The organism is Vibrio sp. 10N (genome assembly GCF_036245475.1).
GTDB lineage: Bacteria > Pseudomonadota > Gammaproteobacteria > Enterobacterales > Vibrionaceae > Vibrio.
The window spans coordinates 1614801-1671227 of sequence record NZ_BTPM01000001.1 but is presented as its reverse complement, the minus strand read 5'-3'; the positions used below and the strand labels follow the sequence as shown (position 1 = coordinate 1671227).

65 protein-coding genes (2 of these 65 running past the window's edge) are annotated in these 56427 nt (G+C 46.0%); 22 read left to right on the top strand and 43 right to left on the bottom strand.

Translation table 11 applies throughout. The annotated features are described in order from the left end of the window. Together AAA946_RS07835 and AAA946_RS07830 are read left to right on the top strand one after the other, a co-directional pair. Positions 1–4 carry the 3' portion of a Bax inhibitor-1/YccA family protein gene (locus AAA946_RS07835; RefSeq protein ID WP_112461762.1) on the top strand. The gene continues 659 nt to the left of window position 1, outside the view, so the window shows 4 of its 663 coding nt (coding positions 660–663); the start codon falls outside the window, past its left edge; the stop codon is at positions 2–4. A gap of 180 nt (positions 5–184) precedes the next feature. Beyond that, on the top strand, positions 185–514 hold the full coding sequence (locus tag AAA946_RS07830; RefSeq protein WP_338164353.1) for a TusE/DsrC/DsvC family sulfur relay protein: 330 nt from the start codon (positions 185–187) through the stop codon (positions 512–514). A gap of 21 nt (positions 515–535) precedes the next feature. Here AAA946_RS07830 and yccX read toward each other — a convergent pair whose 3' ends face one another. Then, a complete protein-coding gene (gene yccX, locus AAA946_RS07825) occupies positions 536–811 on the bottom strand; it encodes an acylphosphatase (RefSeq protein WP_338164352.1) in 276 nt (91 codons plus the stop codon). A gap of 149 nt (positions 812–960) precedes the next feature. On the opposite strand from yccX, the gene AAA946_RS07820 reads away from it, so the two are divergent. From AAA946_RS07820 to AAA946_RS07805, 4 genes are all read left to right on the top strand, one after another. Beyond that, positions 961–2151, top strand: coding sequence for a class I SAM-dependent methyltransferase (locus AAA946_RS07820; RefSeq protein WP_338164351.1), 1191 nt, complete (start codon positions 961–963; stop codon positions 2149–2151). Positions 2152–2582: 431 nt separating this feature from the next. Continuing rightward, positions 2583–3866: a TolC family outer membrane protein gene (locus tag AAA946_RS07815; protein ID WP_338165799.1), complete on the top strand. Its 1284-nt coding sequence runs from the start codon at positions 2583–2585 to the stop codon at positions 3864–3866. 2 nt (positions 3867–3868) lie between these two features. Next, positions 3869–4495, top strand: coding sequence for an OmpA family protein (locus tag AAA946_RS07810; RefSeq protein ID WP_338164350.1), 627 nt, complete (start codon positions 3869–3871; stop codon positions 4493–4495). 122 nt (positions 4496–4617) lie between these two features. Continuing rightward, positions 4618–4977: a DUF2750 domain-containing protein gene (locus tag AAA946_RS07805; RefSeq protein WP_042498718.1), complete on the top strand. Its 360-nt coding sequence runs from the start codon at positions 4618–4620 to the stop codon at positions 4975–4977. 61 nt (positions 4978–5038) lie between these two features. On the opposite strand, the gene queC is transcribed toward AAA946_RS07805, so the two are convergent. Next, positions 5039–5725, bottom strand: coding sequence for a 7-cyano-7-deazaguanine synthase QueC (gene queC, locus AAA946_RS07800; protein ID WP_338164349.1), 687 nt, complete (start codon positions 5723–5725; stop codon positions 5039–5041). Positions 5726–5745: 20 nt separating this feature from the next. Next, positions 5746–6426, bottom strand: coding sequence for a 7-carboxy-7-deazaguanine synthase QueE (queE, locus tag AAA946_RS07795; protein ID WP_338164348.1), 681 nt, complete (start codon positions 6424–6426; stop codon positions 5746–5748). A 149-nt stretch (positions 6427–6575) separates the two neighbouring features. Between queE and AAA946_RS07790 the strand changes: the two genes are divergently transcribed. Beyond that, positions 6576–7379, top strand: a complete 804-nt coding sequence (locus tag AAA946_RS07790) for a Cof-type HAD-IIB family hydrolase (protein WP_338164347.1) — start codon at positions 6576–6578, stop codon at positions 7377–7379. Positions 7380–7432: 53 nt separating this feature from the next. After that, positions 7433–8338, top strand: coding sequence for a lipid kinase YegS (gene yegS, locus AAA946_RS07785; protein ID WP_338164346.1), 906 nt, complete (start codon positions 7433–7435; stop codon positions 8336–8338). Between the two features lie 46 nt (positions 8339–8384). On the opposite strand, the gene AAA946_RS07780 is transcribed toward yegS, so the two are convergent. The 4 genes from AAA946_RS07780 to AAA946_RS07765 all read right to left on the bottom strand — a co-directional run bounded on the left by AAA946_RS07780 (position 8385) and on the right by AAA946_RS07765 (position 11263). After that, positions 8385–8855, bottom strand: coding sequence for an RES family NAD+ phosphorylase (locus AAA946_RS07780; protein ID WP_338164345.1), 471 nt, complete (start codon positions 8853–8855; stop codon positions 8385–8387). Continuing rightward, on the bottom strand, positions 8855–9298 hold the full coding sequence (gene parS / locus AAA946_RS07775) for a type II RES/Xre toxin-antitoxin system antitoxin (RefSeq protein WP_338164344.1): 444 nt from the start codon (positions 9296–9298) through the stop codon (positions 8855–8857). Before parS ends, AAA946_RS07780 begins: the two co-directional genes overlap by 1 nt. Positions 9299–9440: 142 nt before the next feature. Further along, positions 9441–10349, bottom strand: coding sequence for an N-acetylglucosamine kinase (nagK, locus tag AAA946_RS07770; protein WP_338164343.1), 909 nt, complete (start codon positions 10347–10349; stop codon positions 9441–9443). A gap of 152 nt (positions 10350–10501) precedes the next feature. Then, positions 10502–11263: a tRNA-uridine aminocarboxypropyltransferase gene (locus AAA946_RS07765; RefSeq protein WP_338164342.1), complete on the bottom strand. Its 762-nt coding sequence runs from the start codon at positions 11261–11263 to the stop codon at positions 10502–10504. Positions 11264–11332: 69 nt separating this feature from the next. Here AAA946_RS07765 and AAA946_RS07760 point away from each other — a divergent pair, with 69 nt between their 5' ends. Beyond that, positions 11333–12133 (top strand): sterol desaturase family protein, encoded by an 801-nt coding sequence (locus AAA946_RS07760; RefSeq protein WP_338164341.1) that lies wholly within the window; start codon positions 11333–11335, stop codon positions 12131–12133. A gap of 33 nt (positions 12134–12166) precedes the next feature. Here the strand turns inward: AAA946_RS07760 and AAA946_RS07755 are convergent, their stop codons facing one another. Continuing rightward, the gene (locus AAA946_RS07755; protein ID WP_338164340.1) at positions 12167–14212 is read right to left on the bottom strand and encodes a methyl-accepting chemotaxis protein; all 2046 of its coding nucleotides are present in this window, start codon (positions 14210–14212) and stop codon (positions 12167–12169) included. Between the two features lie 143 nt (positions 14213–14355). Here AAA946_RS07755 and AAA946_RS07750 point away from each other — a divergent pair, with 143 nt between their 5' ends. Beyond that, the gene (locus AAA946_RS07750) at positions 14356–14826 is read left to right on the top strand and encodes a C40 family peptidase (RefSeq protein WP_338164339.1); all 471 of its coding nucleotides are present in this window, start codon (positions 14356–14358) and stop codon (positions 14824–14826) included. A 40-nt stretch (positions 14827–14866) separates the two neighbouring features. Here AAA946_RS07750 and AAA946_RS07745 read toward each other — a convergent pair whose 3' ends face one another. Continuing rightward, positions 14867–15211: a DUF3802 family protein gene (locus tag AAA946_RS07745; protein WP_042498691.1), complete on the bottom strand. Its 345-nt coding sequence runs from the start codon at positions 15209–15211 to the stop codon at positions 14867–14869. 179 nt (positions 15212–15390) lie between these two features. On the opposite strand from AAA946_RS07745, the gene AAA946_RS07740 reads away from it, so the two are divergent. Then, on the top strand, positions 15391–16257 hold the full coding sequence (locus tag AAA946_RS07740) for a fructosamine kinase family protein (protein ID WP_338164338.1): 867 nt from the start codon (positions 15391–15393) through the stop codon (positions 16255–16257). 10 nt (positions 16258–16267) lie between these two features. Here AAA946_RS07740 and AAA946_RS07735 read toward each other — a convergent pair whose 3' ends face one another. The 5 genes from AAA946_RS07735 to AAA946_RS07715 all read right to left on the bottom strand — a co-directional run bounded on the left by AAA946_RS07735 (position 16268) and on the right by AAA946_RS07715 (position 19307). After that, the gene (locus AAA946_RS07735) at positions 16268–17323 is read right to left on the bottom strand and encodes a GNAT family N-acetyltransferase (RefSeq protein WP_338164337.1); all 1056 of its coding nucleotides are present in this window, start codon (positions 17321–17323) and stop codon (positions 16268–16270) included. Then, positions 17320–17697: a GFA family protein gene (locus AAA946_RS07730; RefSeq protein WP_338164336.1), complete on the bottom strand. Its 378-nt coding sequence runs from the start codon at positions 17695–17697 to the stop codon at positions 17320–17322. The genes AAA946_RS07735 and AAA946_RS07730 overlap by 4 nt, the downstream gene beginning before the upstream one ends. 12 nt (positions 17698–17709) lie before the next feature. After that, the gene (locus AAA946_RS07725; RefSeq protein ID WP_338164335.1) at positions 17710–18438 is read right to left on the bottom strand and encodes an SDR family oxidoreductase; all 729 of its coding nucleotides are present in this window, start codon (positions 18436–18438) and stop codon (positions 17710–17712) included. 6 nt (positions 18439–18444) lie between these two features. Further along, positions 18445–19044, bottom strand: coding sequence for a LysE/ArgO family amino acid transporter (locus AAA946_RS07720; RefSeq protein ID WP_338165798.1), 600 nt, complete (start codon positions 19042–19044; stop codon positions 18445–18447). A 71-nt stretch (positions 19045–19115) separates the two neighbouring features. After that, positions 19116–19307 (bottom strand): CPXCG motif-containing cysteine-rich protein, encoded by a 192-nt coding sequence (locus AAA946_RS07715; protein WP_338164334.1) that lies wholly within the window; start codon positions 19305–19307, stop codon positions 19116–19118. Between the two features lie 102 nt (positions 19308–19409). On the opposite strand from AAA946_RS07715, the gene AAA946_RS07710 reads away from it, so the two are divergent. From AAA946_RS07710 to AAA946_RS07700, 3 genes are read left to right on the top strand one after another with little or no spacing between them, the layout of a single operon-like run. Then, on the top strand, positions 19410–20426 hold the full coding sequence (locus AAA946_RS07710) for a nucleoside hydrolase (protein WP_338164333.1): 1017 nt from the start codon (positions 19410–19412) through the stop codon (positions 20424–20426). A 32-nt stretch (positions 20427–20458) separates the two neighbouring features. Continuing rightward, on the top strand, positions 20459–21811 hold the full coding sequence (locus tag AAA946_RS07705) for a hypothetical protein (RefSeq protein WP_338164332.1): 1353 nt from the start codon (positions 20459–20461) through the stop codon (positions 21809–21811). After that, positions 21811–23229 carry a hypothetical protein gene (locus AAA946_RS07700; RefSeq protein ID WP_338164331.1) on the top strand — a complete coding sequence of 473 codons (1419 nt, stop codon included), beginning with the start codon at positions 21811–21813 and terminating at the stop codon, positions 23227–23229. The genes AAA946_RS07705 and AAA946_RS07700 overlap by 1 nt, the downstream gene beginning before the upstream one ends. 213 nt (positions 23230–23442) lie before the next feature. On the opposite strand, the gene AAA946_RS07695 is transcribed toward AAA946_RS07700, so the two are convergent. From AAA946_RS07695 to AAA946_RS07660, 8 genes are all read right to left on the bottom strand, one after another. Further along, positions 23443–23793 carry a hypothetical protein gene (locus AAA946_RS07695; protein WP_338164330.1) on the bottom strand — a complete coding sequence of 117 codons (351 nt, stop codon included), beginning with the start codon at positions 23791–23793 and terminating at the stop codon, positions 23443–23445. A 9-nt stretch (positions 23794–23802) separates the two neighbouring features. Further along, positions 23803–24258 (bottom strand): GNAT family N-acetyltransferase, encoded by a 456-nt coding sequence (locus AAA946_RS07690; protein WP_338164329.1) that lies wholly within the window; start codon positions 24256–24258, stop codon positions 23803–23805. 44 nt (positions 24259–24302) lie between these two features. Further along, on the bottom strand, positions 24303–24716 hold the full coding sequence (arfB, locus tag AAA946_RS07685; protein ID WP_338164328.1) for an alternative ribosome rescue aminoacyl-tRNA hydrolase ArfB: 414 nt from the start codon (positions 24714–24716) through the stop codon (positions 24303–24305). Between the two features lie 6 nt (positions 24717–24722). Then, positions 24723–25019, bottom strand: a complete 297-nt coding sequence (locus tag AAA946_RS07680; RefSeq protein WP_338164327.1) for a Dabb family protein — start codon at positions 25017–25019, stop codon at positions 24723–24725. 69 nt (positions 25020–25088) lie between these two features. Further along, positions 25089–25715 (bottom strand): LysE family translocator, encoded by a 627-nt coding sequence (locus tag AAA946_RS07675; RefSeq protein ID WP_338164326.1) that lies wholly within the window; start codon positions 25713–25715, stop codon positions 25089–25091. Positions 25716–25769: 54 nt separating this feature from the next. Further along, positions 25770–26057, bottom strand: a complete 288-nt coding sequence (locus AAA946_RS07670; protein ID WP_338164325.1) for a carboxymuconolactone decarboxylase family protein — start codon at positions 26055–26057, stop codon at positions 25770–25772. Between the two features lie 130 nt (positions 26058–26187). Continuing rightward, positions 26188–27186, bottom strand: coding sequence for a M12 family metallo-peptidase (locus tag AAA946_RS07665; protein ID WP_338164324.1), 999 nt, complete (start codon positions 27184–27186; stop codon positions 26188–26190). 238 nt (positions 27187–27424) lie between these two features. Further along, positions 27425–29104 carry a mechanosensitive ion channel family protein gene (locus AAA946_RS07660; protein WP_338164323.1) on the bottom strand — a complete coding sequence of 560 codons (1680 nt, stop codon included), beginning with the start codon at positions 29102–29104 and terminating at the stop codon, positions 27425–27427. A gap of 181 nt (positions 29105–29285) precedes the next feature. Here AAA946_RS07660 and AAA946_RS07655 point away from each other — a divergent pair, with 181 nt between their 5' ends. Next, positions 29286–29537, top strand: a complete 252-nt coding sequence (locus AAA946_RS07655; protein WP_042498660.1) for a GlsB/YeaQ/YmgE family stress response membrane protein — start codon at positions 29286–29288, stop codon at positions 29535–29537. A gap of 77 nt (positions 29538–29614) precedes the next feature. On the opposite strand, the gene AAA946_RS07650 is transcribed toward AAA946_RS07655, so the two are convergent. The 3 genes from AAA946_RS07650 to AAA946_RS07640 form a co-directional block, all read right to left on the bottom strand. Then, positions 29615–30031, bottom strand: coding sequence for a GNAT family N-acetyltransferase (locus tag AAA946_RS07650; RefSeq protein WP_338165797.1), 417 nt, complete (start codon positions 30029–30031; stop codon positions 29615–29617). A 1-nt stretch (position 30032) separates the two neighbouring features. Next, entirely contained in the window at positions 30033–30335 is a 303-nt protein-coding gene (locus AAA946_RS07645; RefSeq protein ID WP_338164322.1) for an antibiotic biosynthesis monooxygenase family protein, read from the bottom strand. A gap of 80 nt (positions 30336–30415) precedes the next feature. Beyond that, positions 30416–32320: an alpha/beta fold hydrolase gene (locus tag AAA946_RS07640; RefSeq protein WP_338164321.1), complete on the bottom strand. Its 1905-nt coding sequence runs from the start codon at positions 32318–32320 to the stop codon at positions 30416–30418. A 245-nt stretch (positions 32321–32565) separates the two neighbouring features. Between AAA946_RS07640 and AAA946_RS07635 the strand changes: the two genes are divergently transcribed. Then, positions 32566–33264 (top strand): DUF1826 domain-containing protein, encoded by a 699-nt coding sequence (locus AAA946_RS07635; RefSeq protein ID WP_338164320.1) that lies wholly within the window; start codon positions 32566–32568, stop codon positions 33262–33264. A gap of 25 nt (positions 33265–33289) precedes the next feature. Here AAA946_RS07635 and AAA946_RS07630 read toward each other — a convergent pair whose 3' ends face one another. From AAA946_RS07630 to nrfB, 10 genes are all read right to left on the bottom strand, one after another. Next, positions 33290–33775: a GNAT family N-acetyltransferase gene (locus AAA946_RS07630; protein WP_338164319.1), complete on the bottom strand. Its 486-nt coding sequence runs from the start codon at positions 33773–33775 to the stop codon at positions 33290–33292. Positions 33776–33793: 18 nt separating this feature from the next. After that, the gene (locus tag AAA946_RS07625; RefSeq protein WP_338164318.1) at positions 33794–34309 is read right to left on the bottom strand and encodes a GNAT family N-acetyltransferase; all 516 of its coding nucleotides are present in this window, start codon (positions 34307–34309) and stop codon (positions 33794–33796) included. Continuing rightward, positions 34310–34777 carry an ASCH domain-containing protein gene (locus AAA946_RS07620; RefSeq protein ID WP_338164317.1) on the bottom strand — a complete coding sequence of 156 codons (468 nt, stop codon included), beginning with the start codon at positions 34775–34777 and terminating at the stop codon, positions 34310–34312. 1 nt (position 34778) lies between these two features. Beyond that, positions 34779–35273: a GNAT family N-acetyltransferase gene (locus tag AAA946_RS07615; protein ID WP_338164316.1), complete on the bottom strand. Its 495-nt coding sequence runs from the start codon at positions 35271–35273 to the stop codon at positions 34779–34781. Continuing rightward, the gene (locus AAA946_RS07610) at positions 35266–35685 is read right to left on the bottom strand and encodes a GNAT family N-acetyltransferase (RefSeq protein WP_338164315.1); all 420 of its coding nucleotides are present in this window, start codon (positions 35683–35685) and stop codon (positions 35266–35268) included. The genes AAA946_RS07615 and AAA946_RS07610 overlap by 8 nt, the downstream gene beginning before the upstream one ends. 87 nt (positions 35686–35772) lie before the next feature. Next, a complete protein-coding gene (locus tag AAA946_RS07605) occupies positions 35773–36201 on the bottom strand; it encodes a cytochrome c-type biogenesis protein (RefSeq protein WP_445206066.1) in 429 nt (142 codons plus the stop codon). Continuing rightward, positions 36194–38161: a heme lyase CcmF/NrfE family subunit gene (locus AAA946_RS07600; RefSeq protein ID WP_338164314.1), complete on the bottom strand. Its 1968-nt coding sequence runs from the start codon at positions 38159–38161 to the stop codon at positions 36194–36196. Before AAA946_RS07600 ends, AAA946_RS07605 begins: the two co-directional genes overlap by 8 nt. Positions 38162–38284: 123 nt before the next feature. Further along, a complete protein-coding gene (gene nrfD, locus AAA946_RS07595) occupies positions 38285–39241 on the bottom strand; it encodes a cytochrome c nitrite reductase subunit NrfD (protein ID WP_112461728.1) in 957 nt (318 codons plus the stop codon). A gap of 1 nt (position 39242) precedes the next feature. Beyond that, positions 39243–39929, bottom strand: a complete 687-nt coding sequence (gene nrfC / locus AAA946_RS07590) for a cytochrome c nitrite reductase Fe-S protein (protein WP_338164313.1) — start codon at positions 39927–39929, stop codon at positions 39243–39245. Between the two features lies 1 nt (position 39930). After that, positions 39931–40524: a cytochrome c nitrite reductase pentaheme subunit gene (gene nrfB, locus AAA946_RS07585; RefSeq protein WP_338164312.1), complete on the bottom strand. Its 594-nt coding sequence runs from the start codon at positions 40522–40524 to the stop codon at positions 39931–39933. Positions 40525–41030: 506 nt separating this feature from the next. Here nrfB and nrfA point away from each other — a divergent pair. Together nrfA and AAA946_RS07575 are read left to right on the top strand one after the other, a co-directional pair. Continuing rightward, entirely contained in the window at positions 41031–42446 is a 1416-nt protein-coding gene (nrfA, locus tag AAA946_RS07580; RefSeq protein ID WP_445206065.1) for an ammonia-forming nitrite reductase cytochrome c552 subunit, read from the top strand. A 146-nt stretch (positions 42447–42592) separates the two neighbouring features. Next, complete coding sequence (locus tag AAA946_RS07575; RefSeq protein ID WP_338164311.1) at positions 42593–43024, top strand: hypothetical protein; 432 nt, start codon at positions 42593–42595, stop codon at positions 43022–43024. Between the two features lie 4 nt (positions 43025–43028). Here the strand turns inward: AAA946_RS07575 and AAA946_RS07570 are convergent, their stop codons facing one another. Continuing rightward, complete coding sequence (locus AAA946_RS07570; protein ID WP_338164310.1) at positions 43029–43802, bottom strand: ferredoxin--NADP reductase; 774 nt, start codon at positions 43800–43802, stop codon at positions 43029–43031. Between the two features lie 184 nt (positions 43803–43986). Between AAA946_RS07570 and AAA946_RS07565 the strand changes: the two genes are divergently transcribed. After that, complete coding sequence (locus tag AAA946_RS07565; protein ID WP_338164309.1) at positions 43987–44667, top strand: hypothetical protein; 681 nt, start codon at positions 43987–43989, stop codon at positions 44665–44667. 1 nt (position 44668) lies between these two features. Further along, positions 44669–45727: a 3-oxoacyl-ACP synthase III family protein gene (locus AAA946_RS07560; RefSeq protein WP_338164308.1), complete on the top strand. Its 1059-nt coding sequence runs from the start codon at positions 44669–44671 to the stop codon at positions 45725–45727. 68 nt (positions 45728–45795) lie between these two features. On the opposite strand, the gene AAA946_RS07555 is transcribed toward AAA946_RS07560, so the two are convergent. After that, the gene (locus tag AAA946_RS07555) at positions 45796–46347 is read right to left on the bottom strand and encodes a TPR domain-containing protein (RefSeq protein WP_338164307.1); all 552 of its coding nucleotides are present in this window, start codon (positions 46345–46347) and stop codon (positions 45796–45798) included. A gap of 206 nt (positions 46348–46553) precedes the next feature. Continuing rightward, complete coding sequence (gene ppsR, locus AAA946_RS07550; RefSeq protein WP_338164306.1) at positions 46554–47387, bottom strand: posphoenolpyruvate synthetase regulatory kinase/phosphorylase PpsR; 834 nt, start codon at positions 47385–47387, stop codon at positions 46554–46556. Positions 47388–47541: 154 nt separating this feature from the next. On the opposite strand from ppsR, the gene ppsA reads away from it, so the two are divergent. Then, positions 47542–49929: a phosphoenolpyruvate synthase gene (gene ppsA, locus AAA946_RS07545; RefSeq protein ID WP_338164305.1), complete on the top strand. Its 2388-nt coding sequence runs from the start codon at positions 47542–47544 to the stop codon at positions 49927–49929. Positions 49930–50041: 112 nt separating this feature from the next. Here the strand turns inward: ppsA and AAA946_RS07540 are convergent, their stop codons facing one another. Next, complete coding sequence (locus tag AAA946_RS07540; protein ID WP_338164304.1) at positions 50042–50695, bottom strand: thiopurine S-methyltransferase; 654 nt, start codon at positions 50693–50695, stop codon at positions 50042–50044. A gap of 231 nt (positions 50696–50926) precedes the next feature. On the opposite strand from AAA946_RS07540, the gene AAA946_RS07535 reads away from it, so the two are divergent. Further along, positions 50927–51703 (top strand): RelA/SpoT domain-containing protein, encoded by a 777-nt coding sequence (locus AAA946_RS07535; RefSeq protein WP_338164303.1) that lies wholly within the window; start codon positions 50927–50929, stop codon positions 51701–51703. 120 nt (positions 51704–51823) lie between these two features. Here AAA946_RS07535 and ihfA read toward each other — a convergent pair whose 3' ends face one another. The 4 genes from ihfA to AAA946_RS07515 form a co-directional block, all read right to left on the bottom strand. Further along, on the bottom strand, positions 51824–52117 hold the full coding sequence (gene ihfA / locus AAA946_RS07530; protein WP_006074250.1) for an integration host factor subunit alpha: 294 nt from the start codon (positions 52115–52117) through the stop codon (positions 51824–51826). Between the two features lie 467 nt (positions 52118–52584). Next, positions 52585–54972, bottom strand: a complete 2388-nt coding sequence (gene pheT / locus AAA946_RS07525) for a phenylalanine--tRNA ligase subunit beta (RefSeq protein ID WP_338164302.1) — start codon at positions 54970–54972, stop codon at positions 52585–52587. 18 nt (positions 54973–54990) lie between these two features. Then, complete coding sequence (pheS, locus tag AAA946_RS07520; protein ID WP_112461716.1) at positions 54991–55974, bottom strand: phenylalanine--tRNA ligase subunit alpha; 984 nt, start codon at positions 55972–55974, stop codon at positions 54991–54993. Positions 55975–56166: 192 nt separating this feature from the next. After that, positions 56167–56427, bottom strand: the 3' portion of a protein-coding gene (locus AAA946_RS07515; protein WP_338165794.1) for a class I SAM-dependent DNA methyltransferase. It continues 438 nt past the right edge of the window; only the last 261 of its 699 coding nucleotides appear in the window; its start codon lies beyond the right edge, outside the window; the stop codon is at positions 56167–56169.

Below are 56427 nucleotides of genomic sequence, written 5' to 3'. Positions count from 1 at the left end.
TTAATCCTAGTTCATTAATTACATAGATTGTATGAAGCCCGAGACAATGTCTCGGGCTTTTTGTTTGCCTATGAGCACTAAAAAATCAGAGCGGAATAGAAAGCCTAAACATCACACGGTACTTGATAAATAAGATAAACCTAAGCTAACCTTGCGTCGATGATCCTCAACTAGATTGCAAATCATGTTTGAATACAACGGAAAAACCATCGATACCGATGCAGAAGGCTACCTACTCAATCATCAAGATTGGGAACAAGGTATGATCACAATTTTGGCAGAGCAAGAAGGCATTGAAGTAACAGACGCTCACTTAGAAGTGGTTCTATTTGTTCGCGAGTTCTATGAAGAGTTTAATACGTCACCAGCGGTAAGAATGCTAGTGAAAGCCATGGAAAAAGCGCACGGCCCGGAAAAAGGCAACAGTAAATACCTATTTAAGTTATTCAAAAAAGGGCCTGCAAAGCAAGCCACTAAACTTGCGGGTCTTCCTAAGCCAGCAAAGTGCTTGTAATTAATCTGCACAACCGCTTTGCTACATAATAACGAAGCCTGAATAGGTTTTGCTTTGCTCACAAGGCTCTCTGGTTACCGAGTCCACGCTCGCCGTCCTAGGGCCTTTTAATAGCCACTCACATAACGCCTCTACCCTAGCCTCCTCACCACAAGCAACCACCTCTACCGAGCCATCATGCAAGTTTTTTGCATATCCGGTAAGCCCAAGCTTTAAACCTTCATGACACGTGTGATAGCGAAAACCAACACCTTGAACCATGCCGGTAATAATCAACTTCTGACAATATTGCGTCATAATTACTCTCCTAAAACCATCGCATGCTATGCTGATTTTAGTTCAGAATGAAGGGTTGACGTTTTAAGTAATAACGCCAATTTGCATTTATTTGAAACTTCACACAAAATACCCCACCTTTTCTCCGTTTCAACATCGTAAGGCATACCATGGCATCAGCTATCCACCTTGTAAAAGGCCGTGAAAAATCACTCCGACGCAAACACCCTTGGGTTTTCTCTAGAGGCATCTCTCGTGTCGATGGCACCCCAGAACTTGGCGAGACAGTTGACGTGTATGCGCACAACGGTGAGTGGTTGGCAAAAGCCGCCTACTCTCCAAACTCTCAAATTCGTGCGCGAGTATGGAGTTTTACCAAACAAGACATCGATGTTGAGTTCTTCATCCAGCGTATTCAGCAAGCACAATTGCTACGCGAAGACATCATTGAGCGTGACGGCCTAACTGGCTATCGCTTAATTGCGGCTGAATCTGATGGTCTTCCAGGTGTAACCATTGACCGTTATGGCGACTTCTTGGTGTGTCAGTTGCTCAGCGCTGGTGCCGAAAACCAAAAGGACAACTTGGTGAAAGCTCTGAACCACTGCTTCCCAGATTGCTCAATCTACGAGCGCTCTGACGTTTCAGTGAGAAAAAAAGAAGGTTTGCAGGAGCGAACTGGCGTTCTGTTTGGCAAATCACCGGATGAGCCGGTTGTCATTGAAGAGAACGGCGTAAAAATCAGTGTTGATATCATCAACGGTCATAAGACCGGTTTTTATCTCGACCAACGTGATAGCCGTTTCCAAGCACAAAAATATGTAAAAGATAAAGAAGTGCTCAACTGCTTTAGCTATACCGGTGGCTTTGGCCTCTATGCGCTCAAAGGTGGCGCTAAGCGTGTAATTAACGCTGACGTGTCTCAATTGGCACTCGACACCGCAAAACACAACGCTGAGCTCAATGGCTTTACAGAGAAGAAAAAAGCCGTATTCCTCAACGCAGACGTGTTCAAATTATTGCGTGAGTATCGTGACCAAGGCACCAAGTTTGATGTCGTAATCATGGATCCACCTAAGTTCGCCGAATCTAAAGCTCAGCTCAATGGTGCCTGTCGCGGTTACAAAGACATTAACATGTTAGCAATGCAAATCCTTAAGCCTGGTGGGACGCTACTCACTTACTCTTGCTCGGGTCTTATGGATGGTAATCTGTTCCAAAAAATCATTGCCGATGCTGCGCTTGATGCCAACCGTTCAGTGAAGTTTGTTGAACGCTTTGAACAAGCGGCGGATCATCCTACCGATACGGCCTACCCAGAAGGTTTCTACCTTAAGGGCTTTGCTTGTAAAGTACTGTAGTTTTTCCTGCCCGGATTCAACCTGGTAAGTATTCCTAGCCAACCTAACATAGGTTGGCTTTTTTGTACCTGCCGTCTCAAAAACAAGATAGCTTTTCATTGTTTTAATTGCATTGGCTATTTTCTTTACTACTTTCAATAGTATGTAAGAGTGGATCATTAGTCGTAATGTGAAATCCACTCGAGTCTTACAATAGATACATAATCCCGACAAATCGACATTGAAATACCCTAAGCTGTCGCTATAGTTAAGACTACAGTAGGTAACATTATGACTTGGCTGAAATTATTATAAACGAAAGCAGTATTGGCTCGATGCCAACTCATACTAACGACTTAGAATTTGAACGATTCGCGCCGAGCCGTCTATTGAGCATAGGATCAAGGAGAAAGACTTTGAATAAGCTTACCACTACCGCTGCGGCTTGTTTTATGGCTCTTAGCCTTCCTGTCAGCAGCCAAACCCTTGAGCAAGCCGTCGCGTTCACACTCAAGACGAATCCAGATATTAAAGCCGCCTACAATGAATACGTGAGCAAGCGCTATGAGGCCGATGCCGCGGTTGGTGCATACAGGCCAAAAGTCGACTTAGATGGCGGGATTGGATACGAAAAAACCGATTTCGACCGAGAGAATACCCTCAACAGTAGGAACGAGTCCCTCACCCGAAAGGAAGTCGGCATCACTCTGACGCAGCTCATTTGGGACGGTAATGAGACGCTCAACGACATCGACAGAACGGCTGCTGAAGCCGAATCAGTACGTTATCAACTGCTCGCAGACGCATCTGATATCGCTCTTGAAGTTGCACAAATATACTTAGATGCGACCAAAGCGTATGAAGTACTCGCATTATCGGAAGCCAATCTAGATGTGCATAAAAAAATCTACACGGACATTAAAAAGCGTGTGGATTCTGGTATAGGGTCGACAGCTGACTTGTCTCAGGTAGAAGCACGTATCGCCAAAGCTCACGGTAATTTACTCGCAGCGCAAAATAATCTGTTCGACACCCATACCCAATTTAAGCGCTTAGTTGGGCAAGCACCACTCGGCCTCAAGTATCCAAGAGCCGATGAAGTTGCGATCCCTTTTACCGTTGATGATGCACTCCAGATTGCTATGGAGCGACACCCCGTCATTAAAATTTCACAAGTCGATGTAGATTCGGCGCGTTTCCAGTACCAGCAAACGAAGGGGGTTAATTATCCTACATTCTATATTGATGCTGGACACAACTGGCGTGATGACGCTGGCGGCAACATAGGTACCGATAACGAAACCCGTGCTATGCTTCGTATGCGTTACAACCTGTACAACGGTGGTTCGGACTCTGATCGCTCTGAGTCGGCCGCTTACCAACTCAATAAAGCAAAAGACTTTAGAGACCGCACATATCGGATGGTAGAAGAAGGCTTAAAACTGTCTTGGACTGGGCTAGAGTTCACAGTCCAACAGCGAGAATTTCTGTCTGATCACGTAGACTCTGCCTCGGACACTGTTGTGGCTTATCAAAAGCAGTACAAAATTGGCAAGCGTACATTGCTGGACGTGTTGAACACCGAGAATGAACTGTTCGAAGCGCGTAAGGGTTATTTAGACGCTAAATACGCGGAGCAATTCGCACGCTATCGTGTAATGAACGCGACGGGAGGTCTACTTGATGCATTACGCGTCGATACTCCGTCCGAATGGAATGAGAAAGTGGAGTACTAATCATGAAACTACAGAGAAAACTGCTCATCTGTGGCCTAATGGTAATGCCACTTGCTGCCGTTCAGGCGTCCACTAAAGAAAACGACAAATACGATTACATTCCCACCCCGATTGCCGACCAAAAAGCAGATCTGCTTGATGATGACGGGGATGGTGTTATCAACGCTCGCGACCTATGTATTACAACACCACAAGGGTCAGCACTCGATAACGATGGCTGTGAACGTTACCTCGATGTATCTAACACTTTGGCGCTACGTATTTTGTTTGATAACAATTCAACCTTCATCAAACCTGTGTTTCAAAACCAAATTACTGAAATGGCAAAATTTCTCAAAGAATACCCTGAGACCTCAATTGAGATCCAAGGCTTTGCCAGTATCGTTGGTAACGCTGATAAAAACATGGTGTTGTCGCAAAATCGTGCCGATGTGGTTCGTCAAGCAATCATAAACAACGGTATCGACCCTAATAGACTAAGCATTGTTGGTTTTGGTGAAACTAAGCCCGAAGAGCTGGGTGACAGCGAGTTTGCCCATGCGATGAACCGCAAAGTTGTCGCTTCAGTCGTCGGCTACAAAGGTGAAGTCGATAAGGAGTGGACAATCTTCACGAAGATTGGCAAGTAGATTACTAATGCATCACTTGCACTCAAAGCGCTCACGTTGGGCGCTTTTTTGTTGCCATTTCATTTAGATATTAACGATCTCATGCTAGTCTTGTAAGCAGTTCTTACTATGAGTAGATAACAATGAGTAAATTAACGTCTGATATCGAACAAAACTTAAAGTTGTTTATTGAAGAAACAAGCAAAACCCAACTTGTATGGGGTCTTCGCAACGAAGATGGTTGGTTGGCGTGTGATTCAACCGAGTTCGAAAACAGTGAAGTAATGCCTTTCTGGTCGTCAGAAGAAGACGCAAAAACTCACAACGTTGAAGAGTGGGCTGACTTTGAAGTACTGCACATCCCTCTTGATATCTTCGTTGAAGATTGGCTACTGACATTGGACGAAGACGGCGTACTGATCGGCACGAACTGGAACGATCAGCTAGATGGTAAGGAAATGGAGCCTTCAGAGGTTGCTAAGCTGTATCTGAAGCTTAACTAATCCACACTCTACCGTTTTAATACGTTGATAGATAACAAAGAGGCGCATAATGCGCCTCTTTTTAGTTTGATTTCTCGCTTAGTGATTGCATCACCGCTTGCTGATTATCGAGGTAATGGTTGAGGCCATTGGCTCGCAGCTCACATGACGGACAATCACCACAGCCATCGCCAATAATGCCGTTATAACACGTCAGCGTCTCGTTACGAACAAGCTCTAGCGCATCATACTTATCAGCCAGCGCCCATGTCTCGGCTTTATCTAGCCACATTAGCGGCGTAACGATATCCAGCTCTCTGTCCATGCCTTGCACTAAGGCAGTGTTCATTGCCTTAATAAAGTCATTACGACAGTCAGGATAGCCAGAGAAGTCGGTTTCACATACACCTGTGATGACCGCTGAAGCGCCAATTTGATAGGCGTAAATGCCGGCTAGGGTTAAAAACAGAATATTACGACCCGGAACAAACGAGTTTGGTAAGCCGTTTTCTTGCAGCTCGTGAGAGACTGGAATGTCATCACGTGTCAGTGAGCTGATGGCCAATTCATTGAGCAGACCTACATCCATCACTTTGTGTGCTTTTACGCCAAGCTTTTCTGTCAAAGCTTGTGCCACTTCGATTTCTAGCTTGTGTCTCTGACCGTAATCGAACGTGATTGCGTGTACTTCGTCATACTCTTTTAATGCTTGCACCAAACACGTGGTCGAGTCTTGGCCACCACTAAAAACTACTACTGCCTTCTTCATTACCATCTCCATCTTGGGTGTTATGCAATATTTAAGTATTTATGAGTTTGTACCGACAAACGCCAGTTGCGCGCGATACACGTGCTCATACAAAGTTCAGTCGCACGCGGCTTCTGGCTAATTGGCTGCAGTGCAATCACGACATCCGGCTTCAATGCGACACCGTCAAGCAGCTCATCAAGCTGTTCAATGTTCTTATCCGTCGCCACTGGGTGTTTAATTTCGTTTGCACGCTCTAGCGCTGAGGTAAGTACTTCGCGTTTACCTTTCATTGCAATTTTAGGTGACACTGTCACCCAAGTATTATCAGTGACTCTAACTTCAGACGTACCACTGGTCTCGATTTGGCAACGAGCATCGATAGCCTCAAACGCCTCACAAAGCGGCGTTAAGTCATATTCGCAAGGCTCACCACCAGTAATGACAATATGTTTCGCTGTAAAGCCCTGGGCTCGATACATAGCAACGATCTCATCGGCGCTGACATCACTCCAAGTCGGGCTGTCGCCTTGCTTAGTAATGATTTCGCCGAACGTGCGCTCATCTTCTTGCTTTGCTTCCCAGGTCTGCTTGGTATCACACCACGCACAACCCACATTACAGATCTGAAGACGAATGAATACCGCCGGAACGCCTGTGTACACGCCCTCGCCTTGAATGGTTTCAAACATCTCATTGATCTTGAATTGTTTACCGCTCATTAAATTTTGCCATTTATGTAAGATGAGCAGACCTTAAAGGATGCGCGCTAGAAATTCAACATTAACCGGACGACAAAATCACTGGCAGTCTACGGCTAATTTCCCTATTCTGATGCGGTTTTGTTTTATTTCTTTTTTAGGTAAGTCACGTGTACAAACTCATCGCTATCGATATGGATGGAACCCTACTCACATCCGATAAAAACATCACCCCTCGTACTAAACAAGCCATCGCTGCTGCTAAAGACAAAGGCGTTACAGTCGTTCTGGCTTCTGGTAGGCCACTTAACGGTATGAAGGACGCACTTGTAGAATTAGGTTTAACAGAGCAAGACGACTTTGTTATTCACTTCAATGGCACCTATGTAGAAAAAGTCGCAAGTGGTGAAAAGCTTCACGAGCAGCCACTAACGGGTAAAGATGCTAAGCGCATTGCTAGCCTTGCAAACGACTTAGGGCTGCACTGCCACGCGTTCAGCACGCAGATCGGATTGATTACCACAGAAGCTAACCCATATACCGACCACGAAGCAGAAATCAATAAGCTCGACTTCACTGTTTATGATTTTGAACGTTTAGAAGATGACCATGAAATCATTAAAGCGATGATTGTTGGCGAGCCGAGCAAACTCACTGAGGGTATCGCTAAGATTGACGCATCGTATCACGATGACTACACCATCGTTCAAAGTGCCCCATTCTTCTTAGAGTTCTTAAACCCACTCAGCAATAAAGGTGAAGGGGTTAAAGTCATAGCCGATCACCTAGGTATTCCTTATGAACAAACCATGTGCTTTGGTGATGCCGAAAACGACCATCACATGATCAAGTTTGCAGGTAAAGGTGTCGCGATGGCGAATGCAATGGACGCGACCAAAACGATTGCCGATTACATCACAGACAGTAATGATGAAGACGGTGTAGCAAAAGCGATTGAGAAATTTGTGCTATAGTTTTTCGTATTCTCGCTGCACTCAGTGCTAACTTGCTGTTTTAAGGAAAGAACATGACCATCCGCCTACTGCTAAACGGTAAAAAAGCTGCTCAAGAAGACATTCGAGAAGCGGTCTATCAACTTCGAGAACAAGGGCATCAGCTTGAGGTTCGCGTGACGTGGGAAGGCGGAGACATTGAAAGGTTAGTACAAGAAGCTGGTGCTGAGGGTGTCACTCGCCTCATCGCTGGCGGCGGTGACGGTACCATCAATGAAGTGGTCGATGCCCTGCTCAAGCAGAATCTCTCTCATATCGAATTAGCCGTCCTACCACTTGGTACGGCTAACGACTTTGCCACAGCCTGTGAAATTCCAACTCTCTCCGCTTATGATGCGCTGCATCTAGCACTTACCGGCCAAGCCACGTTTATCGACGCTGCATCCGCCAATGAAAGACACTTCATTAATATCGCCACGGCCGGATTTGGCGCACAAGTCACGGCAAACACCCCCGTGGCTCTTAAAAACTTTTTAGGCGGTGGCGCTTATACACTTGCAGGACTTGTTCAAGCGATTAACTTTCAGCCTTTTAGCGGCAGAGTATTGTATGACGGCAAGGAAGTAGACAGTCACGTTGTCGTCGGCGCTGTATGTAACGGCAGAATGGCAGGCGGTGGTCAGCCTTTATCACCCAACGCCATGCTCAATGATGGACTGCTTGACGTAGTTTCATTAGAGGAGTTTGCACCTAGTGATATTGCAGCGGTGGTTGACGAACTGCTGCAACAACCAGAGTTTAGTGGCACGTTTGTAAAACGAAACCAAGTGAAAACATTGGAGTGGATTTCTGACTCAGTGATGCCAGTGAATCTCGATGGTGAACCACTAACATCAAAGCGCATCAAATTCAGTGTGCTTCCAAACGCCATTAAGCTGGTGCTTCCGGCTCACAGTCCCGTAGTACTTAACCTCGATTAACTCAACCTTGATTGTCTCAGCCTTGATTTCCTGAACCTTGATTTCCTTAACCAGCCAAACGAGGATCCGGTTCAAAGCTAAGCTTAACAACGTTAAGTTTCTCTAAGTTAAAATCAGGATGAGCGAGATTTAGCAGACAATTGAACTCTCTCGGTACGATAGTTGATGGAATTTTAAGGCAAAGACTTATATCACTGGCTATCCATTCATCACCAATTTGCGCTGTTGAGGCCGGCGCCGGATCTTCTTGCCAATCATCAGGTAAATAACTTTGATCAAGTTCGATGATCGCACTATCGTCCACATCAATGCAATACAGCTCATAGTCATTGAGTAGCTCAGAGTCATTGAGGTGCACTAGTACTTCTAAAATCGCTAAAGACTCGGACGTCGCGAGATACACACATCGTGTGCCTGTCGAATTCCATCGACCGCCATAACGCCTTGCTCCCTCACCATCAAAAACTTGCTCAATGCTTGTCGCGAACTTTCTCTTTACGATTCGATACAACTGCATTAGTTGAACACGCCATGCTCGAGGCGGCCAATGACGCTCAATACTTCTTCGGTTTCAGCACTGGTTTTCAACATGTCACTAGGCGCTATATATCCCAATGCCTTGACTGGGTTGTGCATCCACTGAAACGCTTTGATTTTGTTGTTCTCAAACAAGCGCAGTGACGCATTGTAGACTTCTGCATATCGGTAAAGCCTGTCACTTTCATCTGAAGAGAATTTACCATCCTTTGCTCGGCGGCTTAGCGTTGCGCTTTTGATGTTGGTGATACGAGCGAGCTCTTTTCTCTCGATACCCGTCGCCGTCGCGAGCTTTTGATAAGTCGAGAAGTCGAAGCCTGCTTCTATCGCTTCATAGAGTTTGCGTCCTCTTGGAGGCACGCCAATCTGCGACCAAAAGCTAGCCTGTGAACGAGAAGGAACGAATTTAGCTGAAGCACTCATTTAACTCACCATTTGATACAGTCTTAACATATCAAATGATAGATCACTTTCGCTTTGGCGACAACTCCAGCCTAAAACAGAAAAGGCGACCCACTGGGTCGCCTTACTCAACTCATTGCCAATCCTACTTAAACAGTAGCAATTACTTGATGTTCAAGAATGCAGCGCCGCGAACGCCGCCTGAATCGCCGTGTTTCGCTTTCACAATCTTTGGACACTTGGCCACAGAGAGCAGGTACTTAGGTACACGCTTTGGCATCTCTTCGTAGATAAGTTCGAAGTTAGAAAGACCGCCACCTAAAGTAACAACGTGTGGATCGTTAGCAGTAAATAGGTTTGCAAAGCAGATTGCTAGCAGTTCCATAAACATGTCAACGAACTCTGTCGCATCGGCATCGCCTGCTTCACGCGCTTTAATGATATCGATCGCTTTCTTGCTCTCGCCGTAATAGTGCGTGTAAAGCAGCTCAAAGCCACGGCCAGATAGATAATTATCCAGACAGCCTTTTTTACCACAGCCACACTGAAGTAAAGGTGGGTTGTCGCCTAGATGGAACCAAGCATCGATAGGCAAACGCATGTGGCCTAACTCACCAGCTACATTGTTGCGGCCAGAGAAGACTTTACCTTCGTAAACAAAGCCACCGCCAAAACCCGTACCTAGGATCAAGCCCAGTACTGATGGCGCGTCTTGCAATTCATCATCCCATGCTTCAGACAGAGCAAAACAGTTTGCGTCGTTCTCAATTTTTACTTGGCGGCCAATTAGCGCTTCTAGATCACGGCGTAGCGGCTTGCCTTTCGCACAAGCAACGTTAACGGTAAGTACTGTGCCATCATCCGCATCTTCCATACCTGGTAGACCTAGACCAACTTTACCCTCTGTACCGAACTCTGCATCGTATTTGGCTACCAAGCCTGCAATCGTATCTAACAGTACTTGATAATCATCAACTGGTGTTGGAACGCGCTCTGTTGCTACACGTTCTAGTTTTTCGTTGAAAGCACCAAACTCAATTTTTGTGCCGCCGACGTCAAAGCCGTAATACATGAAAACTCTCCTTGAAACCCCAATCCGAGGCGAAAAAATAGAATAACTGATGGCATTATCCATATCCCTACCCCCTCAAACCGTGATGCAGCCCCAATTTATACCTTTGCTTGCACCGCTTGGTTAACAAGTCGTCACCTTAATGGGCACTATTAGAGCAACGTCTCGTTTTTTATTAGAGCTATGAAATTATTTAACTCAGGACGGGTCAGATCGGAGGAGAAGCGAGTCTTACTCAACATATAGCTTTCACGAAAAGCGGCAAACCAAAGTGCAAGTGTATTGGCGGTTTTCTGTTCGCCAAATTGCTCAAACACCAAACTGGCCACTTCTGCGGTCGCTAGGTGGTCTTCATTCTCAGACTTGCGCATTACGTAGTTCGACACCGCTTCTGGTTTGATCGAACAAACCGGGAATTTATCGAGATAAGGAGACTTGCGAAACATTCTTCGTGCTTCTCGCCAGCTGCCATCCAAAAAGATAAACAGAGGCTTTTTACCCTCAGGTAGAAGCGTGTTTGACTCAGTTTGCTCAGCCATTTCTAGAACACGTGTTTTGTCATCAACATATTCTTCTGGAAAGATTATAATCGGCTGTAAGGTCTCATCATTTAACACCGCCAACATGTCTGCATTTGGTTCGGTACGATGCCAAGGAAACGCATAGCCTTGCTCAACCGTATCAAGTATTAGACGACCAGTATTGCTTGGCTTTAAAATCTCTGCATCAGAGACCAGCAGCATGACTGCAATATCAAGGTTCGGTGCGGGTTGGTGCTCGCAGATACAGTATTGCTTGGCGATTTGGCAGGTTTTACAACGTTCAACTTTTGCACCGCGGGCGTTGAAGGGTTTGGTGGCTGCGGCAAGTCGCTCATCATACATAGCGTGGAAGGCGTGGCGTCTCATAATCATGGTACTTTGACAAAAGGTGGCGGGATTCTACTCTGCCAACGTACGTTAGTAAAAGGAAACTCAACAGCAATGGAAAACAGTGACACTATTCGCCTGGCGATCTTTCTTTCGGTATTAGTGCTCTGCGCTGCCTGGGAGTGGGCAGCCCCAAGAAAGGCACGAACGCGCAGCCGTTTGCTGCGTTGGAGCAACAATCTCGCGCTGGTGGGCTTTAACTCCTTAACCTTAGCGGTTGCCATGCCACTTTTGGCGATTGAAGCATCCTTGCGTGCGGCTGAACATCAAGTGGGGCTTTTCAACTACCTTGCCTTACCCTTGTGGCTCGTACTGCCAATCAGTGTCATCTTACTTGATGGCGTCATCTACTTTCAGCATGTCGTGTTCCATCGACTGCCTATTCTTTGGCGATTACACCGCATGCATCACGCCGACAGAGACATTGATGTCACCACAGGGGCACGCTTCCACCCCATTGAAATCGTTCTATCTATGTGGATCAAAATTGGTGTCGTAATGGCACTTGGAGTCCCACCGATTGCGGTATTGGTGTTTGAGATTGTTCTTAATGCGAGCGCGATGTTTAACCACAGCAATGCCAAGCTACCTTTAGCCGTAGACAAAGTACTACGAAAAGTTGTGGTGACACCGGACTTTCATCGAGTTCACCACTCAGTGATTCCCAAAGAAACGCACTCCAACTTTGGCTTCTTCTTGTCGGTATGGGATCGCTGGTTTGGCACCTATCGCGCTCAGCCAGAGCTTGGACACGATAAGGTGGAAATAGGCATTCCAGAATTTGCGGCTAAAAACGAACAAAGGCTGGATAAGTTACTTACCCAGCCTTTTAGAAACGACTACAAGTCTAACTAATTTAACCCGCTGTTCATTTAAACTGCTGTTCGTTCACACTGCTAGACGATTGAGTTCGTACTTGTGAAGCATCGCTTGCTGGTGGCCCGCGATATCAGCCACCTGCTCGGCACTTTCAACCATGGACTCAAGCTGCATATTTGAGTTGTCGCCTTGGTCGGTAACATGAACAATAGCGCGCCCTACTTCTGCGGTCGCTCGCTCTTGCTCTTCGGTTGCGACAGAAACTTGTTCAGCACGCTCTCGAATATGATTCACAGACAGCGCAATATCTGAGAACGACGCTTTCACTCGCTCACTAGAATCAAGGGCGTGATTCATCTCGGCTCGAGAATCAATAACAGATTGTCTCGAATCTTGGGCGGCCTGCATCAGCTCAGCCATCATCTGGCGGATATTGGTGGTTTGCACAGAAGTATCGCTGGCAAGCTTTCGTACTTCATCCGCAACAACGGCAAAGCCACGTCCCATCTCTCCCGCTCGTGCCGCTTCAATGGCTGCGTTGAGGGCTAATAAATTGGTGTTATCTGCAATACCACTGATCATATCGACCATTTCTTGGATTTGCTTCACTTTGCCATCCAGCTCATTCATAGAGGCTTCATTGTTTCCAAGTGTCGTTTCAAGGGAATGCAAACGTTGCTGGTTCTCTTCAACCGCCTTTAGCCCCAGAGAGGCAAACTCTTCTGCCTGCTGTGAATCAGAGAATGAGGATGTCGTTACCGTCGCAATCTCTTTGATTGACGCTTCCAACTGACTCACTGTCGCAACCATACTATCGAGAGATTCGTTTTGCGCTCGCAAACTGCTTCGCGTCTCTTCTGCTGCGCCATGACTGATTTCTGCAGTTTGGTACAAGGTTTCACAGTTACGTGTGACCACCTCAATAGAATCATGAGTCGATTCAATCACCCGATTCAACTTTCTCGCAATATCACGCATTTCCGAGGGGCCTGAAAGCTCTACGACGCCCGTTAAGTCGTGCTCAACCAAACGCTTTAGCTGCCTAGTAATATTCTTAAGTGCACGATTGACCCAGCGACGCAGCCCAAAGAACAGCCCGAGAACAAACATCACTAATACAACCGTAGTGATGAGCAGTGTATAAATATTGGTTTGAATGGTGTTGTTCACCACAGATTGGCTCTCATCAATAAGCCCTTCTGCCGTTGTTGAAATGGCAGACAAGATCTGCGTGGTCTCATTTGCCAGTACAGCTGCTTTGGCGAGCTCTTCACGCTGCTTAGTCGCAATCTCCAGTCGCGCAATGATCTGACGAACCACGCCGTCTTGCTTAAACCCTGCTTTCACCATGTCATAGGGCGCTGTAAAGCTTGGAAATTCGCTGATTTCAGGATGCCATTCTTCAAACTGATCGTAAGCTAAGTTGATGCTCGCATAACGATTGCGCATCTGACGATATTCACCATTGGCCTTTTTCAGGTCGGTCTGCATCATCAGCATCAAAAATGCGCTCTCTAAAGAACTGGCAGCCGTCACCACTCGTGTAGCGGCATCCGCCGAAGACGGATTGTTTTGTGTAAACAGCAAGCTGATTCGGTTCATCTCTTGACCAAGCGTACTGATGGCATATCGAAAACCGGCCACTTCCTTATCGATACCTGCCCCCATGGCCAGTATTTGCGACTGGTAGGCCAAAATAGCTTGCGTACTTCTCTGAAGTTGCACAATTTTCTGCCCAAGGAGCTCTTGCTGCTCCGGTGTCACAGCGTTGCTCATATCCGAGGCAATGGCGAATAGGTTTTCAATCTTGTGATTACTTTGCTCGACAAGCTGCGTGATACGTTGGCGGGTTTGCTCTAACTCTTCCGTTGAGTCAAGCCGTGTGCCGTAGTTAAGCAGTTTTATTTGTTCCAACACATCTTGTGTCAATGCAGCATTATTAAGAGAAAGAGGAAGGGCTTTTTCTGATAAATTATCAAACTGTTGCTTAACTTGATTAAGGCCATTGGTGCTCAGCACACTCACGCCTACAAAAATTAGAATAATGGTTAAAAAGATAGCACTCAAAGAGTGAATCAAAGAGATGGCGCGTTTTCCCTTGTCTGGGGTTTTCATAAACAATCCGTCGTGTTGATCCATTAAACGGTAACCAAATAAGTAATAGGTTCGTACTATTTAATAACTTGGTATAGAATTATCAGGATATTAGTAATCCTTAATGACATATTTATTACGTTTAAATGTAAGCAGTGTGACAGATGAAAGTTGTTAAATTATTGATTTTATATGGTATGGTAGCTTTCGTATCGGCATGTTCTAGCCAGCCAGAGCGAGCGGAACACACAAGACAAAACTACAATACCCCAGAAAATGCGCCTTTCCTCGCTGAATATAAAAAATGGCAAGGTGTCCCATATCGTTTAGGCGGGACTAATTATTCCGGCGTTGACTGTTCAGCCTTTGTTCAAGCGGTCTATCAAGACGCCTATTCAGTCTCATTACCACGAACGACAGCGCAGCAAGTTAAAATAGGTGAGAAAGTCGCCTATAACAGCGCGCAAAGTGGTGATTTGGTGTTTTTTAAAACCGGTAGGAAGACGCGTCATGTTGGAATATATTTAGGCGGCAATACGTTTATGCACGCTTCAACATCAAAAGGTGTGGTGCTTTCTCGTTTAGATAACCCGTACTGGGCGTCAACGTTTTGGCATTTTAGAAGTGTTCAATAACCTTTCTCTCCGCAATTCGATACCGAGAGAAAGGCTAAGATTAATCGTACTTCGCCACCGCAGTATCAAATAGATTTTTTACCAATGCGATGTACTCCTCAAGAAAAGCGACTTGTTCATTGGTCGCTTTTTTGTTCCATACACCCGCTAACACCTCTTCCAAATCTTGAATAACTAAGTCCACTTCTTTGAGAAGTTTAAAGCGAACGCTGGCATGAAGTTCTGGGTTTTGCTCGAAGACGGCCATTATATTTGAGGCCACCATATCGGTGGATACGTCCTCAATGGTCTCTTCCCCGGTATCCCCTAATTCTGAAGTAAACACACTTAGATTGAGCGCAAGGTGTTCAATAAGTGCTTGATAGCCGTCAGTATCTACAACCACGACTGCTCTCCTAGCAATGACTATAATGACAAGAACCTCACCATAGCAAACCTAGGTCACGTTTGTAAGAACACAAGGGAAAATTCGGGTGTCACGTCAATGATTCTGTGCGCTGACAGTATGTTATGTAAGCAATATTGTTCTACACTAGCCATAGTGTTGGCAGGTGGGGGTCGTTTATGTGGCAAGCAATTTCAGATCAGCTTTCAGAAACTCTAATGTTCGAGTTCAATATCTCTGAGCGCATCAAGATGAGTGGCGGAGACATTAACCAATGTTACATGATCAGTGATGGTGATCAGCGTTACTTCGTCAAAATCAATGACAAAGACTTCATCGCTAAATTTGAAATCGAAGCCGACAACCTTACCGCCCTTCGAGAAACTAACACGGTGCACGTACCTGAGTTAGTACTGATTGGCAAAACCAAAGAGTGCGCCTTTATCATCCTCAATTATATTCCCGTCAAACCATTAGATACCGCTCCGGCAAGCTACCAGCTTGGTGAAGAGCTCGCAAAGCTGCACAAATGGGGAGAACAAAAGGAATTTGGATTCGATCAAGACAACTACATTGGAACAACCCTGCAACCCAATCAATGGCATAAAAAGTGGTCACGGTTTTTCTCTGAACAGCGCATAGGCTGGCAGCTCCAGCTTCTTAAGGAAAAACAGATCACTTTTACAGACATTGATGAGTTTGTTGAGTTAGTCAACGACCAACTTTCTGGACACAACCCTAAGCCTTCGTTGCTACATGGTGACCTTTGGTATGGCAATGCGGCCAATACTGCGTTTGGACCGATATGTTATGATCCCGCGAGCTATTGGGGCGATAGAGAATGCGACTTGGCAATGACCGAGCTTTTCGGCGGGTTTAGACAAGAGTTTTACGACGGATACGAGAGTATTTTGGCAATTGAACCTATGTACGAGTATCGCAAGCACATCTACAACTTGTATCATGTGCTCAATCACTGCAATTTGTTTGGTGGTGAGTATTTGGATCAAGCAGAGAAGCTTATCACCACCATCCAATCATCGTGATAGTCGTCTTTTAGTCAAGATCAACCAGTGACATACGGCTTTGCTCCCGATAGAGAATATCTTCTAATCGAGCAAAGCCGTTTTCATTATGCGCAATCGAACTCGCGTTGAACCAGTTCGTTCTCAGCCCTGCACGCCTTGCTGGCAGTATATCTCGTTCAAGTTGATCTCCGGTCATCACAAGCTGACTGGTATCTGTGTTGAGCTTAGAGGCAATGCGTGGGTAAAAGTCGTCATCATCTTTGCCGACACCAAGGTTGCTGAAACAAAAATACCCGGATAGGTATTCGGCAAGCTGTGCTCTTTCAAAGGCTCGTTTTACGTCTTGTTCTGCAGAATCTTTGGCATTGGTTGCGACATAGATGGGACAGTATTTTGCAAGCCCACTTAATAGCGCTTCCGCACCCTCCACCGGCTGAACCTTTAGCCAATCGCACATCTTTCCGCTTTGGGTGGGATCATCGACCATGAGTGTATCGCCCCAGTCGAACAAATAAATATGATCACGCTGGCGCCAAAGCTTTTCTAGTTCACGCCACTCTTCTCGTAGCACACCATACTTAACGCTGTCGTAATAGTGCCCTTGATAATAACGAACTTTACGCAAGCGCGCTTCCTGAGTCATGCCAAGTTTTAGCGCACACTTCATCATTCGCGGATTGCCGCTCCAGGTGGTTAGCCCTACCCGCTCTATGTCTAGAGTATTGAACAGATAACTCACCCAAGGGATTAACGCTTTCATGCCAATACCACAACCCCATAGTCGCGAGTCATAAACCAGTACTCCAACCTCAAGCCAACGCGTCTTTTTGTCTTCCCAGTAACAACTTACCGTCCCGACGACTCTTTGATGATATTCAATAACAAGCGCTTCATTACCCAACATGAGTTTGGAAAAGTATCCCTCTCGAAACTGCTCGCGCGCTGGACGCTGGTAACCAAAGTAAGGGCCATTGAGCTCCGTCCAAGCTTCATCCTTCGTCATAAGTCGATAAAGCGGCTCAAAATCTTGCTCAGTGGCGACTCGCAGCGTGATATCTTGAAAACTCAACCTCTCTTGATTCATACCTTGCGCACCTTACTTTCATCAAGAAAACACCATGACTCAGCACCATCGAAATATTTAACCTGGGAAGATTTAAGGCCATCCGCCATTCTAAAATTGATAGCCGTTCTCGGTGTCGATGAGCTATCGGCAGACTCATAGTGAGTCACGCAACCACACACAGCGCAGTGATGAAAATCGATGCTACCATCCCCCCAGCGATAAGCTACTGTCTCTTTGGCTACTTCAATCATCACATCTTTTGGTTGAAAATAGCCCCAGAGCGCCGCATAGCGACGACAAATCGAACAATTACAGCTGGTGACCGATTCTGGCCAATGGTCAAAGGAAAGCTGCACATTTCCACAATGACAACTGAGCACTTGTTGTTTCATATCTTTATTTCCTTACTTTCCGCCAGATACATCCACGAATGTGCCTGTCACAAAAGAAGCCTCTTCTGATATCAGCCATGCTATTGCATTCGCAACTTCTTCCGCTTCACCTCCTCGGCCAAGTGGGATCTGCGACTCTAATCGTTTAACTCGTTCTGGCTCGCCACCGTCAGCATGCATTTCAGTCTTAATCAATCCCGGACGCACTCCGTTTACACGAATATTTCTACCAGCTAACTCTGACGCTAACCCGCTAGTAAGAGTATCCACCGCACCTTTACTGGCGGCATAATCCAGATACTCGAATGGTGACCCGGTCACCGATGCTCGAGAAGAGACATTTACAATGCTTCCCCCCTTCATGTATTTAATTGCTTCACGGGCGCAAAGTAGTGTCCCAGTGACATTGGTCGCTAAGATCTGATTAATGCGCTCTGCGGTAATCTGCTCAAGAGTGCACTGAGTACTTAAGATCCCCGCATTATTGACTAACCCATATATTTCACCATGCTCGGCATAGATAGAAGCAAACATAGAGACGACTGATTCCTCATTGGAAATATTCGCCTGATAACTCCATGCTTCTCCGCCATCTCGACGTATATCACTGATCACCTGTTCTGCACGCTTGGCGTTTGATAAAAAGTTGACGACCACTCTAAAGCCTTTCGCCGCTAACAGTTTGGATGTAGCAGCGCCAATGCCTCTGCTTCCGCCGGTAACCACAATTAATTTACTCATTTCCACCTAACCTGAAATCAAAGACAATGCAATCGCCAGCATGATAAAGCCCACTAGCCCCTCCAAAATCTTCCATGAAATAGGCTTATGGAAAATCGGGGTGAGTAGTCTGGCACCATAGCCAAGCGAAAAGAAAAACACGAATGAAGCCGTTACCGCACCAAGGCCAAACGAGAATTGCTGAGGGGCATATTGCGTTGAGATAGAACCTAGGAGCACTACAGTATCCAGGTAAACATGAGGATTGAGCCATGTTAATGCTAAACAAATAAGCACTGTTCTCATCAGACTGGCGTTGCTATCCCCTTCAGGATCCAGTTGATGGTTGCTTGAAATTGCAGAGCGAAAACTCTGAAAGCTGTATATAAAAAGAAATGCCGCGCCTGCATAACGAGCAACCAATTCGACCGAAGGATAAGCTTCAATCACCGCTCCGAAGCCACTAACGCCAGCAGTAATAAGTAACGCGTCAGAAACCGCGCAGACCGTGCAAACGACAAAAACATAATGACGTTTTAGCCCTTGTTTGAGGACAAACGCATTTTGCGCTCCAATCGCCAGGATTAGCGACAGGCCTAACGAAAAACCGGTAAAAAAGACCCCAATATCCAAGCCAACTCCGAGTTACATCCATATAACAAACAGATGTTTTAACGCGTAATTAATGGAGTTTCAATCTAAACCTCATTCTCGTGGCGCACGGTAACAAATACATCCTCACTTTCTAGAGTAACTTCAAACAAAATCGGACGACAGCAGACATAGCAGTCTTCTATGTACTCCTGACTGTCCAGTGTGCAATCGATGGAGGTCTCAAACGCCTCGCCACAATAAGGGCAATTTACTCGCCACGCTTTGATTACTTCCATAATTCCGTCCTTTCGCTTTTCCAGAAAGTTTAGAATTTTAACGAGACATTAACAAATCTTGTCCTAGCCTCTATGTGCACAAGCACACATAAGGAGATCACTGTGAATGTTTTAATCGACACCGACGTCGACTTCGATGACTACATGGCAATGCTGTATCTGCTATTGCACCCCGAAATCAATGTGGTCGGTATATCCGTCACTGGTACTGGTGATGCCCACCTCAGTCATGGGCTTCAAAACGTTAGTAACATGCTCACGCTAACTGGAAAGCCGGAGGACTTACGTATACCAGTCGTAAAAGGGTTTAATGCTCCCATGCGATACAGCAACACTTTTCCCGGGGAAGAGCGAGAGGCTGCCGATAACCACTACGACACTCCGTTTCCACATCAAAACCAGCATCGTGATTACATAGATGCGATTCCTTTTTTAGAAGAATACATCTTAAGTACCTCAGAACCCGTTACGCTACTATGTATCGGTGGTGGAACCACATGGGGACGGTTTCTTGAATACGCAAAAGACAAGCCTAGGTTGTCCAAAGCGTTACAAGACAAAATCCCTCAAATCATAATGATGGGAGGCAACCTAACAAGTGAGTTCGTCAAGCCTGGTGCTGAAGGGAATATTCAACCAACCTTGTCAGAGCCACCTTGCTATTCCAACCAAGTTGCTGAATGGAACATCTTTATTGATCCCCTCGGCGCTCAGACAATCATTGAAAGTGGTTTGAATCTTACGCTAGTCGCACTCAATGCAACCCAACAAGTCCCAATAACTCAATCTTTTGTCAATGAACTAAGCCAAATAGACAACAACAGCGCACATTTTCTCACTCAGGTACTCAATAGCTCATCGATTAAAAAAGGCATTGGTGAGTATCTCGACTTTTGGGACCCCCTCGCCGCTTCAGTCATCACTAACCCTCAATTGATTCAAACGCATTCTTTTCCCATTCGAGTCGAGCAAACCTTAAATGAAGAAAACGATACTTCGGGACAGATTTTGGTCGATCACAACAATGGTTCGCCAGTAAACATTGCCCTTTCGGCCGATGCTGACGCTACCTATCACAATTATCTAAACATTATAAATAGTGACACTGTCACAAAATAAATCACATTTACGTCAGAACACTAGGAAGCATTATGATACAGACAAACATAAACCGCCTATTACTCACTCTGTGGCTAGCGACCACATCTTGTATAGCGTTTGCGGAATCCCCAGCATGGAATAACGCTGTAAACAAACCACTCCAAAACTGGCAAGGGCCTACTTTCGAGCTTAGCGATCAATATCCCACTGAAATGCCTGCAGCCTGCACCGATGTCACGTGCCCTTGGCTGAACATCGACCTTTTCCCTGAGTCGAAAGGTGTCGACTTTAGCGACTCTGGTATTCCAGACTGGTCTAAAGAACCCAAATACAAGGATTATATAACCAGCATCCTCGATTACATTAAACAGGGCCAAACCCGCGACCTCAACAATGACCAAGGATTGATCGTCGACGTAGACGGTCAAACGCGATGGTTCCACATACCGTGGATGGCGTATGCCAAAGAAACCGGACGCGAATTTGTGCATGGACTCACTAATGAGCGTACCGCTCACTTAAGCGACTTTTATGGTGTAGGTGGTCCTAGTGATGGCGAAGGAAGAGGCTTTGAAACATGGGCTGTGGGTATGTACAACGATATCGGTGCGTACACTATTGGCCAAAGTTTTGATAAAAATGGTCAGCCGATCTTAGAAACGGTTAACGGAATCACCTCGACTAAAGGTATGCCTTTCAAGGAAGGCACTGTGGTCGTCAAATTCCTGTTTTCTAGTGTTGCTCCTACTGATGTGGAGTACCTCAAAGGCTCTCCTAAATGGCAGGCTAACCGTCATAAAGAGACAAGCAACGGCTTTGATGAATGCAGCCGTACAGTTCAAGATGTTCACCTCGTTCAGGTTGATGTCGCGGTTGTCGATAGCCGCTCACCCACAAGATGGGTTTACGGCACATACGCATACATCAACAACGGTGGTGCCACGGTATGGGATAATCTTCAACCCGTTGGCCTTCAGTGGGGTATGGACCCTTGGACATTCCCCGCAGTACCAAAATCTGAATCCATTGCTGCGCGTCAAAGCGTGCTCAACAAAAGCATTGAGAAGTATGAGCACTTTGGTTGCGAAGACCGCTTAGCCGGCCCTGTAGATAACAAACTCAGCTCTTGCTTGTCATGTCATGCTGGCGCATATGCCAATGTAGATGATGCGAACCCTCAAATGGGTGTCACTATTCCCCCTATTTTTGGTTTTGGTGGTCTATGTAACCAATACAGCCAAGAGAACGTTAATTACTTCCAAACGACACAATTCCCGCAAGCTTATAGCGGTGGAAACTATCCAAACCTGCTTAATCTAGATACGTCTTTACAAATGCAAATCGCCGTTCAACAGCATGCGATGTTCGCTGCAAACATGCCAAGAGAGTGTGAGGACAAGTAATGAAAACCAAACTTATGACATTGAGTCTATTTGCATTGTTTGGGAGTCAAGCAGTTGCAGAGAGTCAGGACGAGCTATACCACCATCTTGAACCTAAACTCTCTGGGCACCTGCTTGCCGAAGTACCCTCGCAACCTTTTGCCGCTTCTGCTGTCGTCAAGAGGCCATTCTTTGACTATTTCAACTGGCAAAACTTTATTGCATTAATGTGGCCATCGAAAGTCAACTCCCATGGTGAACCATTTGAGCCTAACAATAAGGCCGTTTTTGGTCAGTATTCTGATGGGAAGCTCCCTGTATGGCTAGGGTGGAAATCGGCATTTGACCTGTTTCCCCAAAATGGCGACAAACCCGTAGCGTGGACGGCCAGCAATGGCACCGCTATTTGTAAAAGTGGAGACTACGAAGGACAGCCTGTGTTAGTGAGCGGCTCTAAGTTTAGTACGGTTGCAGATGAATTAGACCAAGCGTTCGGAGGGCCGCTTGTCGATCAAACAGGCCTATTTACTCGCTACGAAGTCAGGGTTAACAAAGTTGAGTACGACTTTATTCGAGAAAACGGTTACTACAACCGTGACAATTGGCCCAACGGGCCAATCATCATGCCATCGGGTAACGGTAAAGAAAAAGAAGGCGTCATTGAAGTCAAAGCGGCATGGCGTGACCTTAGTAAAGTGAACAAAGAGTTCCACTCGCGCTTCTTTACACTCGACAATGCGGTTGTATCCGTACCTGGTACCTGTGATGACAGCCCAAATGCAATGATGCGCTGTGATTGCACCACGACCAAAGTCGGTCTAGTCGGTTTTCATATCGCCCAGAAAACGCCTGACTTTCCGCAATGGGTCTGGGCGACCTTCGAGCAAGTCGATAACCTTGGTGAAGACCCATCGACACCCGCAACAATGACACCGTCCTACTATGACCCTACGTTATATCAACGCGAAGCCTCTGTCATGAGAGCGAACCCCGCACAGCACCCGGGCTCAAGCCGTGTTCCCGAAGCTGGCGACTTTTCCAATACCATTCCAATAAATGTTGTGCGACTCAGCCAGATTCCCGACACCCCACTGCGCGAGAACCCAGACAAGTTGGGCTACTCAACCATGGATATGAATACTCGATACCGCAATCTGCTCAAAGGTACTGTTTGGGAACACTATCAACTGATTGGTTCGCAATGGCCACAACTGCCTTCCATCTCAGCCAAGACGCCAACCGACGGTGACTTTGGGTGTGAAGACGGCACTCCTGTTCAAGCTGGCGGCATGCCATTTCCAGAATGTCAGTTGGCCAACATTACTATGGAAACCTATCACCAATACGATAGCTGTATGAACTGCCATCAAGGTGCACAAAGAGCGGGAGCAGATTTTAGCTGGATTCTCGCCACTCGTGCTTATGCAGACACTAAATAGAAAGGACACTACGAGTATTTCGACTATCTTAATCCGAAGGAACGAACTATCGAACAGTTCACTCCCAATAGTGATATGGGATTTTTGGAGTTTAAGGCTTTGATGTGGCAGGAGTGGCGCGAGCGCCATGGTCGCTAAAGAACATAGCCGCTAAAGAACCTAGTAGCTAAAGAAGCTATCACCACCTGATACGCCTGTGATGTGGGCGTATTATCACCAGATAAGTGAAAGCAAAATGGCAGTCAACATGGGTATCGCACCAGCGATAAACAATGACAGACCAAAGCTGTAGTTTTGACGATAGTGCTGATGCTTTTCTCCTTGCAAATCATGCTCAGTTACCATGCTCTTTACCGAGTGCGCCGGGATATCTGCATCATAATTTCGACTTATTTTTCCACCATCCCATATCAAGGCAGTCACAAACCAAATCGAAGCGGCATTAAAAAACGCCCCATCCATAAGGTTGGTCACCTTAAAAAATGGCACGAATAAACCAAGTCCAAAAATGATTAACGCTGCGACCACATTCGCAACAATAACGAGTCGAATCAGGTTTATCATCACCGCTTCCTACAGTTTTTTGGTCATAAACACGCTGTTGGGGTCGCGGACATAATCAGCAAAAGGGTCGCACTCAATAAAGCCAGCACCAAGATATAAGGTGCGAGCGGCAGTAAAGTAATCCTCGGTACCCGTCTCTAAACTCAATCGCGCCAACCCTCGCTGCGAAGCCTGAGCGATAAGATGATTAAGTAGGGACTTTGCGATTCCCTTGCCTCTCGCTTGGTGTGAAGTTCGCATCGACTTAATCTCACCATGGCCAGCATCCAACTCTTTGAGGGCAATGCAGCCTAGCAATTCCTCATCTTTCCACGCCGTCCAAAACTCAATATTGGATTGACGAAGCGCGGTAATATCTAGCGCATGTACACTCTCGGGCGGAGACGTCGCGTACATATCGTCTAAGTGCTCTTGTAGTAACGCTTTAATCTGAGGGCCTTTGAGATCGTCCTTGATGATATTCAATGTATTTCCTTAATATGTATCGTTGTGGATAGGAATGCGTGAGACTAAAACGAAGGCTTTCCTCTGAGGGACTTTTTCATTCCCTGCTTTTTCTTGCCATCGACACGCTTAATCTGCGATGAACGTGTTGGTTTGGTTGCTTTACGTTTCTTCTGCACCACCATCACCGAACGAATAAGTTCAGCGAGTCGATTCAACGCATCCTCTCGGTTTTTCTCTTGGGTACGATGAGTCTGCGCTTTAATAATAATCACGCCATCTTTAGTGATGCGTGAGTCATTGCTGGCTAGCAAGCGTTCTTTATAAACGGCAGGTAGAGACGAACGCTTGATATCAAACCTCAAATGAATAGCGGATGAAACTTTGTTAACGTTTTGCCCGCCACTCCCCATTGCGCGAATGGCGTTGAGTTCAATCTCCCAATCGGCCAAAGTGACTGTATTCGAAATCTGCAACATGGTGGGTTACTTTGTGTAGTCAAAGACAACAATGTCTTCAATGAGTGGACGAAACACCTCTTTCAATGCAGAGTGTTCTGGATGTGGCAGATAGCTTTGACGACCTTGCTCATCTCGAAATGTCATCACAACAGAGTGTGTATAGTGTTTGTTTTTACCTTCAGGGCTGTCGTTTACGCCCCACTCCACAGCCTCTACACCATCGACTTTAGAAGGCATAGCCTCAAACATGACCATTAGCGCTTGAATCTGCGCCATGGTTGCTGATGGCTTGAACTGGATCAGTAATATATGGCGTATCATGCCAAGTACCTATTAACATATTGAATTGATTTAATATTACCCAATATCGACTGGCAACACCACCCACCACTAGCGTTGGCGCATTAACGCCACGGCAAATCCCGAACCCAAAAACGTCAGCCCAGCGCCAATATTGAGACCTGATACTACCTTTGGTTTATTTTTCAACCAAGCGACCAAACGCGAAGCAAACACGCCCATTAGCGCAAAGCCCACTGCAGTGAGCAGGGCAAACCAACTACCGTAAACCACCATCTGCCCGGTTACAGAGCCTAGCTCTGGGTTAACAAACTGTGGTACAAACGCGAGTACGAATAAACCCGGTTTAGGATTGAGCGCGGCGGATAGAAAACCGGTTGAAAAAATAGCCTTCAACGGGGTTGGCTCGGTAGGTTCTAAACTAAATAAACTGCGAGACCTCAGCACTTTTATTCCAAGCCAGATAAGGTATGTCGCCCCCACCAGTTTAACTGCATAAAATACCAACTCAGAAGTTTGAATCAGTATCGTCAACCCAAACGTTGCCGACATCACGTGGAACAATATCCCGCAGCCGGAAGCGAGGCCAGACACCATCGCAGCAAGTTTACCCTGGCTCAAGCCGCGACCAACCGCGAGCAAATTATCTGGACCCGGCGATAGCACCAACAACACACATGCCATGGTATACGCCAGAAAGACTTCTGCTGGGAACATAATTCAACTCCATTTGGTATTCGGACTCACCTATTAGAACTCACGATTCAAAGGTTAATCATAATCATCCAACGAAATGTTGTATTTCGTCAGTACTTCTTGCATTTGTAACTTCTTTTGACCTGCCGCTACCGCCATCACTTTCGCAGTGACATCAGAAATCTCACCTTTAGTGATACCAGCCTTCTTTGCTTCGTGTAAATAATAGCGTGTGCATGGCAAACAGTTCATTGCCATTGCTGCTGATAATCCCACTAGCAACTCCGTCTTAGTATCGAGGTGCTCGTTGTCATGAGTAGAGTGATAAAAAGCGCCATAGGGCTCTTGATGCTTGCCTAACATATTTTGATTCCAAATAATAAAACCTTAATAAGTTCAATACATTAAAAACCACATTAAAATCAATGTCTTATCACGCCCCATAACGCTGTCCTTCAGTCGTTAAAGTGAGATAGCGGCAGTATGAAGTTCTTTATTGCCAGCTAAAAAAAGCGGACTTGTTGAGTATTTCCTGCTCAAACGGCATTAAAATTCGTCCCGTCTGCATAAGAGACTCGTGACACCTTGCTAAGTTTGGCTGAACATCGCACGTGTGCCTTAGGCCAAAATTGTGACCGATTTCATGTCCTACCGCATACAGGCCGCATTGTGAATCGTTGACGTCACAAACCGCAACGCTGGGTGGCTGTACGTTGTACTTCACGCCTTCCCACTCTAATGCAGCAGCACCCAAGCCAAACACTTCCCCTTCATTACCGGTAAAAATGAAAATAGGCGCCACTAAATCGGTTTGCTCATTTTTATTCGCAAACTGAGCCTTAACTTCATTAACGGCGTCCCAAAACAGACGCCCACGATCAGCGGTAGCAGGTAGACTCGACGAACACTCAGCATTTCGATGTTCTGCAGGTGACGTGAGGCACGATGAATCATGCCATGTTTGATTCGACTTAAGAGAGAGGGCCACAATAGGTTCGACAAGACTGAACGTTTTACCTGAACTCATTTGCGCTTTGTAGTGAGCTTTCACCTTTTGCACCACCGCCGCAACAGCATTTATCGCGTTATCACTCGCAGTGGTGTTATAAAAATAGTTCGCAGAAACAATAATCACCGGAACCACTTTATTGCTTGCCTCTTGCCAACTAGTACAGCGCCAATCTTCAGCACTCGCACCCAGTGTTACCGGACTATGATCGGCACCAAACTGATCACGGCACGCCGCTGCAACGTTCATTGGATAATGATTCACGCCTTGGGCACACTGCCAATTATATACATGCTCTCCACTCTTTCTCGCTATCGCATCCCAACCATATTGTTGCTGGCAATAGCGTTGAAAGTCCGGCTTTTTGTAAGGCGCTGAGGAGAATTCCCACGAAAGATTCGGCTGAGCAAGCGTCGAACCTGAAAAAACGAGCAATGCTGTCGAAAACAGCCCCAGTAAAGATCGATGTCGTGTTTTATTCAAAATAACCTCCGGATTCAAAGTGAGTCTCTGAGGCATCAATTGAAATCGCTTACTGTACCACTAGTGAGTTAACCAACTGCACAAACAATATGGCTAATTCCATTATGTAGCCCAAGAGATAAACTAAAATGTCTACCGACATGGTCGCATTTTAATCAATCCCCTAGGCAAATTGTTTCGTGAATGTTGTCGCGGTTCACTATGTAAAAACCAAGAACATAGCCTATTAATCAATTGGTTAGCTATCTTTAATCATATGAAGGTGCACATCTTGTTGTGGGAACGGTATCGAAATACCCTCTTGATCAAAACGAAGCTTCACTTCTTTGGTAATGTCCCAATATACATCCCAATAATCATCTGTTTTAACCCAAGGTCTTACGATAAAGTCGACTGACGATGTATTAAGAGTATGTACCTTTATGTTTGGCTCTGGAGACTTAAGTACTGCTGGGTGAGCATTAACAATCTCAGTCAAAACCGCTTCGGCTTTGAGTAAGTCATCGCCATAACCGATACCAAAAACCATATCCACTCGTCGTGTGCGCTCGTGGGTCACATTCTTAATCACATCGCCCCATATCTTACTGTTTGGAACAATAATTATTTGGTTGTCAAAGGTGCGAATCGTGGTATTGACTAAGCTCATGTGACTCACCTTACCATCTACACCACCAGCAAACACAAAGTCACCCACATCGAATGGACGATAGATAAGCAGCATCATTCCCGCAGCGAAGTTGGACAGTGTATCTTGCAGTGCAAAACCAATAATCACACCCGCAATACCAAAACCGGTAAGGATGGGAGCAAGGTTCAACCCGATTTGCGATAAACCCACCATAATACCGATGACCCAGACAATATTGCCTGACATCGACACGAAGAAGTTTTGCATTAGATGGGAAAGCTTGAGGTTTTTATTGATGACCGCTTTAGAAACAACTTTTCGCACTAGCTTAACGATAGCGCGAGTCACAAATAAGATAAGCAGAAAAATAAGCACTTGGAATAACTGTTGTGGTGCATTATCCGCTAGCCAGTCAACAGCCTGACTCCACCAGTGGCTTATTAGTGACAGCATCACTTTTCCATCGAGGATATCTTGCGTGATATTGCCAGTAATCGAAAAGACTTGGCGCTTATACTCCGAGGTATCCAGCCCAACTTCATCCCCGAGCACTATAAGGTTACGTAGACTTTTGGTCTCTATACTCAAACGCTGTTTCAAAATCAGCTGGCTGGTTTGCAGCCCCGCTTTATCACCCTCAAGCGCGGACGAAATTTGCGCGGAAATCGCACTAGATTGCTGAGCAAAATACTCGACTGACGCAGAGGTCAAACGCAATTTATTGCCAATCAGAACTTCAAATTCAGCTTCAGATTCTTTGTCTTGAACGCCCAACTTGTCCAGCCAGGATAAGTTTTGCCAACTGGATACATACGCTGCATTCAAATAATCCTGAAGCTCGCTGTATGTGTTCAAAATAGACAGCTTATTTTCATCTTTAGCCGCGTTAAACTGCTCCGATACCACCTCTATTTTTTTCTCTAGATAAGCTTTGGCGCCAACCGTATATTGCTGTTGAATTCTAACCTGTTCTATCAACATCTCTTTCGGTAGCGTGTCTGCATCAATCGCATTGCCAATCACTTCGCGAAGTTCATTGTTCTTATTGAACAAGCGGAATTGGATGGCATCTTTTTGGTCACCCGTCGTGACCTTTAGCGACTCAGATAATTCTCGGATTTCAGCATTCACACGTTTTAATGCTGATTCTGCTTTTGTAGCCGCAGGGGACGCCGCTTGGGCAGACTCACTCTCTGCATAAAGAAACCCACTAAAGAAAACGATAATCAACGTCAAAAGACAGACTGGCCAACCGCGCTGAAGTGAAGAGAAAGGATGAACACGCATTCAAAACTCCTTGAAGGTGCTAAGTTTTTTATTAATTCACTAATAATAGAACACTATTGCCACTTACCCATGTTCTCTAATGTGAGATTGCTTAGATGATCACCTTCAGCCGGTATTTTGAGCCAGTCAATTTCGCTTATCGTCTATGCTTAAGGAGATTCTCACTTCGAAGGAGTTAACAATGGGTATTCTCTCGTGGATTATTCTTGGACTTATTGCTGGTGCACTGGCCAAATGGTTGATGCCAGGCAATGACGGTGGAGGTTGGATTGCCACTATGTGCTTGGGTATTGCTGGCGCATTTGTGGGTGGTTTTATTGGGGGATTTTTGGGCTTTGGCGGCGCCAGTGGTGTGAATATAGGCAGTATTATAACCGCTACCCTAGGCGCATTTGTTTTGCTGTTTGTCTACAATCGTTTTCTCAAAAACTAACGTGCTCGCTGCGCAGAGTGTAACCGTCATACTTCTGCGCACGCTGCATACATCTGCTTGCTTTCGCTTAACACTCGTTAGATATCTAGATTAGCCGATGAGTTAAAAGAGTACATTTTGACTTCTTGACGCACTTCCCATCCCATCGATTGATAGAACCTCTGCGCTTGCTCGTTCTCAGCATTCACAAATAAGTGGGTTTTGCTGATCCCAATGTGTGCAAACGCAGCGGTCACTTTCTCAACCAATGTTTTGCCGATCCGTTGACCTCGGAATCCTTCATCAACCGCGAGATGCTGAAGATAGCCCCGACGACCATCGGTACCTGCGAGTACTGCCCCAACGACCTTGCCATGAACCGTCGCAACAAAACTCATATTTGGGTTTTTGTCGAGATACGCGATCACATTTTCTCGGCTATCCGCTTCACGGATTAGCATATGTTCTGTTTCATTCCACAATGCCATAACAGCATCATAGTCTGCGACTTGCATTTCACGATACGACACGTTCACCTGAGTAACTCCTTTTTACCTCAACGACTTCAACGCTGTAGTCCAAATACCATTTGTCTTTGCCAAGCTGCTGAGCTCGTTTATGTCGAGGATCATTATGCCATCGTGCAATGTCTTGCTCACACGACCAGTAAGAAATGGCTATTTCTTGATTACCTTCGCAGCTACTGACAAAGTCAGTACAACCGTATTTTGACATGGCAAGTTCACGTAGCTGATTGGCATAAAGAGAATACTCTTTATCAAGAGTTCGAATAGTAGCTTTAAAGATGACGGCAAACAAACCTGGCTCCCTGCTCTATTTGTCGTGATAGGATGTTGAATTGTGCATGATAGCCCGAAACTAACCTAACTCCTCAAAGTTTAAACGTTTTTGTATCTGTGGTCATAGAAATTAAAGATATGTTTAAGAGTCCAATCTCGATATCGATCAGCCTCTATCAAAATGTCATGCCGTGCATGAGGGACACTTAACATTCGTGAAGTCAGGCATCGCTCGTTAAACAGATCTTGAGCTGCATTAGATACAACATTGTCCGCTTCTGGTTGGATGATGAGTATCGGGGTAGAGATAGACTTGGCATAGCGTAAACATTGTTTTCCTGCCGCCATCGCTTCAGTGATCCATTTTGGGCTCACGCCGCCTAGCCGCAAGCGTGGATTGCTGATTAACAGATCACTGTACGCCTGAAAACGCACTTTGCTAGTCGTATGGTCATTATTTTCAAATGACTTAGCCACAAATGCGGTTTGCGTGGGTGCGTAATGAGGCGTTTTTTGTAGCTGACTGATGACTTTAATGGTTGCAGAATGAAGTCCACCGACAACTTTGGGTAACTTTAAACCAAACATGGGACTGGTAAGCACGCATGACTTTACCTTGTTTGGTTTTGTGGCTAAGTATTGAGTCGCGACAGCACCGCCCATCGAATGAGCCAACATCTCAATGTCATCATAACCACCTAGTTCATGAACAACAGTGTCAACGAAGGTCGCTAAGTCTTCTACGTAACGGCCAAAATCATCGATATGACCAAGCTCTGACTCCTCAACCAAGCGTTCAGACTCTCCCTGACCACGATGGTCGTATGTGTACACACTAAAGTGCTGACTAAGCTCGTGGATCAACTCTTGATATTTCCAGAACGTTTCATTTCGCCCTTGTACCAACACTATGGCTCTTTGATGGAAGTTGGGGTTGAGGTTGATCCACTCAATGTTTACACCAGCTTCACCTTTAAACTGTCCAGTCGTGGGGGACGCCCACGTCGCCTCAATCTGTTGGTCAAGGTGTGCCTTGGGTGCAAACTCAGAGGTTTGTATTTTATAACGTTTATAAGGTTTGTATGGAATGTCGAGCTTTCTGCCCACACTCTCTACAAAGAGTCGGCCAAGGCGCACGCCATGCATATAGTCAGAATCCAATTGCTTTTTGGTACTGCCTATCACAGACGACAGCAAAGCTCTGTCGGGCGAGATTTCATAGATCTCTACATCGTCTGGTGGTGAGGCGAGAAAACGCTGAGTCTGGCGATAGCTCTCTTCATGCTTAATTAGCATTGCCGACAACTCAGTCAGTGTTTTCGATGGCGCACGTTTCAAAAACGCTTCGAGCATAGGGTGGTGATCTTCAAAGTCTATAGGCATGGTTCTGACCACGACAATATGCTTGTAGCCTCTTCGGTAAGCTTCTTCCACTGGAATGGGCGCAGCAATACCGCCATCAAACCAACGCGTATCATCAAAGACAACGGGGCGTTTGTGAAGCGCTGGGATCGCGCAAGAAGCACTTAACACATGCTTCCAATTTTCCCGTGTGACATCAAAACAAGCGCTGGTGAGCTCGGTTCCATGTGTCGCGACAGCAACGACTTGTTTTGTCTTAAGAAAATCCGAACCTTTATCCCAGTTAAGAGGAATTCTCGACTCCGCACTGTCAACAAGAAAGTCCAGATCCAGCCCTTCACCGCTCAGTAGATACTTCGCCAAATTGAAGAACTCTGGATGGCGAGTCGCCTCTGCGATCACCTTGTAAGAATGCCCTTGGTGACCGCAGATGTAAGAAGCAAGGTTGAGTGAACCCGCCGACGTACCAATAAGTAGATCGAACGGATTAAACTCCGCTCGCAAGAAAGCATCGAGTACGCCCGCGGTAAATATGCCGCGCTGTCCACCCCCTTCTGTCACCAAAGCAATCTTTTCAACGTGACGCTGTTCTAGCATGAAGTTGTCATGATGTTTATTGCTTATAACGTATCGCTTACCCATTTGGTTTCCACTTTCTTGATTCTATCGAGCGTACCCGAACTACCCATAACTCTAAGAATAATATGGGGGTGACTCGGAAATAAATTCAAGAAAATTTAAGGCGTGTTAATGAACTCGAAACAATGAATCGTTCGCTGTCATAGCTGACTAGCACTCAGTAGGTAGAGAAGGATCGGCAGTTTTAAATAACTGAGATATTATGTTATAACATAACAATCACTTAAGAAGTCCAGGAGCGAAATTTCATGTTACGCGACTCAATTGCCCCACTCACTTCGCCGACAGGCAGTATACAAACTCCCACTATCCAACAAACTACAGAGCGATTAAGTGCGTCTGGCGACCACCCAACCGTGTTAACCGATATCTATAAAGAATCCGTGAATATCGCTATTTGGAGACGAGAACTCGACGCCGATTTACAACGTTCAACCAATGAGTTTCTTGCTAATAACCACAAATTTCAAAAATCGCTATCGGTATCACCAAGTGACGCGTTTGCAGCATTGGAATACGCCACCGATGGCTTAGCCCCAAAAGCGCTACTCCAAAACATCGCTGAACTGGTCGATATGTTTTGCTGTCTATTTGAGCTTGATTACGCAGGTCTTCGGCTCGCCACACTAGAAAGCGCCATGTGCCCGCGCTTCCATACTGACAAAGTGCCTTGTCGCTTAGTGACAACCTACAGTGGTGTCGCCACTGACTGGTTAGAGCACGAGGTCGTGGATCGCTCTAAACTCGGGCATGGCAGCAATGATCTTCCAGATTCAGAGTCTGGGCTGTATCAAAGTGAAACGGATGTTCAACGTCTGACCTGTGGAGATGTCGCATTGCTCAAAGGAGAAAAATGGATCGGCAACGAAGGTGGCGGTCTGGTTCATCGCTCGCCCGCCGTTGCTTCTGGGGAAAACAGGCTATTACTGACCTTGGATTTTGGTTAGCAGTAACCACAAATACTTCTCTGGCTTAGAGTGTTTTCTGCCAATATCCAACATCTAGCCAGCGATCAAACTTAAAGCCGATTTGCTTAAAATGCCCTACTTTCTCCATGCCCATTTTATGGTGGAACTTAGTGCTTTGTTCGTTAGGCAGCGTGATGACACTCATGACGTTCTGAATACGGCGGTCACGTAACTGATTGAATAGCTGCTCATAGAGCATGCTACCCACCCCTTTTATCGGGCATTCAGGTGAGAGATAAACAGAGGACTCCGCCGTAAACCGATAGGCACTTCTCGCGTTCCATTGTTTGGCATAGCAATAGCCAATCACTTGTCCTTGGTGCTCATATACAAGCCAAGGCATTTCTGAGTCAATCAGCGTGTCGATACGTTCCGCCATTTGCTGTGCAGCCACTGGTTCTTCTTCAAACGTGCAGGTTGAATGGATAACGTAGTAGTTGTAAATCTTTGCAATAGCGTCTGCATCTGCTGCGGTGGCATTACGAATCAAAAGGCACTCCTTATAAAATTAGCCTCGATTAAAGATGTGATCATCAAATGTTTGACTACCTATTTGATAGGCGTCTTTATCAACCTTGGTCAGCACAAAGCCGCATTTCTCTAACACACGTTCTGAGCCTCTGTTTCCTTTTGTCACAATCGCGGAAAACTTGTTGAGATCAAGATCGAGCTCCGCCCATTTGATTAAACCTTTTAGCGACTCCGTGCCAATCCCACGGCCATGAAACTCTGGAAGCAGTAAGTAGCCAACTTCAGCACACCCATCTGAGACTTTAAAGCCGGTTACTCCAACAGCCTCACCAGACTGCTTTAGTGAGATAACCAAACAGAGCCACTCTTCTGAACCTTTACTCCATGTGGGTAGGCGTTCATCAAATCGCGCGTGAATTTCTTCATCGCTAGGTTTATCGAAACAAAGCTCAATAACCTGGGACTCGGTCTGTAAGCGCTTAAACAAATCAAAATCGGCTTGGGTGATCTGCGCCATTGAGAGGCGATCGGTTTCAACAGTGATACTTTTCATTTAGCTTGGATACACCTTTTTAAAACGCTCTAGTACTAAATCGCTGTCGGGTGAAAATACCACACCGATTTCGTTAGCATACCATTCGAAAAACTTGATATGCGCCTGTTTCCACCAAGCGTAAGTCCGATCGCCCTCGCCCTCTGCATAAGCGAATTCTTCACTCACTTGATTAAACGGGCACACTTCGACGGATGTTAATTGAATCACGCATATCGGATTCTGCTGCCAATCTAAGACGAGCGAATAGCTGCCAACTTGTGGTAACGGCTCTCCTTCGACATCCCAGCCCGCTTTTAATCCACATGACGCGGTCTTTATCCCTTCGTTAATCAGTATTGCGCACTCGTTCGCGTTGTATTCATCAGCGCAGTAATGCTCAGCAATGACGCTGTCGATATCAATGCTTTCAGGATTCGGTAGAGTATCGAGAAACTGTTGGAAAAACTCTCGTTGAATCGGCGTCATGTTATAGCTCCTTGACCATGACAATCACTTCACTGCCTTTGTTGTTAATTTGATGCAGTTTTTTCCATCCAAGCTCTGCGTACAACCCACCGGATAGATCTTCTGTTTGTAGATAAAGCGACCCAATACCACGAGCTTTAGCTTCTTTAATCACACCGTTGACCACTTTTTTCGCAACCCCTTGCCCTCGATAGTCGGAGTCAACATAGACACCACCAAGCCACATCTCATAATCAACATAGCTAGGGATTTCATGTTTTCGAATATGTGCCGTGGCAATTGGCCGCTCACCATCGCAAATAACTAGATGCGCAGGAATAGAGCCATCTTGCAAAAACGTCTCCAGCTTCTGGGTATAGCTTTCAAGAGTGTTGCTAGGATCTCGCTTGCCCCAGGCATCAAAATACCAATTGATCACTGTCGACTTGTGCTGAGGCACATCCATTAATAGCGAAATACACCAATCATTCTTGTTTGCAACATGACCATTAGACATAAGCTTCAATTCCCTTTTTTTGCATTAAGAACTCCGGCTGTTGAATCGATTTAAACCCAAACTTTTGGTAGAGAGAATGCGCGTCGACAGTGCCAAGCATGGTACGTCTCAAGCCTTGTAAGTCAGGGTGCTGTTCAATGGTGCTTAATATGAGTTTGGCAATACCTTGCCCTTGCTTGTCATCGACAACAAAGACATCACTCAGATAGGCAAACGTCGCACGGTCAGTAATAATGCGTGCGAAACCGACTTGGTTACCGTCACTGTCATAGGCGCCAAAACACAAAGAGTGTTCAATCGATTTTTCAACTACAGACAAAGGAACGCCTTTCGCCCAATAGCTGTTTGAGAGATAGCGGTGTATGAGTATGATATCGAGGTGTTTTTTATCAGTAGATACCGAGTACGGCATAGCGGTTTATCTCCTTCATCCTTGAACTTGTTATAGAGATAAACAATTTTAGCTTTAATATCAACAGTCTATTTGAATGCCAACCGGCTAATTGCGGGAGTTTCGACGGATAGTCACAATCAACAACCCGCCAAGTGCTATAGCGAAGACGACAGGCATTCCCCATAGGAGCGTGTTTTTACCTGACAATGCGGGTTGATAAAGTACATGCTCACCATAACGGTCAACCATGTAGTCTTTCACTTGTTGATTGGTTTTTCCTGATTTAACCAGCTCAAAGACTCGTAATCGAATGTCTTTTGCCACAGGGGAATTAGACTCGATCAGGTTTTGATTTTGGCACATCGGACATCGAAGCGTTTTGGCGAGTTCAATCGCTTGCTTTTGCTGTTTGGGAGTGTCGAACTCAAACAAGTCAACAGAGTGCGCTTGTGTCGCTAACGCATGGCTTGCGCTTAGCAAGACGGCCACAACCAGAGTGATAGCAGAGATAACCAAACGCAATCTATCAAACACTTTCAGCCTCCTTTTGTGCCGCAATTCGAGACGAAATTTTTAAGGCTGCCCTATTCTTAAACGACCTTACCAGTGCGATGCATGCCGATATGCATACCAATAGTGCACCGAACCAAATCCAACGCACAAACGCTTTGAATTGAATACGGACTGCATAATCCGTTGTATCGACTTTATCACCCAAAGAGATATAAATATCACCATGCCAAAGCGGAGTCATTGAAGGCTCAGTCATGGTCATCACTCGCACCGAATAGTGACGTTTTTCGGGCGTGGCGATCCTAATAGGTTGGTCGTTGTCTTTATCAGTGATCTCAATAATGGCTTGCTCAGCGGTAAAGTTTCGACCTACGTATAAATGGGTATCAGCGTAGGTAACTTGGTAATCACCAAAATCAACTTGGCTGCCAGGACCAAGTCTCTTGGTGATTTCGTAAGAATATTCAGCATTCATCACACAGCCAAACGCCGCGATAGCAATACCAATGTGCGCAATACATGCAGAGAGCGATGTCTGCTTAGTCTTGGCGAAAACTGCAGCAATATGTGACATTAGCACCCAAAGGCTTGCCCAAACCGTAAAGAGCGCCCAGTTCGACCACTGCGCGCCGACTGGCTCATAGTGCATGGTGCAATAGCTCACGATAGCAAAAGCCAATATCAGAGAAACAACCAGTAAAATAGCGGGCTGTCTAATACTCTGCTTCTGGCTGTTACTCGACCAGCGAAGAAACGGCACGGCGCCCATCATAAATAAGCTCACTATCACGATAGGCCCAAACAGCAAGTTAAAGTACGGAGCGCCAACGGAGATATTCCCAAGTCCAGCAAGTTCGTAAACCATTGGATAGAAGGTACCAAATACAACGACGGCGGTAGCCAATACAAACAAATTGGCTGAAATCAGTACTAGAAATGGCTTAGTCACCACGCTTGTAATATTGAGCGATTTGATAGAGTCGGCCCTAGCAATTAAAGCGACAAACGCGAAAACAAACACTAAGGTTAGAATCGCCAGCAGACTAAAGCCTTTGGTAGGGTCTACAGCAAAAGCATGCACCGATGTCAGCACCCCAGAGCGTACAATGAAGGTGCCAAGAATACTCAAACAGAAAGTGACAAATGCGAGAGAGTAGGTCCAAAAGACAAGCTGCTTGCTGCGAGCAACTATCATGGTATGCAGCAGTGCAGTCGACGTGAGCCATGGAAGCAGCGAAGCATTTTCAACTGGGTCCCAAAACCACCAGCCTCCCCACCCTAATTCGTAGTATGCCCACCAAGAGCCTACAGCGATACCAGCTGTCAAAAACAGCCATGCGACTAAAGTGTAGAGTCGTGCTTTTGGAATCCAATCACGGTCGACGTGTTTTGTGAGTAGCGCACCCAGCGCCATCGCCAGCACCGATGCAAAGCCCACATAACCGATGTAAAGCAAAGGCGGATGTATAATAAGTCCAATATCTTGCAACATTGGGTTTAAGTCACGACCTTGAAGCGGCATGACTGTGTTTAACTCGAATGGGTTTGATGCGAGCAGTGTAAACCAGGCGAAGATAGCGACTATAGACTGCATGATCCAGCTTGCATGGTTCAGTGAATGAGTTCGCTGCTTTGACCAAGCAATAATCACGCCCCAAAGTGACAATGTCACCACCCAAAATAGCATCGAACCTTGGTGCCCGCCCCATGTGGCCGCGAGTTTGTAGCCTAGATGGAGTTGGTGATTGGAATTGTCGGAAACATAACGAATAGAGAAGTCGTCAACGGCAAACGCATAAGCCAACACAGCGATGGCGCTGATTGCGAACAAAAAAGATATCGCGCTGAAAAATCGGTTTAGATTATTCGCACTGGCATCGTTTTGCTGGCCTTTGCTCACGAGAAAGACTCCATGCAAAACAGCAACCGTACTCGTCACTGCCACTGCAATTAATGTGAATAACCCTATGTACCCGAGCATAACACCTCATACGAGACGGCTTTCCATCCCAATAAATCAAACCTTTGAAAACACGCTTTCATTAACCCAACATGCTTTCAAAGATCCCCCGCAAAACACGGGGGAACTAGACTGAAAAACGTTCTAAACTACGGTCATCTGTCCTGCATACAACACAAACGTACGCAGCATCAGCACCCCAATCAAACTCAAAGTAGTCACCACAAGGATGAAGCCGTGATTCAACTTCACCTCACCTGGGCTAAAGTAGTTTAGCGCCAATGGCAACAGCATCCCGATACCGATCACACCATACCAGAACCAGCTAGACCAAAAACCACCGCCGATAGCATTCCATGCTGCCACTTCGTTTTGACCACCGCTGAAGATAAGGCCGGTAAAGAAAGTCACAATCACAAACAGCTCAAACAACACCACTGGGCGCTCAAAGCTGTGTACCCACTTCACGCTAGGACTATGTGAATCTTCTTTAAACACAAGAATGCCGAACAGCAAACTCGCAGCTGCGCCCGAGGACAAGCTCGAGAACAAGAACAAAATCGGCAGAACTGGGTTATTTAGCATTGGGTACGTTTTAAGTGCGGACAGTAGGAAGCCCGTATACGCGGCCAATACGATAGCCAGAAACCCTAAAAAAAGTTCTAGTCCGTTTTCAATTTTCTCCAGCTTGAGCAAAATGGTTTCAACAAAATCAAATTTGCTTCCTAGCACATCCATGATTGGCTTTCTGAAAATCATACCAATCCAGACAAACAACACCGCCATATAAACTTGGAATAAGATGACACCCATCGACATGACCGAGGATGGATTGTAGTAAATCATGATTTTCCAGAATTCTAATGGTTTGGTCAGGTGGAATACTAAGATAAGCAAGCCAACAATGATGCCAAATGGCGCTAGCCAAGCCATCGCCTTCATAATGCCATTTTGCGCTGGGTCGCCTTCGATAACCTTACGCTTGAGGTAAATGGCAATCAGTGCAGAGCCTGCAGACATCCCTGCCAAGAACAGGTAGATCGCGATGATCCAATCCCAAACTAGGGAGTCGAAATGAAAGGCTGTTTCCCACGTACTCATACTACACCTCCCCCTTGTGGAATGCGGCTTTGAACAGCTTAGGTTTCGTGCCTAGATGCTCCTTATCGCGATAAATCACTTTAATGCTCAGCTTTTTGTTGATGTCACTATTAGGATCATTCAAATCACCAAACACGAGTGCCTTGGTTGGGCAACTCTCCACACATGCTGGCAGTTTTCCTTGCGCCAAGTTGGTATCGCGGCAGAAATTACATTTGTCTGCAGAGTGATTCTCAGGGTGGAAAAAGCGCACTTGATAAGGACAAGCGGCTAAACAGTAACCGCAGCCCACACATTTTTCCTTATGTACATCGATGATGCCGGTTTTTTCATCTTTGTAAGCAGCGCCTGTTGGGCACACATAGACACAAGGTGGGTTCTCACAATGCTGACATGACTCACGAGTGAATCGATACTCAACATCTGGGTACTCGCCGATAGGTTCTGAGCGGTGGATTTCCAGTCTGGACACACCTTCAGGTACGTTGTTTACCTCACGGCATGCATCGGTACAAGCGGTACAGCCAATGCAAGCATTCTCATCGTGAAGCATGCCATAGCGCACCGGTTTTTCGGTGTCATCACTCGCCACCGACTGTCGCGCCGAAAGCACAGAGGTTGTCGCCACACCGGTAGTAAAAATGACCGCGCCAGTGCCGGCAAGGAAGTTTCGTCTAGAACAACTCATATCACTTGCCCTCCTCTTCACGTTTTTCATTGAAGTCTTTGTGGCAATCGACACACATCTTTATTTTTGCTTTGTGGTCGTAAGACAGCACTTTTGCTTTTTCGGCATGAACCGAATGACAATTGGTACAAGTTAGATTTTTAGCGTGAACATCATGGGTCCAGCTATCTTTTTGCAGATATTTGGGTTGATGACAATCTGTACAGCGACTGTTAGCTTTGAGAATGGCTTCTGGATCTAACCAAGTTTTATCTGTGCCAGGTTGAGACTGTGCAGCATGATATGTAATCACCGTCGAGGCGCCATCACGATGGTCTGGACCGATATTACTGTGACAGTCGGTACAGCTTGGCGCCGCACCTCTTATCTCGACAACATTCTCTCCATGAGAGCCTGCCAGAGTTTGTTTTGAGTCTTTGTGACATTGAATACACTTGTAATCTTTATCACGTATCAACTCCACCTTATGCCGTGTAGAGTCCCCTTCTTGTACGAGGGCTGCATCGTCGGCAAAGGCATTGAGTGAATAACCACAGAGAGTAAATGCTAGGAGGGCCTGAAGCATCATCACCATGGTCAATTTAACATTGCCCATTGTATCCTTTCCTTAAACCCAATATTGCGAACCTATACATTCACTTATCGGATTAATAACCAATGACTTTTCTGCTCTATATACGAACTATTAAAAACAAGTTCGAAAATCACACAGAAATGAAATCAATTCTTATTTAGGATGAGCCACAACGCTTCACGGTTTAATAATAGTATGCCCCTCTGTAATCCACTAGTATACGACGTTTAATTAGTGAGCAATATCACTAATAAATGTGTGTGAATTTTCACATAAGCTATTGTTTTTATAATGAATGAATTTACAACCACAGTGGTAACCACTACCCCTTTAGGGTTAGTTAGAAATAGATGTGAGCTCCATCACCTAGCAAAATTGATCTAAAACAGTAAACACGCCGAGTTGTAATTAAATATTACTAACCATGAGTTAATATGAACACGTCTATCAATTTAGACATCTCCAAATCTTGTTTAGGAAATTTGCCCCACAACGCATTTCAAAAATTAGAATATGGAGATACCATCGTGAACAAGCACTGGATTATTAGTTCCGTTGCTGCATTAGCTATATTAGGCGCCGCAAGTGTGCCCGCTTTTGCTGCCTCTGAAAAAGAGTTAATGGACCCGAGAAATCAGGCCTACGAACAAGACCACCCAGACCAATACCATTCATGGAAACAAACGAGTGAGAGCGAAGAGATTGATGATGCCCTTGCCCATGATCCGAACATGGTCATCTTATGGGCAGGCTACGGCTTTGCCAAAGACTACAACAAAGCTCGTGGACACTTCTACGCACTCGATGATGTACGCCAAACCCTTAGAACTGGCGGCCCGACCGATCCTAAATCCGGCCCGATGCCTATGGCCTGTTGGAGCTGTAAAAGCCCAGATGTTGCCCGTGTTATCGACGAACGCGGCGAAGATGGCTACTTTGAAGGTAAGTGGGCACGTTTAGGCGCTGAAATTTCAAACCCTATCGGCTGTGCAGATTGCCACGACACGCGCAGTGAAAAATTCAAAAACGGCGAGCCTGAACTCGCGCTAACCCGCCCTTACGTTGAACGCGCCTTTGAAGCGATCGGTAAAAAGTTTGATGAGCAATCGCGTTTGGATAAACAGGCTTCGGTTTGTGCTCAATGCCACGTTGAATACTATTTCACAGGCCCAACGAAAGCCGTGAAGTTCCCTTGGGATATGGGCACCACCGTTGGTGAAATGGAGCAGTACTATGATGCGCTCAACTTTAAAGACTGGCAGCATGCCGTGTCTAAAGCCCCAATGCTCAAAGCTCAGCACCCAGGCTATGAAACATGGCGCGACGGCATCCATGGCAAAAACGGCGTAGTTTGTGTCGACTGTCATATGCCGAAAGTGACCAAAGAAGATGGTACGGTTTACACAGATCATAAAGTCGGTAACCCATTTGACCGCTTTGAAGACACCTGTGCAAACTGCCATACTCAGAGCAAAGATCAGCTGCAAGGCATCGTATCGACTCGCAAGGCACAAGTACTGAACATGAAGCTCACCGCTGAGAAGCAAATCGTAGCCGCGCACTTTGAAGCTGGAGCCGCTTGGGATGCAGGTGCTACCGAGGAAGAAATGAAGCCAATCCTAACCGATATTCGCCATGCGCAGTGGCGCTGGGATTACGCAATCGCTTCTCACGGCGTTCACATGCATGCACCGGAAATGGCACTAGAAATTCTAGGTACCTCAGTCGACAAAGCTGCTGACGCCCGTGCAAAACTGATCCGTTTGCTTGCGAAGAAAGGCATCACCGACCCTGTTGAAATTCCGGATATCTCTACCAAAGAGAAAGCGCAAGCGGCTTTAGGTATGGATATGGATAAGATGAACGCAGAGAAAAAACACTTCTTAGAAACCGTAGTACCGAAGTGGGATAAAGAAGCTGCTGAGCGTGAGGCTAACTACTAGGTTTTCTCACTATTGAATGTGTGATCCATTCGAGATTAACGTAAGCCCCAACCCATTGGTTGGGGCTTTTTGCTAGAATCGTAACTATCTGAAACCAAATTATGTTTCCAAAAACATGATCGGCACACATACACAAAAGGGATCTCATGAATAAACGTCTTCTGCTTGGTCTATGTTTAACCTCGACTTTTTCATTTGCCGGCACCTACAATAGTGTTTCAGTCGGTACCACCAGCGAAGGAGGATTTGGTGTTGGTCTCTATTACGATAGGAACCTCAGCTATGGCTTCTATGCGAACTTAGCAGGCGGAACAGGCCCAAACAACGATGATTTTGGTCTTAACGTCGGTCTCGTTAAATCGTTAAGTGATCATTTAGTCGGTTATGCTGGCATCGGGGTAGCGAACCGAAGTGAAGAGAAAATCTCAGACTTGCCGATAACCACTTATGAATCCAATCTTAGCTTCAACGGAAACTTGGGCTTATTGATAAAAACCGGTGTCACGGGCTTTACGGCTGATGTTGGTTACAATACCGGACTGGAAGCCGCCTACTTTGGCCTTGGTTATACCTACTAGTCTCTCACCAGTAGTTTTCACTCGCAAAATGCCCTGGTTTTCTTCGCAAATGTTTTGTTAAACCAAGCTCTGTTAGCGCAGAACTAGTGTCTTTGACCATGCCAGGGTTGCCACACATGAACACAAAACTATTGGGAGCATTGAGCTCAACCTCCACGTGCTTTTGTAACCTCCTCTCCAACAACAACTGAGGTATTCGCCCTGACAAACTCGTCTCATGATCTTCTCTGGACACCACGGAGACAAATTCAAATTGCATTCCTAATCGCGCTTGGGCCTCTTTAATAGTCTGCGTGTAAACAAGCTCTTCTGCGCGTCTCACTGCATGAACCAAAACAACCTTATCGAACCTATCTAGCACACTGTGATCATCTAACATCGATAGAAATGGGCCAATGGCGGTGCCCGTAGACAACATCCACAAATCACGCGCGTGTTCCGGAATCTCTTCAAGTGTCATAAAACCCGAAGGTTGTTTACCTACATAAATAGGGTCTCCAGAGACAAGCTGATTAAGCCTTGGGGATAACTGACCGTCACTATCGGCAATGATCAAAAACTCCAAATGTTGATGCCCATAATCATGATTGGGATGGTTGACCATAGAATAGGCTCGGCGCACCCACTCTCCCTCACCATTGAGCAAACCGAGTTTAGTAAACTGCCCTGCTACGTACTCTTCAATGGGAGCGGCGACTTCAAGGCTGAACAAGTTGTGGGTCCACTGTTTCTTTGCCAAAACTCGGCCTTCTACTAATCCATTTGGAATGTCTGTCATGTCTCATCTCCGATAAGTAATGCAATTTGACACTTTCAGCATAGAAGTAAATTCAACAGGATATAAACTAAGAATTAGATAAACCAAACATGAATTAAATAAAAAACTTAACGTTCGAGAAAGGAAATCTGTTCTACCTCGGTCTTGGTATAGTGTGTGTTGTAAAAGGATTTTAAGAGTGCCCATGAAACCATGTTTTCCAGCAGTTCCCTTTGAAGGTATTAGTGAAAGTCCGGTTAAATACTGGCTTCACGAGTATCGCAATACGACATTCGAATTTACGCAGGCGCAGCAAAGTGCTCTGTCTAGACTGCTCCCTTTACTCGTGTGTGGAGAGCAAAGCTCGCAGTGGGTTTTCTACAACGAGTCACAACGTGAGCTTCCAGAGCCACTCGCCTCAGCTCAAAGCGACTTTGAACGCATTGTGGCAGATGAGCAATATCATGAAGACGCACTTGAGTTTGTACAATCTCAGTTAGCGCAACCTTCTGATGTCACAGCAATAAAGCGCCGCAGTCAGCGCTTCTTTGCCTCACTGGGTTCAAAAAACACTTTCGAAGAGCATTTTGCTCAAATCGCGAGCCTTGACGCATTGGTTTGTAAAATCATGTTGAGCCTAGAAAAAGGCCGACTTGACCCGCACCATCCGTTTGTTCTGCTATGCCGTTCCATCAAACAAGACGAAGCACGTCATGTGACCGCCGCGAAAAAGCATGCTCTCGCTCTAGGATACGACCGTACAAAATGGCGAGCACTCAACACACTGACCTCGGAAAAGCTGTTTAAACTACTCAATACCGAGCGAGAAGCATTTGAAACGCTTGGTATTACGCTTGAGCACATCTTTGAAGCTAGGGAGAGCTAATATGAGTGCAACGTTTCTGCCCGGTAGCGTATCACTTCTCGCCGCACACCATTTATTCCCAGAACAACATCTAGATAACGCACAACTGTTAGATGCATTGGAGCGATTAGCAGGAAAACGCTACGCCAAAATCGCGTCTCGAATCGCGCCGTTTCTTGGTATTGAGGGACGCCATTTCTCGCGCAGCATCTACTCTCACACTAGCGTGCCAACGCCAAGTAATTCTGAGCTTGTAGCGAGCGTGGTGACACAACTGCTTGAAAAATCGAACACGAATTTAGGCTCCATCGATTACCTGATCGGCCACACCACGACACCTGATACTCAGCTCCCCCCTAGTATTGCGTGGGTAGCAGAGAAACTTCGCTATCACGGCCCTTTCATGGAGTTAAGACAAGCCTGTACTGGGTTTTCAAGCGGCTTGCAAATCGCTATCCCAAGAATGGCCATGCTAAACAAACCTGTCATGATTGTCGGCAGTGAAACGGGGTCTGTGTACTTTGATTATCACCCAGATTTTCTCGACCAATCACAACTGGTCAATTACATGCAAATGGGTGACGGTGCCGGCGGGGTCCTTATCGCTCCAGAAGACGTACCGGGATTAGGTAAAATTTCAGACTGTTTTACAGGTCAAATTGGCGTTGAACAATCACCGGGGTTATCGCTAGATGGCGGCTCGATGTCGGTATATACCCAAAATGGTAAAGCCCGCTTTCATCATAATGCCAGCAATGTAAGAAAAAGCGGCGAAGCATTATTTCAAGCCAGTATTTTAGCTTTGAGAGGCCGTGGCTATGAGCTCAACGACTTTGATTACATCATCCCCCATCAAGCAAGTGGTCACATCGACACTATGCTGGCAGAAGCACTAGACATTGACCCAGTCAAGATCATCAACGACGCCAAACACTGGGGTAACCTAGGTTCTGCTGCTATTTGGTGCAGCTTCTCTAAACTCGTTAATAGCGGAACACTATCAAAAGGAAGCAAGGTGGTGATTCTCGGCGCCGAAGCCACCAAGTATATGTACGGTGGGTTTGTGTATACGCACGCCTAGAAACGGAACAACCTTTATTTGCCGCTAAAGCTTTTAGCGGCAGTGATTCAAAGGCTTTAAGCCATGAACTATCGCATGCCTTTGGCTTGGTTAATTTTTTCAACAAGCGCCGCTCTATCTATACCCACTCGATTCGAATCCAATATCTGCGTCCAAACACGAATCGCCTCATCATATTCTGCATTTAAGAAATAGTCCGAAGCGATAAGTTGCAATGCCGTGTCATTGTCACTGTCGAGCTCGAGCGCTTTGTCCAGGTAACGCTGAATATCTGGTGTAATTGTTTGTGAGGATTGATAGTAAAGCGCTGTCGCTAAGGCGGCGTACTGTCCTGCATACGGCATACTAGAGAGACGAATTGAGTAATTGAAACACGTTGCTGCGGAATCAAACTCCAGACTCTGCATATACAGCTGACCTAGCTTAAACCAAGACTCGGCATCGTTTGGGGATTCGGCTAGTGAGTTTTGAAGATCAAGCATGATGCTTTGATGGTCTTGAACATTACTAAGAGGGGCAGGATCTGGGAACGGCGCACGAAACTGGTTCCAGAGCAATAATGAAACGCCGACAATACTGGCACTCAACGCAGCGGAATACCCAGCTCTTTTTTTAAGCATGGATACTTTGTTCATACTTGCATAAGCGACAATAAATACGACAGTGAAGCTTAGCAACACGAAAATCAACATGGTATGACTGGATTCTTTTTCAAGTGAGGTTAATCACTATTGTAACGGCTAGCGTCAAACAGCGCTGTGAGTCAGAGCGCTGTTTGCAGTCTTGTCATCGGTAACTTTTGGGGTTGGAAATGGGCCTTCTATTCTTAGAATACTCGACGCTTCAATCCAGCTCGCTCTAGTACCCTCGTTGAGATCTCCTCCACCGACAGTGACGTCGTATTGATATAAGGGATCGCTTCACGCCTAAACAATGCTTCAACACTCGCCAACTCCTGCAGGCATTGTTCGGTACTGGCGTATTCACTCCCTGCTAACCGGTTTTCGCGAATCTCTGTTAGGCGCTCAGGGTCGATGGTGAGACCAAACAGCTTATGACGATGGATCTCAAACTCAGGCATCAGACGCAAGCGTTTAATATCGTCATCGATAAATGGATAATTCACGACTCGCAGACCAAACTGCATAGCGAGGTAAAGGCTGGTTGGTGTTTTACCGCTGCGGGACACACCCAGCAAAATCAGGTCGGCTTGTTCCAGGTTTTTGAGCGAGACGCCATCGTCATGCGCAAGGGTATATTCAACGGCAGCGATGCGATCAAAATACTTCGCAGAATCTTTACCAACACTGTGTGAACGTTGCAGCTTAGGCTTAGGTTCCAGTTGTAAATCTGTTTTAACCTGAGCCACCAAACTTTCTAACACATCGTAACAAAACGCGTCCGATTGCAGCAATCCTGCCCGAATTTCGGGCACAACTATGGAGAAAAACACCAGTGGTTTCACCCCATTGCGTTCATAGGATTGATTAATCTCCCTAATGAGTTCATCAAGCTTATGAGTGCTTTCAACAAAGGGAAAAGTTTTTTCTTTGGCTTTGAATGGAAACTGACCGAGCACCACGTGCCCCAATGTCTCACAAGTAATCGCTGTACCGTCAGAAACGTAGAATACGTCACGACTTTGACCTAAAATTTTCATTTTCTATTTAATTTTTCAAATTAATTTAAGTAGGATGCTCTACATAATATCGATAACAAACCCTAGCATTCAATCACGTTCCCCCACAGTTTGTAAAAATAGTTAATTATTTTTTCACTGAATACGTAAACGTTTGCTATATCCTACAGCTGCAATGTTTCTGGAGAAAGACATGCAAAACAACACCCTTTGGTTCAATGGTCTGTCAATGGATGATGTCGATAAGGTCGGCGGCAAGAACGCTTCACTTGGTGAGATGGTATCTAATCTTGCTAACGCTGGTGTTTCAGTGCCAAATGGCTTCGCGACTACATCCCATGCCTTCAACCAATTCCTCGACTTTGAAGGATTGGATGAGCGCATTCACGGACTATTAGACGAACTTGATGTTGATGATGTTGACGCACTGCGTAAGACAGGCGCGACCATCCGTCAATGGGTATTAGAAGCCCCCTTCCCTGCTGACCTAGAGCAGGATATCCGAGATAACTACAAGGAATTGATCGAAGGCAACGAAGAGTTGTCTGTGGCGGTTCGCTCATCTGCGACAGCTGAAGATCTTCCTGACGCTTCATTTGCGGGCCAGCAAGAAACCTTTTTGAACGTAAAAGGTATTGATGCGGTTCTTGAAGCAACTAAGCATGTCTATGCGTCTCTGTTTAACGACAGAGCGATTTCCTATCGTGTACACCAAGGGTTTAACCACCGTGGTATCTCGCTTTCTGCGGGTATCCAACGCATGGTTCGCTCAGACAAAGCGTCTTCTGGCGTTATGTTTACTTTGGATACTGAATCTGGCTTCGACCAAGTGGTATTTATCACTTCGGCTTGGGGTCTAGGTGAAATGGTCGTTCAAGGTGCTGTAAACCCAGACGAGTTCTACGTTCACAAGCCGCTATTAGAGCAAGGCCAAGCGCCGATCGTTAAGAAGACATTTGGCTCTAAACAGATCAAGATGGTTTACTCTGACAACCAAGAAATTGGTAAGCAGGTAGACATCATCGATACGTCTGACGAAGAGCGTAACCAGTTCTCTCTTAATGACGAAGAAATCAAAGAGCTTGCTAAGCAAGCAATGATCATCGAAAAGCACTACCAACGTCCAATGGACATTGAGTGGGCAAAAGATGGCATCGACGGCAAGCTATACATCGTTCAGGCTCGCCCTGAAACCGTGTGCTCTCAAAGCGAACAAAATGTAATTGAGCGCTTCCAACTTAATAACAAGGCTGATGTACTGGTTGAAGGCCGTGCTATCGGCCAGCGTATTGGTACTGGTAAAGTTCGTCTTGTAGATTCACTAGACCAAATGTCACTTGTTCAAGAAGGTGACGTGCTGGTTACTGATATGACTGACCCAGATTGGGAACCAGTGATGAAGAAAGCAGCGGCGATCGTGACTAACCGTGGCGGCCGTACTTGTCACGCAGCAATCATCGCTCGTGAACTGGGCATTCCAGCTATCGTTGGCTGTGGTAATGCGACAGATAGTCTAGAAGATGGTGCGGTGGTTACTGTGTCGTGTTCTGAAGGTGAAACTGGCTATGTTTATCAAGGTGAGCTGGACTTTGAGATCCGCCGCTCTGCTGTCGATGAACTGCCACTGCTACCAACGAAAGTGATGATGAACGTAGGTAACCCTGACCGTGCGTTCGACTTCGCTCAAATCCCTAACGAAGGTGTAGGCCTTGCGCGTCTTGAGTTCATCATTAACAAGATGATTGGCATTCACCCGAAAGCGCTACTGAACTTTGACCAGCAGTCTCCAGAGCTGCAAGCAGAGATCACGCAGCGTATCCGCGGGTACAAAGATCCAATCGATTTCTATGTGAGCAAGCTTACTGAAGGCATTTCAACCATCGCGGCAGCGTTCTGGCCTAAGCGTGTGATTGTTCGTATGTCGGACTTTAAGTCAAACGAGTACAGCAACCTTGTGGGCGGTAAAGAGTTTGAACCACACGAGGAAAATCCAATGCTTGGTTTCCGTGGTGCTTCTCGTTACATCTCACCGGTGTTTGAAGACTGTTTTGAACTTGAAACGCAAGCGATTAAGCGTGTTCGTAACGAAATGGGCTTGAAGAACGTTGAAATCATGATTCCATTCGTTCGTACGCCAAGCGAGGCAGCTCAAGTTATCGACCTACTTGCTAAGTTCGAACTGCGTCGCGGCGAACAAGGCCTGAAAGTCATTATGATGTGTGAGCTACCATCAAATGCGGTTCTTGCAGAAGAGTTCTTGAAGTACTTCGATGGCTTCTCAATCGGTTCTAACGACATGACTCAGCTAACGCTCGGTCTAGACCGTGATTCTGGTGACGTGGCGCATCTGTTCGATGAGCGTAACCCAGCGGTGAAAGCAATGCTGAAGATGGCGATTGACGCGGCGACCAAAGCGGGTAAATACGTTGGCATTTGTGGTCAAGGTCCATCGGATCACGATGATCTTGCAGAATGGCTAATGGACCAAGGTATTAGCTCTGTATCACTTAACCCAGATACGGTTATCGATACATGGCTGAAGCTTGGTAACGTCGCTAAGTAATCACAGAATGTCATCACGCAAACTGTGATAAAGAAAATGCCAGAGCTCTCGCTCTGGCATTTTTGTATCCATTGAATTGATTACGGTTCAGAGAACCATCTAACTACAATGATCAGCCTTTATGGGTGATAAGCCATACTTCTTCTGCAAAGCGAGTCAGGCCTTGTTGAATACGACCATGATTACTGTCCGCTTCATCACGCTCTAAAAGGGTCACATCAAACTCCTCACCAAAATGCTGCATCACTTCATTGCTAGGAACGCTGTATGGTGGCCCCGTCATTTCGCTTTGAATGTAGTCCAGTGTGATGAGAAGAATGCGGCCGCCCGGTTTCAGCGTTTGTTTTAGCTTGTCAACATAGAGCGCTCTCACCTCTTCAGGCATGGCAATCATAGCCGCGCGATCGTAAATCAGCTCTACCGGCTGAATTGGCGCGGTAAAATAGTTACCAACATAAATGTTTAGCTCATCAAACTGATATAACTCAAACTGACCATTGATAGGCGTTACCATCGGGGTGTAGAAGTGCTCTGAGAAAAATGAACGCACGGCAATTTGACTAAGCTCGACGCCTTGTACGTCATCATGACGCTGCGCTAACCAAACCAAGTCTTCTGACTTGCCGCATAGAGGCACAAAGACCTTCTCGTCACGCTGAGGAGACAATTGCTGCCAGTATTTTATAAGCAAAGGATTCACATCTTCCAAGTGAAAACCTATTTTGTTTGCAGCCCACTTGTCGTGCCAAAGTTCAAAATCGTTCATTTATCGTTCATATTCGCTGTGGATAATGGTTAACGTAGAGTTTACAGAGTGCAGACAAAATGTCACACCCATTCGCGTAGATTTTATTGCGCGATAAGCATCACAGTTTACAAACTCTGTTACACAGTTTGTGTTGGGTTTTTTCTACGAATCCCCATATTATTGTTAGCGACACTCCTGCGCGTTTACGCCTTTTTTGTACCCGTTTTTGTAACGTAACTAGGAGAGAGAATGAGCACGTTTCTTCGTACTGCAGCACTAATGCTATTGGTACTCAGCCGCGCACCTGCATTTGCGGCAACGCTTAATCAATCCGATTCCACCTCAACAAAAGGAAAGCAAGAGCAAAACGAAGTTTGTCCATCTGTATTCAAACACAGTCTTAGTGGCTTGTACGGCATTGATGCTGTTCAGGGCGCTGCCTTCCAACCCCATAACGATTTTGACATCTTGTACAGCAAAGCCCACCAAGCTCAGCATGAGCTAGAAGCGCTTTGTAAAACCACCGCCCTACTGACTGACACCGACGCGTACTTTGCAGGCGTAAAATCTGCTGAACGAGCCAAAGTGAAGATTGACACTGAACTCAACGGCCAAGTTAATCAAATCACAGATCTGGCTCGAGGCACTATCGTCGCTCAAGACGTTGAGAGCTTAGTAGGCGCGTATGAAGCGCTTAGCCGTGAAGCTCAGGTAGTTAGGGTTAAAAACCGCTTTAAAAGCCCAGCAGCCTCTGGATACCGTGACCTCAACATTTTGGTTAAGCTACCCAAGACTGGAATTATCGCTGAAGTGCAGCTTCACCTAAAAGACATCGCTGATGTGAAGAGCGGACCTGAGCACGATTTGTATGAAATCGTTCAAGGAATTGAGCGCAGAGCTGCCGCTGAAAACCGCGCCCTAAATGAATTTGAAACCGCGCAAATTGCCAGCCTACGACGCCAGTCAATGGAGCTGTATCAAAACGCTTGGCAGCCATACATTACCACTAACATTCGAGCGGCTTAGTCCGCTCTTTATTGAGCGCACTCAGAGCAATGGCTTGGCGCTCGATATTCCCTCTAAATACCTAGCCCCTAAACCACAAAAAGACCACACTAGGTGGTCTTTTTGTTTAACAGTAGGACATTAATCTACTTTGATATTTTCGACTCGAGCCTTCAGTTTCTGACCCGGACGGAATGTCACTACGCGTCGAGCGGAAATGGGAATGTCTTCACCAGTCTTGGGATTTCGACCTGGACGTTCATTCTTGTCACGCAAGTCAAAATTACCAAAACCCGACAGCTTTACCTGTTCGCCACTTTCAAGTGATTTTCTAATTTCTTCGAAAAACACTTCTACCGTTTCCTTGGCATCCCTTTTACTGAATCCGAGTTTCTCAAATAGGTTCTCAGCCAGATCGGCTTTTGTGAGCGCCATAAAACTCCCCTCAAAGCTAATTCATACCTTGTTATCGCAGTGATAACGCTAAAGATTTAGTTCGACCAATCAACAACATAACAGGCCAACTTTGAAAAGTGTAAGCCAACCTTCTGATTTTCGCCAACTTTTTTATTTCAGAACTATGTCAGGATTTTGCTTTAAGTTTTAGCAAGTTATCGGATTAACAGCATAATATAGAGACTTTGCTTACACAAAATCAACCAGGCAGAATAAACAACCAGACAAGCACAATTACACAAACAATAATAAAGCTATAAACAATTTTAAAAATAGTGACCTTGATGCCTTCAACACGTAATTTATTGTGTAAAAACAGCGAGTTGCACCATATTTCCAATATGAAACAGGTTTATTCCACTCGATATTAACCCGGCATAAAAAAAGCGAGTTACTTTTCAGTAACTCGCTTTTTCAGGCATTATGCTTAATTGCGTTAATCGTGCTTAGTCACGCAATGCTGCACCAAATTTCTCAGAAATATGAGCAACAATGGCGTCTACCGCACCTGCGATATCAGCATCTTCAAGCGTGCGCTCTAGAGACTGTAGAGTCAAAGCAATCGCTAGACTCTTCTTGCCTTCCTCAACGCCCTTACCTACGTAAACGTCAAACAATTTCGCGTCTTTTAGGAACTCGCCACCTTGCTCTAAGCAAGCTGCAACGATGTCGCCAGAAGCGACCGCTTCATCAACAACAACAGCGATGTCACGACGGTTTGCAGGGAACTTAGAAAGTCCTGCCGCTTCTGGGATCACTTTCGTGTTGATCGCAGACCATTCAACTTCGAATACGATAGTACGACCGTTTAGACCGAACTTGCGCTCAAGCTCTGGGTGAACGGTACCAATTACCCCCACCTCTTTGCCATCAACAATGATTGCTGCAGATTGACCTGGATGAAGTGCTGGGTGTTTCGCTGCAGCAAATGAGTACGCTTTCTCGTTTGCAGACAGTTCTAGAATCGCTTCTAGGTCGCCTTTAAGGTCAAAGAAGTCAACTGTGTTAGTTTCAATATCCCAATGCTCTTCGCTACGAGTACCAGCAATCACACCTGCAAGCATAGGCTCTTGGCGCATACCGTTCTCAGCATTTTCGCAAGGGATGAAACGCAGACCGTATTCGAACAGGCGAACACGTGGTTGCTGACGCTTCTGGTTGTGAACAACGGTATTTAGAAGGCCCTGGATAAGACCAAGACGCATTGCTGACATTTCCGCAGAGATTGGGAAAGGCAGAATCAGTGGCTCAACACCTGGTACTACGAGTTTCTGCTGCTCTGGCTCAACGAAGCTGTAAGTGATCGCCTCATGGTAACCACGGTCAACAAGAAGATCGCGTACACGTTTAAGCGGAAGGTTCGCTTCAACGTGGTTGTGCATCTTAAGTGTTGCAGCAGGGTGTTGATTTGGAATGTTATCGTAACCGTAGATACGACCCACTTCTTCAATTAGGTCTTGTTCGATTGCGATGTCAAAACGCCATGTTGGCGCTACACCAGTCCAACCTGTATCTGTAGTCTCTACTGTCAGACCAAGACGCTCTAGAATCTCGACTACTTCAGCGTCAGCGATGTGGTGACCAAGAAGTGAATCTAGCTTAGTGCGACGTAGTTCAACAGTGTTTGGCTTAGGAAGATCAGCGTCAGATTCTACTGTCACTACCGGTGCTACTTCACCACCACAGATTTCAACAAGAAGCTCTGTCGCACGCTCCATTGCGCTTGCTTGTAGTGCGTAGTCAACACCACGCTCAAAACGCATTGAAGAATCCGTATGTAGACCGTAGCTACGAGCGCGACCACGAATGTGGTCAGGTGCGAAGAACGCACACTCTAGAAGCACGTCTTTCGTCTCAGTTGTTACACCAGACTCTTCACCGCCAAAGATACCAGCGATTGCTAGTGCTTTATTGTGGTCTGCTACAACCAGTGTATCGGCATTTAGCTCCGCTTCGTTACCGTCTAGAAGAGTCAGTTTCTCGCCCTGCTCTGCCATACGAACAACGATGCCGCCTTCAATCTTAGCAAGATCGAACGCGTGCATTGGCTGACCTTGCTCAAGAAGCACATAGTTAGTGATGTCTACAACAGGATCGATTGAGCGAATACCACAACGACGCAGTTTCTCTTGCATCCATAGTGGTGTTTCAGCTTGAACGTTCACATTCTTAACGATACGACCTAGGTAACGAGGACACGCTTCAGTTGCTTTAACTTCAATAGAAGCTACATCAGCAATAGATGCTTCAACAGGGTTAACTGCTGGTGCTGTTACGTCAGCACGGTTTAGAACGCCAACTTCACGAGCAAGACCACGGATGCTGAAACAGTCAGCGCGGTTTGCTGTTAGGTCAACGTCAACAGTCACGTCATCAAGACCTAGGAAGTCGCGGAAATCAGTACCGATCGCTGCATCTTCAGCCAATTCCATGATGCCGTCAGATTCAACATCGATGCCTAGCTCAGTGAATGAGCACAGCATACCGTGTGAAGGTTGACCGCGTAGTTTTGCTTTCTTGATTTTGAAATCGCCCGGAAGAACAGCACCAACTGTTGCTACTGCTACTTTCAGACCTTCACGGCAGTTAGGTGCGCCACAAACGATGTCTAGCAGTTCTTCTGCGCCAACATCAACTTTAGTTACGCGTAGTTTGTCTGCGTCTGGGTGCTGACCGCACTCAACCACTTTACCTACTTTAACGCCAGTGAAAGAGCCAGCTACAGGCAGTACGTCGTCCACCTCTAGACCAGCCATTGTAATTTGGTGCGTAAGCTCGTCAGTAGAAACTGAAGGGTTTACCCACTCACGAAGCCATGATTCGCTGAATTTCATTGTGATGAACCCTCTGGATTACTTGAACTGTTTTAGGAAACGTAGGTCGTTCTCGAAGAACGAACGTAGGTCATTTACACCGTAGCGAAGCATCGCTAGACGCTCGATACCGATGCCGAATGCAAAACCAGAGTATTTTTCAGGGTCAATGCCTACGCTGCGAAGTACATTTGGGTGCACCATGCCACAGCCCAGGATTTCTAGCCATTTACCATCTTTACGCTTAACGTCCACTTCCATTGAAGGTTCAGTGAATGGGAAGTATGACGGACGGTAACGAACTTCAAGATCTTCTTCGAAGAAGTTGGTTAGGAAATCGTGCAGGATACCTTTCAGCTGTGCGAAGTTAACATTTTCGTCAACCAGCATGCCTTCCACTTGGTGGAACATTGGCGTGTGTGTTTGGTCGTAGTCGTTACGGTAAACACGGCCCGGTGCGATGAAGCGGAATGGTGGTTTGCCATTTTCCATCGTACGGATCTGTACGCCAGACGTGTGTGTACGTAGCATCAGATCTGGATTGAAGAAGAAGGTGTCGTGGTCAGTACGAGCTGGGTGATCTTCTGCAATGTTCAGTGCATCAAAGTTGTGGAATGCATCTTCAATTTCAGGACCAGACTCAGTGCTAAAGCCTAACTCACCAAAGAACTTTTCAATACGCTCAACAGTACGAGTAACTGGGTGCAGACCGCCGTTCTCGATACGACGACCTGGTAGGGTTACGTCGATAGTTTCTGCCGCTAGTTTCGCTTCAAGCTCTGCACGTTGTAGTGCATCTTTGCGTGCTGCGATAGCTTGCTGAACCACGCCTTTAGCTTTGTTGATCTCTTGACCAGCACTGCGGCGTTCTTCTGGTGGTAGTTTACCTAGGCTTTGAAGTTGAGCGGTTAGCTCACCTTTCTTACCTAGATACTGAACACGCACTTCGTCAAGTGCGACTAGCGAGTCTGCAGCGTCAATCGCTGTGCCCGCGTTAGCAATGATCTCTTCTAGATGTTGCATCGTTTCCTCGTCTACCGTCCGGTAGTATCCATAAGGGTGTTTTTTGATAGCTGTACATACTAATAAAACCCGCCGCTAATGCCAAATTGATTTGTAAATTGAACGGGTTATTGGGCAAAAAAAACACGTTTTTTGCCCTTTTGATGAAAAACTAGCAGGAAACGATGAGTAATCGCGATTTTCTAGAGGCGATTATTTGGCTTGAGCTCGGATGAAAATGAAATTAGGACGACGAGATAATCGCTCAAATGTCTCAGGAGCCACCACTTTCATCTCGGGCGCTGGCTTACCTTCGGAAAACTTGTCCAAAACGAAACCAGCTTCAGATAAGCTATCAAATAAGTTGGTCAATGAGCGTCTAAAGAACGAGACTTCCACTGGCTCACCGACGGTATCCCAGTGCTCAGTAATACGTTCTACATCAAAGTAGTTATTAAAGGCATCATCTTCAAA

Coding starts and splice junctions, on each gene's coding strand:
- AAA946_RS07830 (WP_338164353.1), top strand. CDS start 185: ATGTTTGAATACAACGGAAAAACCATCGATACCGATGCAGAAGGCTAC.
- yccX (WP_338164352.1), bottom strand. CDS start 811: ATGACGCAATATTGTCAGAAGTTGATTATTACCGGCATGGTTCAAGGT.
- AAA946_RS07820 (WP_338164351.1), top strand. CDS start 961: ATGGCATCAGCTATCCACCTTGTAAAAGGCCGTGAAAAATCACTCCGA.
- AAA946_RS07815 (WP_338165799.1), top strand. CDS start 2,583: ATGGCTCTTAGCCTTCCTGTCAGCAGCCAAACCCTTGAGCAAGCCGTC.
- AAA946_RS07810 (WP_338164350.1), top strand. CDS start 3,869: ATGAAACTACAGAGAAAACTGCTCATCTGTGGCCTAATGGTAATGCCA.
- AAA946_RS07805 (WP_042498718.1), top strand. CDS start 4,618: ATGAGTAAATTAACGTCTGATATCGAACAAAACTTAAAGTTGTTTATT.
- queC (WP_338164349.1), bottom strand. CDS start 5,725: ATGAAGAAGGCAGTAGTAGTTTTTAGTGGTGGCCAAGACTCGACCACG.
- queE (WP_338164348.1), bottom strand. CDS start 6,426: ATGAGCGGTAAACAATTCAAGATCAATGAGATGTTTGAAACCATTCAA.
- yegS (WP_338164346.1), top strand. CDS start 7,433: ATGACCATCCGCCTACTGCTAAACGGTAAAAAAGCTGCTCAAGAAGAC.
- AAA946_RS07780 (WP_338164345.1), bottom strand. CDS start 8,855: ATGCAGTTGTATCGAATCGTAAAGAGAAAGTTCGCGACAAGCATTGAG.
- parS (WP_338164344.1), bottom strand. CDS start 9,298: ATGAGTGCTTCAGCTAAATTCGTTCCTTCTCGTTCACAGGCTAGCTTT.
- nagK (WP_338164343.1), bottom strand. CDS start 10,349: ATGTATTACGGCTTTGACGTCGGCGGCACAAAAATTGAGTTTGGTGCT.
- AAA946_RS07765 (WP_338164342.1), bottom strand. CDS start 11,263: ATGATTATGAGACGCCACGCCTTCCACGCTATGTATGATGAGCGACTT.
- AAA946_RS07760 (WP_338164341.1), top strand. CDS start 11,333: ATGGAAAACAGTGACACTATTCGCCTGGCGATCTTTCTTTCGGTATTA.
- AAA946_RS07755 (WP_338164340.1), bottom strand. CDS start 14,212: ATGAAAACCCCAGACAAGGGAAAACGCGCCATCTCTTTGATTCACTCT.
- AAA946_RS07750 (WP_338164339.1), top strand. CDS start 14,356: ATGAAAGTTGTTAAATTATTGATTTTATATGGTATGGTAGCTTTCGTA.
- AAA946_RS07740 (WP_338164338.1), top strand. CDS start 15,391: ATGTGGCAAGCAATTTCAGATCAGCTTTCAGAAACTCTAATGTTCGAG.
- AAA946_RS07735 (WP_338164337.1), bottom strand. CDS start 17,323: ATGAATCAAGAGAGGTTGAGTTTTCAAGATATCACGCTGCGAGTCGCC.
- AAA946_RS07730 (WP_338164336.1), bottom strand. CDS start 17,697: ATGAAACAACAAGTGCTCAGTTGTCATTGTGGAAATGTGCAGCTTTCC.
- AAA946_RS07725 (WP_338164335.1), bottom strand. CDS start 18,438: ATGAGTAAATTAATTGTGGTTACCGGCGGAAGCAGAGGCATTGGCGCT.
- AAA946_RS07715 (WP_338164334.1), bottom strand. CDS start 19,307: ATGGAAGTAATCAAAGCGTGGCGAGTAAATTGCCCTTATTGTGGCGAG.
- AAA946_RS07705 (WP_338164332.1), top strand. CDS start 20,459: ATGATACAGACAAACATAAACCGCCTATTACTCACTCTGTGGCTAGCG.
- AAA946_RS07700 (WP_338164331.1), top strand. CDS start 21,811: ATGAAAACCAAACTTATGACATTGAGTCTATTTGCATTGTTTGGGAGT.
- AAA946_RS07695 (WP_338164330.1), bottom strand. CDS start 23,793: ATGATAAACCTGATTCGACTCGTTATTGTTGCGAATGTGGTCGCAGCG.
- arfB (WP_338164328.1), bottom strand. CDS start 24,716: ATGTTGCAGATTTCGAATACAGTCACTTTGGCCGATTGGGAGATTGAA.
- AAA946_RS07680 (WP_338164327.1), bottom strand. CDS start 25,019: ATGATACGCCATATATTACTGATCCAGTTCAAGCCATCAGCAACCATG.
- AAA946_RS07675 (WP_338164326.1), bottom strand. CDS start 25,715: ATGTTCCCAGCAGAAGTCTTTCTGGCGTATACCATGGCATGTGTGTTG.
- AAA946_RS07670 (WP_338164325.1), bottom strand. CDS start 26,057: ATGTTAGGCAAGCATCAAGAGCCCTATGGCGCTTTTTATCACTCTACT.
- AAA946_RS07660 (WP_338164323.1), bottom strand. CDS start 29,104: ATGCGTGTTCATCCTTTCTCTTCACTTCAGCGCGGTTGGCCAGTCTGT.
- AAA946_RS07655 (WP_042498660.1), top strand. CDS start 29,286: ATGGGTATTCTCTCGTGGATTATTCTTGGACTTATTGCTGGTGCACTG.
- AAA946_RS07650 (WP_338165797.1), bottom strand. CDS start 30,031: ATGCAAGTCGCAGACTATGATGCTGTTATGGCATTGTGGAATGAAACA.
- AAA946_RS07640 (WP_338164321.1), bottom strand. CDS start 32,320: ATGGGTAAGCGATACGTTATAAGCAATAAACATCATGACAACTTCATG.
- AAA946_RS07635 (WP_338164320.1), top strand. CDS start 32,566: ATGTTACGCGACTCAATTGCCCCACTCACTTCGCCGACAGGCAGTATA.
- AAA946_RS07625 (WP_338164318.1), bottom strand. CDS start 34,309: ATGAAAAGTATCACTGTTGAAACCGATCGCCTCTCAATGGCGCAGATC.
- AAA946_RS07620 (WP_338164317.1), bottom strand. CDS start 34,777: ATGACGCCGATTCAACGAGAGTTTTTCCAACAGTTTCTCGATACTCTA.
- AAA946_RS07615 (WP_338164316.1), bottom strand. CDS start 35,273: ATGTCTAATGGTCATGTTGCAAACAAGAATGATTGGTGTATTTCGCTA.
- AAA946_RS07610 (WP_338164315.1), bottom strand. CDS start 35,685: ATGCCGTACTCGGTATCTACTGATAAAAAACACCTCGATATCATACTC.
- AAA946_RS07600 (WP_338164314.1), bottom strand. CDS start 38,161: ATGCTCGGGTACATAGGGTTATTCACATTAATTGCAGTGGCAGTGACG.
- nrfD (WP_112461728.1), bottom strand. CDS start 39,241: ATGAGTACGTGGGAAACAGCCTTTCATTTCGACTCCCTAGTTTGGGAT.
- nrfC (WP_338164313.1), bottom strand. CDS start 39,929: ATGAGTTGTTCTAGACGAAACTTCCTTGCCGGCACTGGCGCGGTCATT.
- nrfB (WP_338164312.1), bottom strand. CDS start 40,524: ATGGGCAATGTTAAATTGACCATGGTGATGATGCTTCAGGCCCTCCTA.
- AAA946_RS07575 (WP_338164311.1), top strand. CDS start 42,593: ATGAATAAACGTCTTCTGCTTGGTCTATGTTTAACCTCGACTTTTTCA.
- AAA946_RS07570 (WP_338164310.1), bottom strand. CDS start 43,802: ATGACAGACATTCCAAATGGATTAGTAGAAGGCCGAGTTTTGGCAAAG.
- AAA946_RS07565 (WP_338164309.1), top strand. CDS start 43,987: ATGAAACCATGTTTTCCAGCAGTTCCCTTTGAAGGTATTAGTGAAAGT.
- AAA946_RS07560 (WP_338164308.1), top strand. CDS start 44,669: ATGAGTGCAACGTTTCTGCCCGGTAGCGTATCACTTCTCGCCGCACAC.
- AAA946_RS07555 (WP_338164307.1), bottom strand. CDS start 46,347: ATGCTTAAAAAAAGAGCTGGGTATTCCGCTGCGTTGAGTGCCAGTATT.
- ppsR (WP_338164306.1), bottom strand. CDS start 47,387: ATGAAAATTTTAGGTCAAAGTCGTGACGTATTCTACGTTTCTGACGGT.
- ppsA (WP_338164305.1), top strand. CDS start 47,542: ATGTTTCTGGAGAAAGACATGCAAAACAACACCCTTTGGTTCAATGGT.
- AAA946_RS07540 (WP_338164304.1), bottom strand. CDS start 50,695: ATGAACGATTTTGAACTTTGGCACGACAAGTGGGCTGCAAACAAAATA.
- AAA946_RS07535 (WP_338164303.1), top strand. CDS start 50,927: ATGAGCACGTTTCTTCGTACTGCAGCACTAATGCTATTGGTACTCAGC.
- ihfA (WP_006074250.1), bottom strand. CDS start 52,117: ATGGCGCTCACAAAAGCCGATCTGGCTGAGAACCTATTTGAGAAACTC.
- pheT (WP_338164302.1), bottom strand. CDS start 54,972: ATGAAATTCAGCGAATCATGGCTTCGTGAGTGGGTAAACCCTTCAGTT.
- pheS (WP_112461716.1), bottom strand. CDS start 55,974: ATGCAACATCTAGAAGAGATCATTGCTAACGCGGGCACAGCGATTGAC.